This window comes from Aquimarina pacifica, from assembly GCF_000520955.1.
Lineage (GTDB): Bacteria > Bacteroidota > Bacteroidia > Flavobacteriales > Flavobacteriaceae > Aquimarina > Aquimarina pacifica.
Genome location: NZ_JACC01000015.1, coordinates 57,672 through 115,342, shown reverse-complemented (window position 1 = coordinate 115,342; position 57,671 = coordinate 57,672). Strand labels below are relative to the sequence as shown.

The following is a 57,671-nucleotide window of genomic DNA, read 5'->3' as shown; positions in this document are numbered from 1 at the left end:
ATTTATGAAAGTTTACTAAAAATTAAATCGGGTGATACCTTTAGTTATTTTGAATAATTAATGGTTTGTACTGTGCAAAAAGGTGTTTAATTTTATAACCAAAAACACAATTGTTCTCACATTTTCATTATAAATAAGAAGACAAAATATTAGAATTCTTATAAGTTGCTTTTCAATTTTAATAAGGAAAATACTTCATAAAAAAGCATAACCACATTTTTGTAGATAATAAAATACCCTTCAATGGTTGCTCTAACCATTGAAGGGTATTTTATTAAAACAACTTTACATCTCCTAAATCACATTATCCATTATTTCCTGAACAACATCCGGATTTAATAATGTTGATGTATCTCCTAGATTAGCTGTATCTTTTGAGGCTATTTTCCTTAGGATTCGTCTCATTATCTTACCACTTCTTGTTTTAGGAAGACCTTGAACAAATTGTACTTTATCTGGTTTGGCTATTGGCCCAATAGTTTTGGATACTTGATCCCTAATTTCTGATATTAAACCATCACTAATTTTTTGATTATCATGCAGCGTTACATATGCATAGAGTGCAGTTCCTTTAATATCATGAGGAAAGCCGACAATTGCAGATTCTGCAACAGCAAGATGTTCATTAATTGCATTTTCTATAGGTGCCGTTCCTAAGTTATGTCCTGAAACGATAACAACATCATCTACTCTCCCTGTAATCCTAAAGTTACCACTTGCATCTCGATAAGCACCATCCCCTGTAAAATATTTATTATTATAGGTAGAAAAATACACGTCTTTGTAGCGCTGATGGTCTCCATATATCGTTCTTGCCATTGATGGCCATGGAAACTTAATCGCTAAACGTCCTTCGGACTTTTCTGATTTAAATTGAATCTCTTTACCTTCTTCATCCATAAGTACTGGTTGTATCCCAGGTAATGGTAAAGTGGCAAATGTCGGGCGTGTTGGTGTAATTCCTGCCATTGGAGAAATCATTATCCCTCCTGTTTCGGTTTGCCACCAAGTATCAACAATCGGAGAATTACCTTTTCCTATATTATCATTATACCAATGCCATGCTTCTTCATTAATAGGTTCTCCTACTGAACCCAAAACTTTTAAGGATGACAGGTCATGCTCATTTACTAAATCTAAAGGTTGTTTGGCTAGTGCCCTAATTGCTGTAGGAGCTGTATAAAAGTGGGTTACATTTAGTTTATCACAGATTTCCCAAAAACGACCGTAATCAGGATAACTGGGTATCCCTTCGAACATTACAGTTGTTGCTCCTGCTGCCAGAGGTCCATAAATAATATACGAATGTCCTGTAATCCAACCAATATCAGCGGTACACCAATAGACATCTCCATCATACTTTTTATTTGACGGTGTAGCCGATGACGCAATATGATCACATTGAAATACATTTGCAAATGTATATGTAGTGTATACCATATACCCGCCTATAGTATGCACCATCCCCTTGGGTTTACCTGTAGATCCCGAGGTATATAAAATAAACAATAAGTCTTCTGCATCCATAACTTCTGCCGGACAGTCCTTTGTTACCTTTTGCAATTCATCAAACCAAAATTTATCCCTTCCTTCTTGCATTGGTGTCTCTTCAACAGTTCTTCGATATACGATAACGGTTTCTATTGATGGTGTTTCTTGTAATGCTTCATCACACATTTCTTTTAGTTTAACAGGTTTTTTACCCCTATATACCTCATTTGCAGTAATCAACATTTTGCATTGAGAATCATTAATTCTACTTGCAATAGCCGTACTAGAAAACCCAGCAAACACAATAGAATGCACAGCTCCTATCCTTGCACACGCCAACATTGCTATTGCCAATTCTGGTATCATTGGCATGTATAAACAGACCCTATCCCCTTTTTTAATTCCATTATTCTTAAGTACATTGGCAAAATGGCTTACTTTTACAAAAAGTTGACGATACGTAATATGACGAGATTCTTCATCAGGATCATTAGGCTCCCATATAATTGCCGTCTTATTACCTAGTTTCTCTAAATGTCTATCTAAACAATTCTCGGTAATATTCAATTGTCCGCCTTGAAACCATTTTACTTCTGGTTTAGTAAAGTCCCATTCTAAGGTCTTATCCCAACGCTTATGCCAATAAAACTTCTCAGCAACAGCATCCCAAAATTTCTCAGGATTAGTTATACTTTCTTGATATGCTTCCTTATACTCTGCAAAAGAACGTAATTGTAGGGTGTCTCTTATTTTCATGATCTGTGTGTTTTAATATTTTTTATTCTTTTAATAAATAGTAGTTAATACTTATATTATTTTATTAGTTCATTTACCTCTTCCACTATTTTTTTTATCGAAAATGGCTTAGTAAGGTATTTATCTACTCCCATTTTGAGTCCTTTTTCAATATCTGACACTTTATTTTTTGCTGTTAAAAAAATTACTTTAATATTCTTAGTGCTTTCATTTGACCTTATATACTTTAATGTTTGATATCCATCTACATTTGGCATCATAATATCCAAAAGCACAATATCTGGTATTTGAGACTTCAAAATATCAATAGCCTCACTTCCATCACGAGCTATAAAAACTTCATAATCATTTTTTTTGAATGTAAATTCTAATGACATGACAATATTAGGCTCATCATCTACAATAACAATCTTTTTCTTATTCAAACTTTTTCTTTTTTCTTATTCTTTTTTCTTATTCTTTTTCTTAAATACAAAGCATCTCATTATCTTGGAATTTCTATAATAAAACGAGCTCCTTGTTGATAATTTTTATCTATCCAAATACTTCCTTTGTGTCCTTCTATAATTTGCCTACTAATCGCTAAGCCGAAACCACTACCCAAGGGTTTTTTAGTATTTTGATTTTTTGATTGGTAAAATTTATCAAAAATATATTTCATATCCTCTTTTGGAACTCCTTTTCCATTATCAACCACAATTATTTGAACAAAATCTTCTGTATTCTTATAAGAAATTTCTACAATTCCCTTTTCGTCATCAACAAACTTTATTGCATTTGACAGTAAATTTGTTAGTACTTGTAAAATTCGATCCTCGTCATATCTAGCTGAAAGTCCTGCTACTGATTCCCTTATTTTGATCGTTATATTTCTTTTTTCTGCTATTGTATATATTCCTGATATAGCTTTTTTTATCGTAGCATCGATAGTATTGACCTTTTTATCTAGCAACTCTCTTCCTGAAGCTAATTTTTCAAGATCTAAGATATTATGAATAAGTTTAGACAAGCGTTCTGAATCTTTAAGAATATTATCCAAAAATTGTATTCTAAGTTCATCTACCATATCTCCATTATCAATTAGCACCTCTGAGGCTGCCATAATTGATGTAATAGGTGTTTTTAATTCATGCGCTACAGTATCCAAGAATTCATTTTTGAGTTTATCTTGATCTTTAAGTTCTTCATTTGCCTCTTTTAACTCATCAGTAAGCTTTGTTAATTCTTCTGACTTCTGTTTTAAAAATTTATTGGTGGACAAGGTTTTCTTGTTTTCTTCAAGAATTTCCAACACTTCGACAAGACTAATAGGCTGTTCTTCTACAACACTTGATATTAATATTCTAGAAGATGCACTCCCTATATTTCCTGTCAATAGTTTTTCTGAAAAATTAATTAGTCTTGCATCTGCTTTTTCATTATCCTTAGGAAGGTCATACTTAAGATAAAATAAATCCAATGCTCGGTCTGTCCTTTCTTTACCTAGAAACCTTTTTAAGACGCTACGAATATCAGAAACATAAGCCTCACCTTTCCAAACAAATGCATTTTCTTGTAAAGAATTATAATTACTGTTAACAAACATTTCACCATAATTACGCTCTCTATAATTCCCTTTAAACACCAGAGAAATAATTAAATATGTTCCGATATTAGCAAACATACTCCAAAAAAAAGCATGTGTAACCGGATTTAAAAAGTCAATCCCAAATATGGCGTAAGGCTTTAATAATTCTATTTTAAAAGGCCCCGAAATTATAAAACCTGTGTATCCAAAAATAGTATCAAGTACAAATGGTAAAACCAAAGTGTACGTAGTTATTAAAGTACCAACTATTATTCCTGTTTTTGCTGCTCTAGAAGAACCTCGGTTCCAAAAAAGACCTATAAAAAATGAAGGAGCTAATTGCGCAATGATCACAAAAGATAGTTGACCAATGGCAAATAATGACAATTGAATATTAAAATTAATGTAAAAAAAATACGCTCCTAAAATCAGACAAAAAATAGAAATTCTACGGATATTCTTAATATAATTAGCATTACGTTCTGGATGGCTCCTACTGAATTTATCTAAAAAACCATACGGAATGATTAAATTGTTACTTAACATTGTAGACAATGCTAATGTAGATACTACCACCATAGAAATCACGGCAGAAAAACCTCCTAAAAAAACCAAGGTAGCAAGAAAGACATGCCCGTTATCTAAAGGAAGTAATAATGAATAGTAATCTGGATTAGCAAAATCTCCAAAACTTAACTTTCCTCCCCAAGCAATAAAAACAACAAAAACATTAAACAATAAAAGGTATAAAGGAAAAAGCCAAATTGCTGTTTTGAGATGATTTTCATTTGTATTCTCTATTACCGATAAATGAAATTGCCTCGGTAACAAAAAGATGGCCAAAAATGATAAAAACATCATAAAATACCAATTAACACCCGATTCGAGTGTATCAAACCCTATTAGAGATGCAAAATTCTCTGTACTTGACATTTTATCATATATATCAATGGTTCCGTCATAGAGATAGTAAGTAACATAAACACCGACGACCAGAAAGAAAATCAATTTTATTACTGATTCTAAGGCAACAGAAAAAACTATTCCTTGTTTTCGTTTTGTAGCATCTGTAGTTCTTGTTCCAAAAAATGCCGCAAAAACTGCCATTAAAACTGCAATATAAAATGTAGAGTCATTAAATATTGTTTGTGATACATTAGTAAAACGCCCCGAAATAATATCAAATGTTTCAGAAACAGCTTTAAGCTGTAGTGATATATAGGGAACAATTCCTATTATACATATGAGTGTAACTAATGCCCCCAAAAAGCGATCATTTCCGTATCGAAGTGATATAAAGTCTGCAATACTAGACACTTTATGTTGTTTAGAAATTCTAATAATCTTATTGAGTATGATAACCCATAAAGGAGCGGCGATCACAGGACCTAAATATGTAGTTAAAAAACTAACTCCCGAAGTTGCAGCAATTCCTACACTTCCATAATATGTCCAAGCAGAACAATAAACAGCTAATGATAGTGTGTACACGTATGGATTTGTAATCCATGATCTTTTTGCTTTTTTTTCTGCCCAAAATGCAACTCCGAACAAAAACAATAAGTATACAATAATGATTATTATCAATATATAACTACTCATAAAATCGTTTCAGAATTACAAAAGAAATAATGATTGAAACTCCCCAAATCAGAAAAATGAAAAAGTATAACACAGGAAAACCAAAAATATTCCCTGAATGATTAAACATAAAAATCAGTGGAATATTAAATAAAAATAATAGTACAAGTGATAGCACAACTAATTTTTGTTGATGGCGCTTTTTCATAAATACAATATTTTAAACACGAATTATACTATAACTTTGATTTACAGGTAATTTACAAAAACTCATTTTCTAATAAACTTTTTTTATTAAACCTCACAAGTCTATAGACTTGTGAGGTTTAATAAAAAGTAAATTAATGTCCAGTGGCTTCACCTGCACCACTTGGTATTCTAATATGCTCAACAATTTCTTGAACATCATGAGGCGGTTCTGCTGTAAACTTACTTACCACTAATGAAACAACAAAATTGATAATCATGGCAATAGCTCCAAATCCTTCTGGAGAAATACCAAACCACCATTCACTAGAGGGAGGAAGTGTTTCATCGAACCAACCCAATTTATATTTGATCATATAGAGAAGCATACATAAAATACCTATGACCATACCTGCTATTGCTCCTTCTTTATTCATTTTCTTATAAAATATTCCTAATACTATTGCTGGGAAGAATGATGCTGCAGCTAATCCAAAAGCCAAGGCTACAACTGCTGCAACAAAACCAGGTGGATTAATTCCAAAGTATCCAGCAACACATACAGCTGCTACTGCAGAAAGACGTGCGGCAATAAGTTCACCTTTTTCAGAAATATTAGGCTTAATCATTTTTTTTATTAAATCATGAGATACAGACGAAGAAATTACTAATAATAATCCTGCGGCCGTTGATAGAGCTGCAGCTAATCCTCCTGCTGCTACAAGAGCTATTACCCAATTAGGAAGATTCGCAATCTCAGGATTCGCCAATACCATAATATCTCTATCAACAAACAATTCATTCTTTGTAGCTGCATTAACGTTAGTGATAACACGCTCTCCTTTATCTCCTCTATTTTTACCATCAAAAATGGGTTTGTTTTTATTTCCTTTTACTGAATGACCATTAGTATATTGTACTTTGCCATCTCCATTTTTGTCGGTCCATCCTAATAAACCAGTATCTTCCCAATTCTTAAACCAAGCTGGTAGGTCTGCGTATTGTTTATTTTGGACAGACTCAATAAGATTAGTTTTTGCAAATACTGCTACAGCTGGTGCAGTTGTATACAATATTGCGATAAGTAAGAGTGCATAACCTGCTGATTTACGAGCATCTTTTACACGTTTTACCGTGAAAAACCTTACAATAACATGTGGTAAACCTGCTGTTCCTACCATTAAAGCAAGTGTTATTGCAAACACATCAAGTATAGACTTAGACCCATCGGTATATGCAGAAAACCCTAACTCTGTACTTAATCCGTCTAATTTTTCTAAAAGGTATACCCCAGAGCCATCATTTACAGTTCCCCCAAACCCTAATTGCGGAATCGGATTGCCTGTCATCTGAATTGAAATAAAGATTGCAGGCACCATAAAAGCAAAAATCAAAACACAATATTGTGCTACCTGTGTATATGTAATTCCTTTCATGCCACCCAATACAGCATAAAATAGAACGATAATCATACCTATTATTACACCAGTATTAATATCTACTTCTAGAAATCGTGAAAATACAATCCCTACACCTCTCATTTGTCCGGCTACATATGTAAAGGACACTAGAAGTGCACAGAAAACAGCAACGGATCTTGCCGTCTTAGAATAGTAGCGATCTCCAATAAAGTCAGGAACCGTAAATTTACCAAATTTCCTAAGATAAGGAGCTAATAATAAAGCTAATAGCACATATCCACCTGTCCAACCCATTAAGTATACTGCGCCATCATATCCTGCAAAGGCTATAATACCAGCCATAGAGATAAATGATGCAGCACTCATCCAATCAGCCGCTGTAGCCATGCCATTGGCCAATGGGGAAACTCCTCCACCTGCCACATAAAATTCTTTTGTTGAGCCTGCCCTAGACCATATTGCAATTCCTATATATAAAGCAAAGGTTACCCCTACTAGAATATACGTCCATATTTGAACACTCATAGTATTATTATTTTAGTTATTTATATTTCTTTAACAATCTGTTTACTTGCCTATTTTTTTTCAAATAGTTTTATTTAGCCTAAGTAATGTTATCATAAGAATTTTTGTCAATCCTTATCATAGCCATACTTTTTATCTAGCTTATTCATTAACCGAACGTATACAAAGATTAGGATAACAAATACATAAATTGAACCTTGTTGGGCAAACCAAAAGCCCAGAGGAAAACCTCCTATATGAATCTGGTTCAAAGCATCTTTGAAAAGAATTCCTGCCCCATAGGATACGGTAAACCAAATAGCAAGTAAAACAAATAAGTATTTCAGGTTTTCTTTCCAGTAAGCACTGGCATTTTTTTGTTTTTCTGACATATTATTTAAAATTTTTAGAGATAAATCATTGCTTGCAGAGTGATGAGACCTTGTGCATCTGCATCACCTAATTTTGTATTCATGTATTCAATACTAATTTTAGAATTATGACCACTTAAGTAGGCGTTACCCCCAATACCCAAAACAGATTCATTAGTATCATTAAAATCAATTGATCGTGTGTTATAAGATACATACGGTTGAAACTTCACCTTCTTATTATCATTGGGAATAACGTAACCAACATGTCCGTAAATCATAGACCCGGTTGCATAAGTACCTCCTAATCCTAAACTATAATCAGTACCATAATCATTATTCTGATACGTCGCATAGGCTGTAATAGCAGAGCCATTTTGACCAATTGGGGCATCATAAAAAGCGTCAATTGCAAATATTGCCACGTCTTCTCCTTCTAAAGTACCATCTGTATTAGCAAAAACACTTCCATTTGGATGAAAAAAGAATCCTGCACCTATATTAAATACTTTTTTTCCTCCGATGTAAGATCCAACTTTATACGGTAAGAAGTTTGATTCCTGATCTAGGAAATTGTAGTCAAAATATCCTGCAAAGTTTTTTCCTGCTTCCTCAGAGCCTAGCAATTCTCTTCCCGTATACACCGGTGCTTCAGAATCAGGAACTGTACCTGCTTGCAATGTATTAGTCAATGATTCGTTTATAGAAACTCTATATTGCAGTTTGCCTAATTTCCCTTTGGCATAAACACCGATGTGTCTAGCAAATTGATCAGATAACCCAATTGTAGCCCATGATTCTCTATTATTATCGAGCGTCATCATATTAAGCGTACTTTGGTTGTTTAAACGTGAGATTCCATTCCAATAATGAAGCCCTGCTCCTATTGCATGATCGGTCCCAAGGCTCCACTGCCCCCACGTTGCATGCAAAAAAAGTTGTGAATTTTCTCCGGTTCCTACAGGAGAAAGATTATTTGCATTAAGACTGTTAAGTCCAAAATGTGTTAGAATCAAAAAATTGCTAGTTATCTGCGAAAACATTAATACTCGTGCTCTACGGATACTAAAATTTGTCTTACTAGTTCCCTCTTCGGCTTCGCTATTGTGTTGTGCCCAAAATTGGGCCCAAGAAATAACCCTAAAATATTTTGATCCATCTTCGTTAAGTTTGACCTTTAACCCTCCTGTATAGTCTGGGGATCCTTGAGAAAATGCAACACATGGTATCAAAAAACTACTTAATAGAAGTAGCAATACGAGCTTTTTCATAAATTAAAGAATTTGATTAAATTAATAATGATTGTACTACTTGCGTAGCTGTGTGCACCTTATAAAAGTCTAAAAATTACAGTGATTCATAAAAATAACTATAGTTATATGCTAATTACTATAGTTATTCTCTAAAGCGTTCCCATTTTATAAGCATAAACTTATCACCAAGCTCAGTAACAATTACTCCGGCTCCTTTAATATTTTCTGAAGATTGAAAATAATTAGCTAGTTCTGATGCATTAAGAATTTTGTATGTAGGATGATATTCAGAATTAAACGGTCTTTTGATATTATATTTTTTCACCCAATTAATGACACTCACATGAGAAATCCCTAAAATACGCTCAATCTCTCTATAAGACAATCCCTCTAAATACAGTTGCAAAGCTTTATTAACATAGTAGTCATCAATTCTTTTACCCAGCTTGTTTACTGTAAAATAATAATTACACTCTTTGCAACGATAACGCTGCCGTAGATCAATTACACCGCTTTTTATGTACTTAGAAGAACCACAATTTGGACAAGCACGTATCATTAACTATAGTATATTTGCATAAATATATCATTTTAGCAATATAAATATATCAATAAACTAATTAATAAATTATAATTATGATATTTTTTTACTTATTTTATTGTTGATTTATTTTTTTTACATTCTTTTTAGTAAATAAAAACCAAATAAAACTATCTTAGAAACTATAATGCAAGATGAACTTATAGACATATATAATAAAGATGGAATTTCAACCGGAGAAGTCTGTTTAAAGTCTGAAGCCCATAAAATGGGGCTATACCATACAAGTATTCATGTATGGTTTTTTACAAAGGACCATAATATTCTTCTACAAAAAAGGGCTGTTGATAAAGATACTTTTCCGAATTTATGGGATATTTCGGTCGCAGGTCATATTGGTTCTGGAGAAACTGTAGAAAATTCTGCGATTAGAGAAGTTAAAGAAGAAATTGGGCTGTCTATATCAAAAAAGGATTTAATATTTATTGGCACTCACTTGTCAGAGAAAAAACCAAAACCCGATCTCTTAGATAATGAATTCCACCATATATTCATTGCTGAATTAAAACATTCAACCCAGAAACTTACCCTTCAGGAAGAAGAAGTTTCTGATATTGCACTGATCCCTATTTCTATATTCGAATCTGAGATCAGAGATTCTGAAAAAAAAAAGAAGTATGTTCCGCATGATATATTGTATTTTGAATGGATTCTTAAAGAAATCAAAAATCAATTACGATAATACTCTCATTGTATCTTACTATTGGAATTTTAATATAGTTAGTTTTAACTCAAATACCTTTACATTGTAAATTGACAACCAATAATAATATTATGAAAAAAACGAATCAAGAAACTATTAAAACATTGAACATATTACTCTCTGATTATCACTTATACTATCAAAAACTACGCAATTTTCATTGGAATATTACTGGGCCTCATTTTTTTGAGTTACACTCAAAATTTGAGGAATTATATGAAGATGCTAAGCTCAAAATTGATGAAATTGCAGAAAGAATACTGACTCTAAGAGGCAATCCAGAAAGTAATTTTAGTTCTTACTTAAAATTATCTAACATCAAAGAAGCTAATACAACTTTGAAAGATCATGAAATGGTCTCAGAAATTTTAGAAGATCACAATGCGTTGCTGCATCAATTAAAACTAGTTACTGCTTCTGCAGATGAAGCTGGAGATGATGGAACTCTAGATATCACAGGAACGTACATAGGAGAATTAGAAAAAGTAAGCTGGATGCTTAATGCATGGAACCAAAAAAAGTAAACCTTTGAAACTTTATTATCTTATTATTTTTATTAGCTTTAATATAAGCTGTCAAAAAAAAAGTAATTCGCAGTTAATTAAGGTAAATGATCTATCAAAATCCCTTAATGAAATCTCAGGTATTGTTAAGTCATCTGATAAGACCCTGTTTGCTATTAATGATTCGGGAAATAGTAATACCGTTTTTTGTCTTAATAATAATGGAGAAATAAAGAAGAAAATTAAGGTTCCTGAAAGTAAAAATATTGACTGGGAGGATTTAGCTTTGGATAAAAACAATACGTTATATATTGGGGATTTTGGTAATAATGCTAATGACAGAAAAAATTTGGTTATTTATAAAGTTTCCAATCTTTTATCTAATCAAATAAATGTTTCTAAAATAAAGTATAGTTATGAAGATCAAAAAGATTTTCCTCCTAAAAAAAAGAACTTAAACTTTGATGTAGAGGCTTTTATTCACTTGAATAAAAGTCTCTACTTATTCACAAAAAATAGATCAAAAAAATCATCGGGAACCACTAAAGTTTATAAACTATCAACTAAACCAGGTAAACATGTTGCCAAACTCATTACCTCATTCGAATTATGTGATTCATCAAAAAAATGTATGATTACGGCAGCCTCAATTAATGCCTCTGAGAATAAAATCGTACTTCTAACTCATGATTATGTTTATCTACTCAAGAATTTTGATCAAAACGGATTAGAAAATGCGACCATAAAAAAAATCAAATTACATCATTACTCACAAAAAGAAGGTGTGTGTTTTAAAAACGATACTACTTTACTAATTACTGATGAAAAGACAGGAAATAAAAAAGCTACTTTATATGAATATACTTTGAAGTAATTATTCAAAAAAACTTAAAACTCATCACGCAGTATCCCATAATCATAATTATCTGACCAACCTGATTTGAGCGGCAAATTTTCTCGTCTTCTTCCTTCCCTAATCATACCTACTTTCTCTAAAACTTTTATTGACCCTATATTTTCTACTGCGCACCCTGCCTCTATCCTATGTAAATTTAATGTCTCAAATCCAAATTCAACTAGCCTTTTTAATGCCTCTGTTGCATATCCATTACCCCAAAACGATGGATGTAATTTATACCAAACTTCTCCTTTTTGATATTTGTAATGACTTTTTGTTATAGCCATCAATCCTATAAATTGGTCTGTTGATTTTAGTCTAATGCTAAATACAAATTGAGTTCTTCGCTTGCGGTTCTCTATCCACTCGTCTAGATACACTGATGTCACATGAATATTCGTAGGAATTCCGAGAGTATTATATTGGTCAACTTCGGGTATCGAATGCAACTCATGAACATCTTCTAGGTCAGATTCTTGCGTATAACTAAGTGTAAGGTTTTTTGTAATTAATTCTTTATCCACATTATGATGACTTGATACAAATTAATCTTATTAATAAGTTTTATGAATATAAATTTCTCAGCATGTTTATTTTTTAAAAATCTAGCCCCAGTCCGAATGTGAAGCGTAACCCATCATCACTACTAAACACTCCTAATTGCCCTCCTATTGCATCAATTGCATTAATCCACATACCGCCTCCAAAGGAATCATGCCATATATCAGAATCCTCTCCATCTAACCAAACACGACCAATATCGTACCCTGTAAACACACCTAATTGCAATGGCAATAACCCTGTCTTAAACTTATTGAAACTATATCGCAAATCGTTACTTATTGCCAATGCACTTTCTCCTGTAAATCGCTCTTCTCGATATCCTCGTAGTCCTTTGGTTCCTCCTAGATTCGCTCCTTGATAAAACTCAAAACTATCACCAACATTAATTTCTGCCATAGCATCAGTTTTTAGCACTAACTTTCGGTTTCGTGTTATAGCATTATAAAAACCTAATCTGGGATGTATATATCCAAAAGTTCTGTCTGCATCTTCTATGTTCATATTAGCTCCAACTTTTAGGTTAAAAAACATTCCGCGTGTGGGGTTTATAGCATTATCATAGCTTTCAAAGCTATAGACTACATCCAAATTTGTGAAATACTTTCTATCAAAAAAACTCGAATCTGATGTGATGAAACCAAGTCCAGAAGTTATAAATCTATCTTGTGTATCTTGAACCTCGACCCCTTGAAACCCTGTAGTTATAGAAAACTCACTCCCGTATTGATTTTTACTAGAAGCACCAATACCAAAAAACCAGATTCCGGTTTTTACTCTATTATAATCCATTCCTAAATCTTCGTCAAAATTCTTGGTATTATTACCGTATCCAAAGAAGTTTTGTGCAAAATTCTCGCTGGTATATTTAGCATCCATAAGAAAATTCCAGTTTCCAATAGCTTTGATAAACTCACCTGAATACGATAAGTCATATCCTTCTGTCTGAAAATAATACGCTGCTCCGAAAATATGTTTACTATGATAGGGTGAATTTTTAAATCCATTAATAGTATAAGTATCGCTTACATTTATGTTCATACCATCATCTGGATTAAAGCCTATAAAAGGAGCTATGGTATTTGTCTTACTAATAAATTTATGGTAATCATAGACATTATAATCATAAATATCACTCTTTATATATTTTGCGTTCCCCTTCTTTTTTACGGTATTCTTCTTAGATTTATGATCGTATAGTTTTATTTTTTTTCCATTTTCAATTGTATAAACATCATTATTTTGCCCTCCTACTATTCGAATTTTTATAGGATTGATTCCGCTACCTTTTACAACAAACGTATCATCATCATCTAGTCCATATATCCAAATTTCTTTGGTTTCATTAGACGAAAAGGTTCTTTTAATAAAGGGAGGGTTCTTTGATTTACCTTTGATTCTGGATACTTTAATATCTGTACTATTATCTGTTCTTACAATTTCGAACAGATCATCTTTATCGGTTCCTGTTATAATAGCATGTCTAGAGAAGTATTCATAATAGCGCTCTGCGATATCTTCTATATTGTTAATTCTAGACTTTAGGTTTTCTTTTATTTGTTCTACTGTATCATCCTGAACTTCCTTTGGGAGTCTTGCAAATGCTTTCTCTATAACTGCATCAGATATATTCTCCTTAATATATTGAGCTTGTTGAGTCCATACATCTTTTCCTGAATTTTGAATTAATGCCATATCCAAGGGTATTCCTGAAGTATTTATCCATCGTACTTTATCCAAATCACTATCATATACCTGAAACTTACGTGCTAATGGAACTATAAATTTTACGATATCCAAAATTATACCATCATAATTAGAAAATACCTGATCACGATCTCTGGGTATAGGCCTATAAAGACTCTCTTTTTGGTTATCAAATCGTGCCCAGCGCCATTGATCAGAATGGCGATCCCAATCACCAAGAATCATATCAAACAATCTTGTCCTTATGTAGTTTTCTTCGTCAATTTTATATTTTTCATCTTTTCTTAGATTACTCAGCATATCATCTGTACTTTCGATATCATCAGGTGAACCAAATGACACTTCTTCTTTATGTTCTTTTCCTGGACGCTCTTCGAGAAAATAAAGTTCATTTCCGAAATTTTCATTAAACTCTTTTAAAGCCGGATGCTTAGGAATATAGTAGATACTGGGATTCGTATGATAAACTCCTATTGCCTTTGCAAGAGGGCCCACTGCCAAAAATGCGTATGGGTAACTAGAAGTATAAAAATCCGAGAGAACCCCTTCTGTAACTGTATCATCAAAACCATCTCCGATATATGTATTTTTAAAAGCTCCTTTTTGTAAAAATTGAGAACTACTCTTTCTCATGGCTCTCAAACTATAACGCTTACCTTCTTTATCAAGAATACGTAAAGACCTCGTTACTTGGCCTCCGCCTTGTCTATCCACCGTAAATCCACCCATTAATGTATCAAGAGTAGCAATAGGAGCGTTTATGTCAGTACCGTAAACGTATCTGTAATGGTCTCCCCATAAAGAGGTATAAAATTTTGACTTTTCGACCTCTTTTTTGTCGTAAATAGATGAAAGTGTATCTCTGTTAAAAGATCGAGAAACTGTATTATAAGAATAAGGTTCTTCTTTACTATGAACTTCTGTTTGATACACAATCTTAGGAGTTCCTTTTTCATTTGCATAAAATCGTACAGAAGAGGATCCATCTCTATATATATCAAGCACAGAGAAACCCTGACCAGGATACGAGAACAGGCCATCTTTACCTAAAGAAACTGCCGAAACCTTTGATCCCGAACCTGACACAATCTGCTTACCCTGTTCACTATCAATGTACTGTAAAGAATGCTCATGTCCTGAGACAAAAACAACCCTATCCATACCTTGCGTCATTATCGATAATCTCCTCATTAATGAATTATAATGCTTATTAGAAATATCTTGAGTAGTCACTCCTCCCTGTGATCTCATTAGAGCAACAAGTGAACCCAAAATAGGCAATGGAATTTTCTTTTTTGATGGAAAAATATGTTTGTCAAAACTAAATTTCCCGCCATGAGGTCCATAAGTAAACATTGGGTGATGCATAGCCACTACAATCGTTTTCTTACTATGCTTTTTTAACTCTCCTTCTATTTCGAGAAAGAATTTATTGCGAGTTTTGATATCACAATTATCATTAATAGTCGGATTCTTATCCCAATTGGCGAGATACCATTGCGTATCCAAAACAAGTAAGTGAATTTTATCACTTACTTCTATACTTTCTAAAGGGCATCCTTTTGCTGGTAAAAAAGAATCCTTTCGTTTCATTTCTTTTACCACATATTTTTCTTGTCGTCTCAATCCCTCTACACCATTAGCATACCAATCATGATTTCCCGGAATAAAAATTGTAGTCCCATCAAAACTTTCCTGAGCTTCAATTTGCGCATTAATCCTATGTTCGGACAATGCCCTAGCGGCAGACTCCTTTTGAGGCATTCCTTCGGGGTAAATATTATCTCCCAAGAATATCAAATAATCGTCTTTTGATTGTGTCGTATCCAATACTTTAGTCAATAGACTTAGCCCTTCAGTACTTTCATTTATCTCTGCGTTGCCTGCATCTCCTATGAGGAAAAAGGATTTTTCTATTTCTTTTTGAGGTAGTTTTTGATCATTACTTTTAACTTCATATTGAGGTTGATACGTAGCACAAGAGGCAAATAATAATGCCATAGCGAAAGTGGAAATCTTAGTATATTTAATCATTTTTGAACTATAATCTCTTTTATTTTAATTATTTTGGTTAATGAAAAAATAAACTTATGTCTTCCCTTATAGAAAAAACAGATCATTTTGTTTCTCAACTTTTTGAAAAAGAACTACCTGAGTCCTGTGTTTATCATAATTACGCACATACCAAAAGAGTATTTAAAAGTACAAAAGAAATCATTGATAGTACCGATTTATCAGAGGAAGATAAAGAAGTTTTACTATTAACGGCTTTATTGCATGATACGGGGTACTGTAAGAGTTTTCATGACCATGAAGAATATAGTGTCGAAATCACCAAAGATTTTCTTTCTAAGGAAGAAGTATCTCAAAATATAATTGATGTAGTTTGTCTGCAAATTATGGCTACCAAAATGGACCATGTTCCTACGAATCAGATGGAAAAAATTATTAGAGATGCGGACGCCTCACATTTTGCAAAAGACTATTTTTTTGAAGCTAGTGAATTATTACGAAAAGAGTTTAAAATTAATAAAATTGTTGATTTAAGCATCTCTGATTGGTTAAAAACAAATATTGATTTATTTAAAAACAAACATACATACTATACCGAGTATGCCAAAGCACATTGGACAGACAAAAAAGAAGAAAACCTATCTAAAATGATAGAAAAACAATCTAAACGGAAAAAGGACAAGAAAAAAGAGCAATTAAAAAAAATGTTGAAAGAAGAAAGTCCTGAAAAAGGCATACAAACATTATTTAGGGTTACCTTAAGAAATCACTTAAAATTAAGTGATATTGCTGATACGAAGGCGAACATTCTACTTTCTGTAAACGCAATTATTATCTCTCTTGCTTTATCTAATCTTATTCCCAAATTAGATAACCCTTCGAATCAATATCTTATATATCCTACAATGATTTTTATTGTATTTTGTATTGCTTCTATTATTTTATCGGTATTAGCAACAAGACCCAATATTACGAGTGGTGAATTTACCAGAAAAGAAATTGAAGAAAAAAAGGTGAATCTATTGTTTTTTGGTAATTTTCATAAAATGCCTTTGAATGAATTCAAATGGGCTATGGGTGAGCTTATGGCGGATAAAGATTATATTTATGATACGATGATAAAGGATTTATATTTTTTAGGTAAGGTATTACACAAAAAGTATAAAATATTACGTATAACATATACCGTTTTTATGATAGGTATTCTGACTTCTGCTATCTCCTTTATAGTTGCTTTTAATACACTACAGTAAATTGAGGAGTGCGGCACTTCACCACGAAGACACCAATATATAGTTTGTGAAACTTATAATATTACTCTAGTTGGCAAATAAGTAAACTGCACATGTTCGAACTACGACTATCCTTAGTCTATAACTCTTTCATTAAATCCTCATAAGTATAATACTCTTGTTCATACTCATCTTTATGATATAGAATATTAACCCGTAACGCTTTTAACCCCGTAACTCCCTGTAAATCTTCTAATTCTAATATTTCGATTTCATCCTCAAGGTAATTCTTAGATTGCAAAAAGTTAATATATTTAATATACTCTTCTTCATCTGATCGCTGTGAATATACAATCACTAATTTTCCTTTTTCGGTGATTCGCTGATCCGTTCCTTTTATTTTTGACTTATCAACTCGTTTTTTTACCACTTCATACCTTGCATTGTAAGTACCATCAACATCAAAACGTTTTTCATCCATTCTAAACCTTACCGATAACGATGCATTAAATACCAACACCATAGAAGCTACATCCAAGGCCACGGGCAACTCCCTTTTTATCTGGTAATATGCATTTTCCATTTCGCACATTAACTGTAATTGCCATAACCTTAAATTATACAGGTATACTTTATTAAAACTATCTTGTTTTGTTATTGACTCTCCTATATACATATTATGCTCTACTCCATCTGACTTAAAACGTTCAAAGTAATGAGGGTACATCCCTTGAGCCTCATCTTGTTTCTGATCTAATAAAGCAGCCATTTTCTTGTTAATCAACATAACAGAATCATCATAATCTTTACGATGTTTATACACCGTTTTTATTGCGCTATCAAGCATCTCATTATACTCATTCATCAAAACATCTAATTCTACATTTTTGTTCTTGAGATGTTTGAATAATGGCGTTATATCTTTTTTTATAAAATCTAGAATCTTCTGTTCACTATCTACTTGTAGCGTATCAGAAATCCCATTTATATACTGTTCAGTTCTAAAATATAATTGCTCATAAATAGGAAGTGGGTCAATATCCAGCACTTTATTAATGACAACCGATATTCCTTTAAGTTGTAAAACAAGGTCTTGTTTTACCGCAAGATTACGGGCTTCAGAAGATCCCTTAATATCTATTTGCCCATACAAAGGATATACATTTTCAAACACAACTTCTCTAAACGATACTGGGTTACCATCGATCATGGCTCTCATAAATAGCTTCGCTTCCTCCTTAAATTTCCAATGGACACTTGGGTGAATAGACGTACACTCTTGTTGTATAATTAATTCTAATTCATTCTCAAACTTTGCTTTAGAACGCTTCACAGAATCTACTAAATAAGGCATTACATCTTGCAACTTATTAGCATTAATACTATTTAATTCATGAATATTAGGAGACACAATTTCTAAAATCCCTAACAGGCCATCCTGACTTTTAATGGGAGCTAGTATCGCACTTTTAATCCCTTGTTTTTTTAATTTGGCATACATTAACTCCTTGGGTGCACGTTTCGCATATTTATCAACATCAGAAATAGAGAAATAGGCAAACTTTTCGAATAAATGTTTATGTGTTCCATTACATAAAGCTTTTTCACAATCATCCGAAAATTTATCGCATAGAATGTAACTCTTTATATCTTTTGAAGGAACTCGTTCTAACATGTTTTCTTCTTCATTATAACTAGAAAACCCTACTTCGATCTCACGCAAGTTAAAAATTGCTCTAAAAATCTCTTGAAAACTGTTAGCAAAGTCTATTTGAGTTTTATCATATCTAATCAAACTTGTTTTAAAATCAGATAGAGATACATCTGTTGTAACATCAAACATATTAGCCAATACAACTCCTTTAAAAATCCAACTATAAGGCGGAAATTTTTCTTTCCAAATATCAATATTATCAAAATTATCTAATAGCTCTGCTACATCATCATCTGTAATGTCTTTTGCCCTATCGGTCTTAATGATATCGATAAAATCCCCATTATAAAGAACTCTATAATGCTTCATTACCCCTTGACTATCAGGGATATCATAAAAAAAAGGACGTTTAAAATCTATATTATAATTATAGTATTTTCCTAAAATCATACTACATCCCATTATAAAATAATGGTCTTCATCTAAGTTTTTTAGTTGCGGTTCAAAATCAGGACCTGCATTTTTTAATATGCTTTCATATCTATCTGTAGATTTTAAAACCGTGTAATGAAAAGGTATTGTGGCAATTTTAATCTCGTTATTCTGTAGGATTACCGGAAAAGTATCTTCTAGAACTAGTTGAATTTGAGGCAATAATTCATTCACACGATCCTCACTCTCTATTCCTGTTTCTAGTTCGGGGTACTCTTCAGCTATTTTGAGAATACGTTGCGCTCTATCTTGGATAAGTTTATTATCACTTTTTGACAACTCTCGATATTGTTCAAAAAACTTAGAAAAACTAATCCATATATCCAATGGAAAATCTTGACCAAAAACCCTCATATTCCTTTATTTACTTAGTATAACAAAAATAAGACAAAGCAAATACTATCAAGAAATATTAACAATTAATTAAATGATAGTCGATAACTTGAATTTACATTCTTCAGAAAAACAATTGCCGATATATACATGTAAATATTAATCTAATTACGGTTAAACCGCAAATAAAATCGATGTAAAGCATATTTTTACAATAATTATCACTAACTTAGAGGAATAATCTTATAAAATACCCCAAAATATGAGAACAAACTACATACCCCTAATTATCGTATTATTTCTAGCTGTTAATTTGATAAATGCCCAAGATGATCAAGAAATACTTCCAAAAATTTTACTAAAAAACACAACGCTAAACAAAAATACAACCTATATTATCGATGACAATATTACCATCTCTAATGGATCGGTATTAATAATTGAAGAAGGCGTACAATTAAAGAGTAAAAACAATACCGAAATTACTTTTATCATTGATAGTGGATCCAGAGTGATTGCAAATGGTTCCTATGATTCACCTATTACTACTTTAAAAGAAGGCGAAAAAGACAAACAACCTTCTATTATAATGAAGTCGTCAATTTCTGGAAATTCCCAGAAAATTACGAGCCGTCAATATGTTTATGAAAATATTAATAACCCAACCATGGTTGTTAATACCAATACATTCATTCCTTCTGAAATAAGTAGTGTTACCCCAGATTTTTAAAAGAAAAAAACTAGAAAAAGTGCTTAAGTACTTTGACTATACTAACAAAGCAATTCGAAAAAGGTTATACTTTTTCTGAGTTGCTTTTTATTTTAGCACTAATTTTTCAACTCTTACCGTATTTACCCTTCGAACTTGGGGATATCAGATCTATATGCTAATATCAAATCAAATTTTCTTAAGATCTTACCAATTATTTTTATCTATCACGTTAATTTTTGGAGTATATACTATTGATTCTTTATTTTTACGCTGAATTAATCTAACTATTATGAAAAGAATTGCATTGATCGTTACAACTTTCCTACTTGTAGCTTGTCAAAAAGATCAAAAAGGATATATGATAACAGCTGATACATTAGGGTTTGAAGAAGGAACCACTGTGTATATAAATGCTATTAGCCAGTCTAACAGGCCAATAATTATAGATTCTACAACTATACAAGAGCAAAAATTTAAAATCGCTCTCCCACCGCCAGAAACTAATGACTTTAATTACATAACTTTTAAAGATCTACGAGGGAATGTATTATTTTTAGCTGAAAATAATCCTATCGAAATGACTATCTATAAAGATAGTATGCGCTCATCAATTGTAAAGGGGGGAACTGAAAATGAATTATTTTTTGGCTACTTAAAAACAATTAAGAATTATAGTGACGAAAAATTCAAACTAAATAGAGAATATCAAGCTGCTTCGAAAGCAGGTGAGTCTGAAAAGGCAGTAAAAATAAGTGTTCAAAGAGAAGAATTGGTAGAAAAGGAAGATTCATATAGAAAAGAAATGATGAACAACAACCCTAGTTCTCTTATTTCTGTGCTAGCAATTACGGATTTATTAAATTTAAAAAAAATACCTGCATCGCAAGCTAAAGAAAAATTTGATGCTGTTGACGATACAGTAAAAACCTCTAGACTTGGTAAAAACTTAAATCAACTTATTTCTAATCAAGTTTCTAAATCGACTCAAAAGAAAATTGAAATTGGTAGTGCAGCACAAGATTTTTCTGCTCCGACACCAGAAGGGAAGTTACTATCACTGAAAGAATCTCTCGGTGAAATTACAATCATTGATTTTTGGGCATCTTGGTGCAAACCTTGCAGAATAGAAAACCCAAATGTGGTAAAGCTTTATAACAAGTATCATGACAAAGGTCTTAATATTATCGGAGTTTCTCTAGACAAGAAACAAGATGCATGGACACAAGCAATTGCTCAAGATAATCTAGAATGGAATCATGTTTCTAACTTAAAATTCTGGCAAGAACCTATTGCCAGAGCCTATGGTATTCGATCAATACCTGCCACATTCATTCTTGATAATAAAGGAAATATAATTGCGAAAAACCTTCGAGGTCAAGCATTAGAAGATAAAATATCTGAACTTCTTGAACAAAAATCACTCTAAAAAATCAATCGTATTTTTATAATATAAAAGGCCGTCTTTTCAGACGGCCTTTTTGTTAATCCATTTTCTTCTACCATTCCTTACAATACAAACACTTTTTAGACTTTTAATAAAGCTTAGAAATGCACTAAAAATAATATTACAGTAGCAACGAATTGCTTTCTCTTAGTACAAAACATGATTTATTTTTTTATTTACTCACGGTTAATCAAAAGTAAAACCTTAGTGGTATCAGTATGAAATACATAAAAAAACTCACTATTACTTAATAGTGAGTTTTTACTTATAACAATTTTGTTGTTTAATACTTCTCTAAAAAAATTATAGAATGTATAAGATATCGTATTTATGCTTTTTTGACACGGACGGCATTCATTCCTTTTGGGCCACGTTCAAGTTCGAAGGTAACTCTATCATTCTCTCTTACCTCTTGTAGTAATCCATTAACATGCACAAAATAACGTTCCTGTGTTTCTTCTTCATTAATAAATCCATACCCTTTTGAGTCATTAAAAAAGGCTACTCTTCCATTTTTTACGGGGTCGAATTCTTCTTTCTCTCGCTTAGGAACACCTATCTCAATATTTTCTGCTTTAATCTTTTTCTTTTTAGTAGGGTCTGGCGGAGTATCTGTCATATACCCGTTCTCATCAACATAAGCAATCATACTATCTAACCCATTACCCTTATTAGAATTAGCTTTGCGCTCTAGTTTTTTCTTTTGTTTTTCTTCGCGCTTTTTTAGCTTCTTCTTCTCTTTTTCTATCTTGCTAAATGTCTGTTGTGATTTTGCCATATTTTATTTTTATTCTTTTTTTTTTAAAATTGAATCTAATTTGAACCTATAGATAGTACGGTTGTCATTGAAATACTATAGGAATGCTTAGAAAATGACAATATCAAGATTGCTTCACCTTATAATTTACCCAATTGTCGCAATAACGAGGAAATATAATTGTGTTTTACACATGTAAAACTGTCACAAAGATAGGTCATACTTTTTAATATTAAAAAAGACTTTAGTTAATTCGTTATTATCTTTCATATTTAACACTTATAAAAAAAATTTAGGATCCCTAAAACCAAATAGACACTAAATAATCTTATAAAATCGTTTTCTAAAACCCCATAGGTCATCATAAATCCGTAATTTCGCAGCCATTAATTAGCTTTCAAAAGTCTTCTTATCCTATTTTGTAATTTAAGTCCAAAATTGAATAAATACATCATAAATGAATAAAGATTTAGAAAAAAATCATTTCCATTTTATGATTTATAAACCTTATGGTTACTTAAGTCAATTTGTTAATAATGGACAAAAGCAAAATTCTAAAAAATTGTTAGGTGAGCTATTTGATTTTCCTGAGGGAGTTATGGCTATCGGTCGGTTGGATGAAAAATCCGAAGGATTACTATTGTTAACTACCGACGGAAAAATCAGTAATTATATTTGCAGCCAAAAAATCGAAAAAGAATACTATGCCCAAGTAGATGGTAATATAACTCAAGAAGCCATTAATTTGCTTATACAGGGGGTAGAAATTGGTTTTGATGGTAAAAAATATAGCACAAAACCATGTGCCGCCAAAAAACTAGATACCCCTCCTATATTTCCTCAAAGATCAAAAAAAATACGAGATAGCAGACATGGGCCTACAAGTTGGGTGTCAATTACACTTAATGAAGGTAAATTTCGTCAGGTTAGAAAAATGACTTCTGCTGTTGGCTTTCCAACGCTTCGATTAATACGTGTTCGTATCGGCAACATATATCTAGAGGATATGCACATAGGAGAAGTGAAAATACTAGAACCGAATAATGTACAATAAGGAAATTAGTTGTAAGCTATCAATTTATAAACATTAGTGACTAAATTACAAAATAGTCAATAATTCACTTGCTTGGGTAAAACTCTTAAAATTTGGATGACAAACTTCTTGATCAACCATCTCATGTACCCAAGTTGTATGAAAAGGAATATGAAAAGCGTGTGCACCAATATTAAGCACAGGTATAACGTCTGATTTTAAAGAATTACCCACCATCAAAAATTCTTGTTCTGTAATATCAAGATGACGAATGAGTTTACGATATTGTTTTTCAGTTTTATCAGAAACAATCTCTATATGATGAAAATACTTCTCTAATCCGGACTTAATTAATTTTCGTTCCTGATCTAACAAGTCACCTTTGGTCGCCATAACTAAGCGATATTTTTTAGACAGTTCATTAAGAGTACGATCAATCCCATCTATTAACTCTACAGGTTCAAGAAGCATTTGTTTTCCTTTTTCGATCAACTTTTGGATTAATTCAGTTTCTAAATTACCCTTAGAAATAGTAATTGCAGCTTCTATCAATGAGAGTGTAAAAGGCTTAATACCATAACCATACAATGGCAAATTCTTCATTTCTATATCAAAAAGAAGCGTATTTGCCTCTTCTTTTGGCATATACGCTTCTAATAAAATACAAAATTCTTCTTCTGCTTTTCTAAAAAAAGTCTCGTTCACCCATAATGTATCATCTGCATCAAAGGCAATTACTTTTATTTGGGATAAACTCATAGGTTTTTTATAAAAACTCAGTACTAATTATCTTACTAACTTTTTGTATTTAATCCTCTTAGGCATCAAATCACCGCCTAAACGTTTCTTCTTATTTTCTTCATAATCAGAAAAACTTCCTTCAAAGAAATATACCTGAGAATCTCCTTCGAATGCCAAAATATGGGTACAAATTCTGTCTAAAAACCATCTATCGTGAGATATAACAACGGCACATCCTGCAAAATTTTCTAAACCTTCTTCTAACGCTCTTAGTGTATTAACGTCAAGATCATTTGTTGGCTCATCTAACAACAGTACATTTCCTTCTTCTTTTAGTGTCATGGCAAGATGCAATCGGTTGCGTTCTCCTCCAGAAAGAGTAGATACTTTCTTATTCTGTTCACTACCGCTAAAATTAAAACGACTCAAATATGCACGTGAGTTTACTTGTCTGCCGCCCATCATAATTAACTCTTGCTCATCGCTAAAATTTTGCCATATTGTTTTTTCTACATCGATATTACTATGACTTTGATCAACATACGCTATAGAAGCGGTTTCTCCGACATTAAAACTTCCTTTATCAGGTTGTTCCTCTCCCATTATCATCTTAAAAATCGTCGTTTTACCTGCTCCATTCGGACCTATAATTCCCACAATTCCTGCTTGTGGTAAGTTAAAATTAAGATCTTCATATAATAGCTTATCACCAAAAGCTTTACTAACTCCACTAGCTTCTATAACATTTGTTCCTAATCGAGGACCATTTGGTATATAAATTTCTAGTTTCTCATCTACTTGTTTTTGATCTTGACTTAATAATTTATCATAATTACTAAGACGTGCTTTTTGCTTTGCTTGGCGTCCTTTTGGTGCCATACGCACCCATTCTAACTCTCTCTCTAATGTCTTTTGACGTTTAGACGCTTGTTTTTGTTCTTGTGCTAATTTTTTTGCCTTTTGATCTAACCAAGATGAATAGTTTCCTTTCCAGGGAATACCTTCTCCCCTATCTAACTCTAGTATCCATCCTGCCACATTATCTAAGAAGTACCTATCATGTGTTACAGCAATTACCGTCCCCTTATAATTTTGAAGATGATGCTCTAACCAATGAACAGACTCAGCATCAAGGTGGTTCGTTGGCTCATCTAATAGTAAAACATCGGGTTCTTTTAATAAAAGACGACACAAGGCAACTCTTCTTCTTTCTCCACCAGACAAAACGCTAATCTTTTTATCAGAATCAGGAGTTCTCAAAGCATCCATTGCTATTTCTAACTTGGTATCTAATTCCCATGCGTTACTAGCATCAATCTGATCTTGCAAGTTTGCTTGTTTATCCATAAGCTCCTGCATTTTATCAGGGTTTTCATAGACTTCTGGTAAACCAAACATATCATTAATTTTATTGTACTCGTCTAAAACAGCAACTGTTTCGGCAACGCCTTCCTTAACCACTTCGAGTACTGTTTTATCGGGATCTAACTGAGGTTCTTGTTCTAAAAAACCAACAGAATAACCAGAGGCAAATACAACATCTCCCTGATAGTTCTTATCGACTCCAGCTATAATTTTTAATAGTGTAGATTTACCAGATCCGTTAAGACCAAGAATCCCTATTTTCGCACCATAAAAAAAGCTTAGATATATGTTTTTAAGTACTGGAGTATTTGCGCTTTTATACGTTTTTGTAACTCCAGACATAGAAAAGATTACTTTTTTATCGTCTGACATAAGCCTTTATATTATTTTAAAATGATAGTGTAATTATTAATTAAAATCTATGAATTGAAAGCAACTCAATGATGTTATTTTCAAGAAAAATGAATCTAATACTAAAAAAGCAGTACGAAATTAAACTCTTCCTTTTAGAGCATTAAAAACCCACGCTATTGCAAAAAATCCAACACCTACAGCTGCAAAACCATATCCCGAAACATCTCTATATCTAAATGCTCCCAGCGCAATAAGTGATAGCCCCACGAATATCATTATAAAAGTTGCCCAGGCCAACACCGTATTCTTATTCATTCCCATAAATCATTATTTAGTTATTAGTATACTCCTTCATTTTTAAAAGAGCGGCTACAAATATCGGTATTTTATGTGCAAAATACACGTTTTTGCCAGCTTCTTGTCCTGCAAAATCATTCAACGCTCTATTTTTATAACAAATTTTACAATGTTATAGCTAATAACAACACTTAAACAAAAACCCTGTGTAAACAGAGAAAATTATCTATAAAATCGATCCAAATAAGTAGGAGGCATTTTTTTTGAGTAATGCGTATTTCCACATTAAAAACACCTATCCAAGTATATTACTACTTCTACTTTTTGGACTAAGAAAACATCAAAACGGACAATAAATTACGTTTTATAAAAATCACTAGACAACCTTTTTACAAAAAACCTCGTCTCTTATAAAAGAAACCAAGATGTCTACCAAAAAACACCAAAATCATGAAATCACAACAAGAGACAACAAAAAGACTTTCTAATAATGTTATGCCTTTATACCCTCCCAAATGGCGATTGCACATTATGCGTATACTTTATTTTATTAATTTTATCAGCTTGGTATCCGATAATTGGTCGGCTATTTTTTTTCCTACTGAGCAAATGGATACTTTAACAGGCGTAGCTATCAGTTTTTGGGCATCTTTTTCTCTATTGAATTTTTTAGGTATTAGATTTCCTCTAAAACTAATTCCCGTATTATTGCTTCAATTATTGTATAAAACTACCTGGATTATAGGAACCTATTTGCCTGCTAAAAATAATGATCTGCTCAATGAAAATTTAGAATCATTTCTTTTTATTTGTATTGCCGGTATAGTTCTGAATTTATTAGTAATCCCTTGGAGATATGTGTATACATATTATTTCAAAGGTTTTTTTAAATTAACATAAAATCATTCTTCTTATTTGCAAGACATTAATACCACTATTGATTGTGTGAACTTACTGTTTTCAGAATAACAAATTGTAACGAAAACGGGGGCTAAAGAATAGTTTTCTAATATAACTCTCCGCTCCCCTTTTCTTTATAAGTTAACACATTATAACATAACAACTATAAACAATAACACTAAACCAAGACATCCAAAACTAGAAACATAACAACTAAAGCCCCCTTTTTTTATTCTAAAAATCTGTTTATTAGTGGTTCAGAAATAAAGATCCCAAGAGTACAGATGATATCTTATTCATATTAGTTTTGATATACTCATAAAACTCTTCGTTTTTTGTATTTTCGTGCAAACAATACACACAAATGGATATTAACTTCAATAAGAACGAAGATCATAATAAGCTTCTAGTATCTGATTTACGACAACGATTGACCAAGGTGAAGTTAGGAGGAGGAGAAAAACGAATACAAAAGCTTCATGACAAGGGTAAAATGACCGCCCGAGAACGAATTAATTATATCCTTGACAATGATAAGAAACCAATTGAAATAGGTGCTTTTGCCGGGGATAATATGTATCAAGAACATGGTGGTTGCCCAAGTGGTGGTGTTGTCGTTAAAATAGGGTATATAAGCGGTAAACAATGTATTATCGTAGCCAATGACGCAACGGTAAAGGCGGGTGCTTGGTTTCCCATCACTGGAAAGAAAAACTTAAGGGCTCAAGAATTATCTATCGAAAATAAACTTCCTATTATTTACCTTGTTGATAGTGCGGGTGTTTACTTACCCTTACAAGATGAAATATTTCCTGATAAAGAACATTTTGGAAGAATTTTTCGTAACAATGCGGTTATGAGTAGTATGGGTATCACTCAAATATCAGCCGTCATGGGTAGCTGCGTAGCTGGCGGAGCTTACCTTCCGATCATGAGTGATGAGGCATTGATTGTAGACAAAACAGGAAGTATATTTCTGGCTGGAAGTTACTTGGTTAAAGCTGCCATAGGAGAAAGTATAGATAATGAAACCTTAGGAGGAGCAACGACACATTGCGAAATTTCTGGTGTTACAGATTACAAAGCAACAGACGATAAAGATGCATTGGATACCATCAAAAACATTATGTCCAAAATTGGTGATTTTGATAAAGCAGGATTTAATAGAAGTAAACCTACTCAACCCAAAAAAGACCCTAAAGAAATTTATGGTATTTTACCCAAAGCCAGAAATGAACAATACGATATGATGGAAATCATTGATCGATTGGTCGACAACTCTGATTTTGAAGAATATAAAGCCGGTTATGGCCAAACAATTATAACAGGATATGCCAGAATAGATGGATGGGCCGTAGGCATTGTGGCTAATCAACGTAAAATTGTAAAAACCAAAAAAGGAGAAATGCAATTTGGTGGTGTTATATATTCAGATTCTGCTGATAAAGCGACAAGGTTTGTTGCAAACTGTAATCAAAAGAAGATACCTCTTGTTTTTCTTCAGGATGTCACTGGTTTTATGGTGGGAAGCAAAAGCGAACATGGTGGTATTATAAAAGATGGAGCCAAAATGGTTAATGCTGTTAGTAACAGTGTAGTACCTAAATTTACAATTATCATCGGAAACTCTTATGGTGCAGGTAATTATGCTATGTGCGGAAAAGCATATGATCCTCGATTAATTTATGCTTGGCCAAGTGCAGAACTTGCAGTTATGGGAGGATCGCAGGCCGCAAAGGTTTTATTACAGATAGAAACTGCTTCTCTAAAGAAAAAAGGAGAAACCATTTCTGGAGAAGACGAAAAAAAGCTATACGATAAAATTAAATCAAAATATGATGAGCAAATCTCACCATATTATGCAGCTGCGAGAATCTGGACAGACGGAATTATAGACCCATTAGATACCAGATCAATTATTTCGATGGGAATAGAAGCAGCCAATCATGCACCAATAGAAAAGAAATTCAATCTTGGTGTTATCCAAGCTTAAGAACGAAGTATATGAAAATATTTTACGTATTCGTAGGTATATTTTTAGTTAGTAATATTAAAATACAGGGACAATCAAATCTTGATACTCCTCAAATTATTGAACAAAACATACAATGGTCAAGAGAATATCTTCAAAAAGATATTGATAGTGCACTTTTTTTCTCTAATCAAGCGCAAAAATTATCACAATCCATAAAGAATGATACACTAATTGCAAAATCCTATTTGCAAAAAAGTAGTGTTCTGATTCTAAAAAAGCAGTTTGCTAAAGCAGATTCATTACTTAGAAATAATCTTAACAAAACACTTCCTAAACATATTGAAGGACAAACGTGGCACAATATCGGTACTATTTTGTATTACAAACAAGCGTATGCAGATGCGCTAAGCATGTATCTTAAAGCAGCCAAAATTCTAGAACAAACCAATGACACGAAACAACTTGTAAACACCTACTCAAATATAGGTGCTATAAACGCCACACTAAAAAACTTTAAAAATGCACAACTATACCTAGAAAGAGCATTGTCGATTAGTGATTTTAACGAAATTCTGAAATTACAGATTTTGGTTAATTTAAGTACTATTTATACAGAACAAAAACTTTACAAAAAATATATAGACAATACTAAAGTTGCAGAGGAATTAGCGCTCAAGTATAATTCTAAGCATGTATTGGCAGTCATCTATAATAATCTATCCACACACTATAGCAATGAAAACGCTAATGAAGATCTCGCCATTAATTACGGAAAAAAAGCGATCGCACTAAAAAAAGAATTGAATCAAACGAATAACCTTAGTGTAAGCTACAATAATATAGCGCATTGTTATCTTAAAAAAAAAGAACACAATATGGCTCTCAAATATCTTGATAGTGCGCTACCAGGATCTCAGGGGTTATTAAGGGCTTACATTTATAATAATCTAAAAGAAGCACATGTAGGATTACACGAATATAAAAAGGCTATTCACTATGCTGATATCATGAATAAGGTAAAGGATTCAATTACAGACGCCAAACAAAAAGAAAAAGTAACTGAGCTTACTGAGCAATTCGAATCCGAAAAAAAACAACAACAAATTAATGTGTTAGATGCACAAAAAGAGATACAAGCATTAACCATAAAACAGCAAAATTATATCCTTGGTATTTTATCCGTATTTGTCATTTTACTAGCGATTTTAGGATATTTTTGGTTCAAAAATTACAAAACAAAACAACAATTAAATACATTATTACTTCAACAAAAACTACGAAAAACACAGTTGAATCCGCATTTCTTATTTAATGCTTTGCAGAGTATTCAGAATTTTATTTATAAAAACAATAAAGAAAAGTCAAGTTCATATCTTGCAAGTTATTCTAAATTAATTCGATTGGTGTTAGAGAAGTCTGATGATAATTTTACAACAATTGCTGATGATAGAATTGCATTAGAATCCTATCTTAGACTACAGCAGCTCAATCATGATAATTCGTTCACATATTTTATAGATATCGATCCTACCGTAAGTGAAGATTTTGATATATTACCCAATCTAATTACTCAACCTTTTGTAGAAAATGCAGTATTACACGGTCTAAAAAATAATCCAGATGGCATAATAGCTGTAAAGTACTATAAAAAAAATAATGCCCTGTATGTAACTATTAAGGATAATGGGAAAGGTTATGAAGTCAATACGAGCAATTCTAATAGATTGCATACGTCTATGAGCATGTCAATAATAAAAGAACAGTTAAAAAATCTAAATAAATCTTCAAAAGGTTTTACAGGAGAAATTTCTACTGATTCTTCTTCTACAGGAACTACAGTAATGCTAACTTTTACAAATACCTAATACATTCTAGTAGTATGGATAAAATTACATGCTTTATTGTAGAAGATGATCCTCAAGCATTAGACTATGCTCATTCTATTGTATCAAAACATCACCAAATCAAAATCATTGGTAGTTCTGATTCTATCAAGGAGTCTGCTGATTTAATAAAAAAACTGTCTCCTGATTTTTTGATTCTAGATGTGTTTCTAAAAGATGGAAATGCGTTCGAATTTTTAGCACTTTTTGAAGAAATTAATTTTAAGATCATATTTACAACTTCGTATGCAAAATATGCCGTAGATGCTTTTAAATTCTGTGCTCTTGATTATTTATTGAAACCATATGAAGAAAAAGATTTATGTCTTGGATTAGAAAAAGTGACTAAAGAAATTAAATCAGAGAATTATCAATTGCAATTACAAACCTTACTTCAAAATGTTTCGACTACTACTCCCTCAAAAAAAATAGTTCTCAAAAACGCAGATGCAATTAATGTTATAGACATTAGTGACATTATTTATGCAAAATCTGATAATAATTACACCACTTTTCTTATTGCTTCCGGAAAAGAAATATTAGTATCTAAGCCTCTCAAATCCTTTGAGAAACAACTTTCTAATTACAATTTCTTAAGAGTGCATCAGAGTTATTTGATTAACCTCAACCAAATATCATCCTACGATAAGCGTAATGAAGAAATTATACTTTTACACACCCACGCCATTCCTGTAGCGCAAAGTCGAAAAAAAGAACTTATCAAATACATAGACACTCTTTTTTAAAATTCTTAGAAAACGCCTTTGATTTCTAAAAAAACCACTGCAAATTCTTATTTACCAAAAATTTTACTTGTAATACAGCTACTTTAGTTAGTAAAACTATTTAAAACCTTATTAATCCAGTTAATTCGATACCCTATTTCGTTATCAATTATGGATTATATCATCAGACAAAAAATGAAAATTAAAAAAAGAATACAATCGATCATCGTTTTTGGACTACTTTTTCTTTCTGGTAGTATTTGTACCGCTCAAGACTGCAATGCAGCACCATTTATGAATGAAGGAACAATCCTAACATATACAGATTATAATAAAAAAGGCAAGAAAAAAGGAAGTACAAAACATGAAACGATAAATGTTTCGAGTACCAATAATGGTATTTCTGCCCAAATCAAGGCTACCCTATTTGACGAACGGGGAAAAGAAACATTTAATACCAACTACAGAGCGCATTGTAAGGATGGTCTATTTAGTTTAGATATGCTTCGTTTTTTTGATATGGGAAAACTATCAGAACAAAGTAAGAATAATCTTAATCTCAAAATCGACGGAGATGTCTTAGAATTCCCCTATTCAATGAAACCTGGAGACATTCTAAATGACGGCACTATTACCGTTAAAGTAAATAATGAAGAAGACACTTTTACACTTGTAACACTCACATTTGATGTGTTTAATCGCAAGATTATAGGAGAGGAATCAATTACTACTCCTGCGGGTACATTCAACTGTCAAAAAGTAACTTTTGATTTTGCGTCAAAATTCGGAATCTTGAATATAAAAGGATCTGGAGTCGAATGGTATTACAAAAATGTGGTCGTAGTACGTTCAGAATCCTACACAAAAAAAGGAAAACTAATCGGTTATCATGAATTGACAGATTTATAATTAGGGATCTCAACTAAAAAACTTACAATCACAAATGAAAAGGGGAATATTTACAATACTTGTACTTATAATTTTTACCAATATACAAACTGCAGAAGCACAATTTTTTAATAAAATAAAAGATAAAATTAATAGTAAAATTAATCAAGAGGTTGATAAAACTATTGATAACACTGCCGATGATATACTTAACAAGACCAAAAAGAAGAAAAAAAAGAAAGAGAAAGATACAGCAGTAATAGGAAGCAAGAATGAACCAGAAACTGATTCAAGAAAAAAAGAGGAAATAGTAGATTCTAAAAACGAAACATCTTCAATTTTATGGAATAAATATGATTTTTTTAGTGCAGATCACATATTTTTCTATGATGATTTAAAATTTGAAGAATATGGTGAATTCCCCTCTAAATGGGACCTTGCTTTTGGGAATTCTGAAATTGCCAAACTAAATACCGAAAAAATTATTCAATTCAAAACTGCTCACTATGGCACTGCAATTTTTCCTCTAATTACCAAAAAAGATTATATAGATGGATATACTACTATAGAATTTGATGTTTATTTTGATGAGCAGTTTTATAAAAACATACATCAAAGTTGGCAAATAGGTTTTCATGATATTTCAGAAAAATCATCGATTTACTATGAGACTTATCTTGATGGAGATGGCATAGAGAAAAGAGCTAACAATGATGGAGGAAAAGTAGACATACAATTCTCTAATGGAATAATAAAAGTTGCGATGGGGGCTAAATATAGTGGTAGTATTAGCAGAGACAAACTTTCTACCCCAGTAGGTTGGCATCATGTGGCCCTAGCCTTTAAAAACAACAATTTCAAGTTATATATCGATGAACATAAATTATTAAATATTCCGCAACTCAAATTTAACCCTTCTCAGTTTTATTTATATTCAAAAGGAAAAGATGATGCCAAGATGACTATTAAAAATATCAAGTTTGCCCAAGGTGGTGGATCAGTATATCAACGAATTAGTACAGATGGCCGTTATGTCACCAACGGAATTTTATTTGATAGTGGCAAAGCAAATATACAACCACAGTCTTCTGGTATTATCAAAAAATTGGCGGATATGATGACTGATCACCCAGAGTGGAATTTTACTATTATTGGTCATACTGATAGTGATGGTGATACTAGTTCTAATCTTGCATTATCACAACAAAGAGCCGAAGCGGTTAGAAAGGAATTAGTAGCTCGAGGTATCAACAAAAAAAGACTCACTACAGAAGGTAAAGGAGAAAATCAACCTCTTAACAAAAATATTTCCCCTATTGAAAAAGCCAATAACCGAAGGGTTGAGTTTGTGAGAAGTTAAGTCAAAATAAATCAAACAGGGGATAGTATTATCTCCTGTTTGATTTATACATAAACGATTTTAAGACAATCTTACAATAACTTATATATCATTCTAAATCCCCTGATAACTGTTTAGTAATCTCAAGAATTCTGCTCTATATCCTTGATCATCTTTTGTTTTATTAGCTTTGGCGAGAGAAATAATATTGTCTAAATTAGAATTAGAAATATATTCTGAATTTCTTAACTTCATACCAAACCAAGCAACCGATGCGGCAAAATTAAAATCCTGAGAACCAACCGTATTATTCGCATTTTTATGAACATGAATAATTTCTATGCTTTTACTTTTTTGCGGTTTTTTATACCTAAATTTTACAGTTAATAACTCATCTCCATATAGGGTACTCACTTTGTTTTTGGTGTATTTTAAATCTGCTACTTCTTTTACATATTTACTCTTTACCCCTACAGGAATTACCTCATACAACGCAGTAACGGTATGACCACTCCCTAACTCTCCTGCATCTTTGGTATCATCAATAAAATCTTCATCTTCTAACATTCTATTTTCGTACCCGATCAATCGATATGCTTGCACTTTTGAAGGGTTAAATTCTACTTGAATCTTTACATCTTTAGCAATGGTATATAAAGTTCCTCCAAATTCTTTACCCAGTATTCTTTGTGCCTCCTGCATTGTATCGATATAAGCATGATTTCCATTTCCCTTATCCGCTAATGTTTCGAGCATATCATCTTTATAATTTCCCATTCCGAAACCTAAACATGTTAAAAACACACCCGACTTTCGTTTTTCCTCTATCAATTCCTTCATCTCTTTGTCAGTACTCATACCAACGTTAAAATCTCCATCTGTTGCGAGTATAACTCTGTTATTTCCATCCTTAATAAAATTCTGTTTAGCTATTTTGTAGGCTAACTCTATTCCTTCACCTCCTGCTGTAGACCCCCCTGCATTCAAATTTTGTAGTGCCTCAATAATAGTTTGTTTATTAGCTCCAGATGTTGGCTCTAATACAACTCCTGCTGCACCGGCATATACAACAATAGAAATTTTGTCTTTTTCTCTTAATTGATTAACAAGGAGTTTAAAAGCATTCTTAAGCAATGGTAACTTATTACTATTTCCCATAGAACCAGACACATCAATCAAAAAAACAAGATTCGATGCGGGGATTTCTTGATGAGAGATTTCTTTTCCTTTCAATCCTATTTTTACCAATTGCGTGTTTTCATTCCATGGAGTTACTGCCTGCTCAGTATGTATCGCAAAAGGATGCTCTCCTATAGGTTGTTCATATTCATAATCAAAATAGTTAACCATTTCTTCAATCTTCACAGCAGCTGCAGGAATTTTCTCGCCATTATTAATCATTCGACGTACATTACTATAAGAAGCTTTATCTACATCTACAGAAAAAGTAGAGAGTGGAGATGCAGATGTTCTCTCAAAATTGTTTTCGGTAATTTCTTTATAAGACTCACTATTTTCTATAGAAAAATTTCCTGAATGCGTGCTAATAACAACGCAACCATTACCCGCTCTAGCACCATAAATAGCACTAGCATTTATGTCTTTTAGAACCTCTATATTCGCAATTTTTGAGGGGTCTATAGCTTTTACAATAGAAATATCTTTGCTCGCAATAGGTTTTCCATCTACGATATACAAAGGATCCTTATTTTTATTAACAGAAGCAATACCTCTAATTTTTATATTTTCAGTAGGCCTAGATACATGTACCCCAGCAACTCTTCCTCGTAATTTTTTATCGATTGATGTATTACTTTTTGTTTTCCGTCTTGAGGACCTTCTTAACTTTGTAGTTGATATTTTAGAAATAGAACCTGTTACATAACTTTTTTTGGCTACGCCATACCCAGTAACTACAACTTCATCTAATGTAGCTACAGAAGAAATCAATATAACGTCAATAACTGTTGATTTACTATCTATTTTTCTTTCTGTAGTAGCAAAGCCTAGATATTTAAAAACTAATATATTGTCAAGCCTAGCCTTTAACGTATATTTTCCGTAAAAATCTGTCGTAACTCCTGTACTTGTACCTTTTATTTGTACAGACACGCCTGGTAAAGGGTAATTCTTATCATCTGTCACTGTCCCTGTAACTTCTATTTGCTGTTCCTGAGCAATCGATACTATTGTGGTAAGTATCATTAAAGTAAAAAAATATAGTCTTCTCATAATCAATGGTTTTTATTATGAATCAAAACTATATTATATGCTTAGAGACTACAATAAACAATTAGGGATTGCTGCTTTCTAATGAGTGAGTGTATAAAATCAGGTAGTTTATTAAAAAAATAGATTAAAAACACAAAACTCCTTATTGAATAGTAAAAGAAGTTATGATACTACCGTTTGTAATTTTGTCTAAGTTAACAATATGTGTTTTTAACTTTTGATTCGACGAACCAAATTGTGTAAACACTTTTATTTTTAAAAATTTAGGATATTTAACGTCTGGCTTATATGTATTGGGCGTAGTGATATTAAGATACCATGTACCTGATTCGATATCGGCCGATACATATTCATCTGATGTAAAACCCTCTGCAATTTCTTTGTTTAGTTTTTCTTTATTGTCTATCTGATTGTGTGTGCGAACGAAATATTGTTTTTTAGAATTTATAAATTGCATATTAAACGCTGTTTGAGGATGGGTCCATTCTGTTACTACTCTCAGTTTATATTTAGGTGTAACAAAGTAACTAGGATCCACTTTTTTAAGATTCCATTTCTGATTACGATTTCTTAATATATCTTTAAAATCATTTTTTATTTGTCCGTTTAACCCATTAAATGAAGGTACTTCTTCAATATCACCGTTTGTTATTTTATTGAATGAGTTGATAGATTTTTGGTATTCTTTTGCGTCGAATAAATTATTTGCAAGGTCCAAATAGGATTGAGACATCGAGGGTAAAATTGAGATAATTCTCCTATAAACATACTGGGCTTTATCGAATAGTTTGTGTTTTTCTAAATTGAATGCCAAAACTTTAAGTACAGATGTATCGTTAGGAAATAGTTCAGCAAGATTAGATAAAATTTCCCACCCCAATTCATTTTCCCCCAAAGTAAAAAAGTAGTCAGAACTTTCTATAAAAAAGCTAATGTTATTTTTGTTGTATTGAAGCATATTAAGATATTCTGCATATGATTCCTTTGGGTCAGAAAACTTTTGAAGTATCGTTTTAAAACTAGACGTATTCTTTTGTAAAGCCTTTAATGAACCCGCGAAAATCTTATATTCTATCTCTGTATTTTCTTCATTATTTGATTGAGGGGTAGAAAAAATATTATTTTTTGATTGTTTTGTTGTTATTAATACTACGCCATTGCGACCAACAGATCCATATTGATTTGTTGCCGCCAATCCTTTTAGAATTTTTATTTCTTCAATATTGCCAGGATTCAAAAAACTATAGTCCGCCTTATTCCATTTACCACTTTGTGGTAATGCAATGCCATCGACTATAAAAAAAGGATGGCTGCTTAATTTAATAGAATTAATTCCTCTTATAATCATTTGACCAGCGTTACCACTACCTCCAACCATTACGCCAGCAAATTTTCCTGAAATAGATTCTCCCAAACTTAATTTTGAATCTCCTTGTATCTGATCTTCATTAATGGATTGAACCGCATAACCCAATGATCTTTTATTGACATTTAATTTTCCCACTTGTACTATTTCATCATCAACATTTTTCTTTGAGGTAACTATAGCGGGACCAAGTTCATTAACGAGAGTAACCATTTCGATATTAATAACCTCTTCTTTGGTTACCTCGATAAGAACTTTTTCCATATTCAAAGAACTAAAAGTCAACAAATCTCCTTGATCTGCTGCAATTGTATATGCTCCTTTTTGATCTGTCAAGGTGTTTTTATTTTTTTTATGTACTGAAACAGTCACATTTGGCAGTGGGTTTCCGAATTCATCAATGACAATACCATGTACATATTTTTTCGTCCCATCGTCATTTTTTGTTTGTACAAACTCTAATTTTGGCATCCTAACTCTTGTATCAATTGCTTTTATCGCAACTTCAACATCTGTATCAAGTAAGTTTACATAATATCCCCGATTATAAAAAGCCGTTTGATATAGAAATTTCTTATCAATATCAGTCGAACTACTAATTGTAATAATTCTTGGACTATATAAACTTGCCTCAAACGTATTAAAGTTTTCCTGGCCATCTGTAAAAAGAAGTAACATTTCCTTAGATATATCTGTATTAATTAAAGCAAAATCAGAACCACCATGATATGTTACTTTCTCTAGTTTTTCTCTTAATAAATTCCAATTAGAAGAAACTATATTAAAACTATTATTACTAATTATTTTTGTATTGAAAATGACTAAATCTACTTTGCAATTAGGGTATTTGGCAAAGTAAGCATCTAAAAAATGAATTTCTTTAGTAACATTCTTAGCATTTTGCGACAAAGAAGCATCCCAATAAATAATAATTTCTTGTTCGTTTGTTTGAGCACTACTTTTAATGGCAGTACTTAAAAAAAGAAGGGCAATTAGTATAAAAAAATATTTACTCATAATTTTAGATAAAAAAACAGCGCTTTAGCGCCAATTAATATTTTTAAAAACTTTTTTAATGTAATAACATACTAAAATGTTACCTAATTTTTTAACGTTTTTTGATGAGTACGATATGAAATAACAATAGTACACAGATATCTTTTAAGGAATAGAAAATCAATTAAATCCTAAAATCATTGATGCAGATCATCTATGATTTTTATTCATCCCTGTAAAAGCTTTTTCCTTGTAGAATTCTGATTTGAATATATAGTATCTATGTAACGACATAGAATTATTAAAAATACGTGTCCTCTATAGCTAGGTTTGTAAGAATTCATAGAATAAATGATCAAATAGGGTTATATGGCTTTGACCAATTCTAAAGTTTTTGTTCTTTGCACCTTTTCGTTATCGGTTTCAATAAATTGAGGAACAAAATAAATTTCTTTAGGCACTTCGTACTTATTCAAGGTTTTTAGGTTTTGTATTCCGTCTTTTAATGCCAAGTAAGCAATTTTGTCATAACTACGTTCTACTACTAATACTAGTTTATTACCATATGCATCATCGGGTATACCTGCAATAAAAAATCGATGCCCTATGAGCAGTTGTAATTTAGTTTCTATTTCTTCTGGATATAACTTAATGCCTCCACTATTAATTACATTATCATATCTACCTTTCCATAAAAACTTTTTGTAGGTCTTAAGATCGACTACATCATTAGTAATAATGGTATCCTTGTTAAGCTGTGGTGCTTTTATAATTAGACAATTTCTTTTATCTATACTAAGAGTAATATTGGGCAAAGCCTTAAAAAAACCACTGTCTTTTTTATCTTTTTTCTTTGGGTTGATTCGTCTAGCGGCAATATGAGATACTGTTTCTGTCATACCGTATGTTTCGAATATTTTTGTTTTAATACCTTGAGTTAGCTCTTTTAAATTTTCGGATATACTGCCTCCTCCGACAATCATTTTTTTCACTAAATGAAGTCTATTTATTGAATTATCTAATTGCAAAGGAACCATTGCACAAAAATCATATTGCTTGTACACGGTATCCAGTGGATTCATTCTGGGTGGTACTATATCTATTTTCCAACCGAGAATTATTGCCCGAACGAGCATCATCTTACCTGCTATATAATTAGCCGGCAAGCATAATAATGCGGTCGTTCCTTCTTCTATTTTAAAAAACTTTCCTGTAGACTTTGCACTGTTTACCATGTGCTGCTTAAACACTTTTATACTTTTTGGTTTCCCTGTAGAGCCAGATGTTTTTACTACTATATAATCCTTATCATTTAACCAATCTAATAAAAAATGTCCTACCTCCTGCTCGTACACTTCTCCATTTTTTATACACCCGTAGGCAAAATACTTCAATTCTTCTCTATCAAATGTGTTCTTATTTATTGAGAAAAATGGGTGTATCTCGGGAATAGAAAATGTACTTTTTGTTTGCATGTTTCAAATTTCTATGTTCTTACATACTTCAAGGTTACGCTTATGTAAAAAGTACTTTATTGTTTTGTTATCAATTATTTAGTGTTTGCTTCGGAGGTAATGTTCCTAGCAACTTATCCCTCCAGCCGGTCCATTTGTATTTTTTCGATAATATGAAAAGAAAGATCGGAAAAACAATTAACACCGGCAATACGATTTCATAGCCGCCACTAGGATCTGAAGTATCAATAAATATAGAATCTGTCTGAAGCGCCGTCCAATCAGAAGTTACTAGTAATACAGTTATTAAATTATTGGCTGCATGAAAACCTAGGGCAAGTTCTAGTCCTTCATCCATTAAGGTTATTATTCCCAAAAATAATCCCGTTCCTATATAATATACCATAAGGATGGGTCCTATTTTTTCTACTTCAGGATTGGCAGCATGCATAACTCCGAAAACTATGGATGTTATTAGTAAGGGCATCCATTTATTTTTGGTAGCCAACCCTAATCCTTGCATCAAATATCCTCTAAACAGGTATTCTTCAAAACTTGTTTGTATAGGAACCAATAAGATAGCTATACTCAATAGAATTAAAAAAGGGATCAGATCAAAATTAAGTCGTACACTATTTGGATCACTATAATAAGAAATCAAAGTGGATATTACAATGAACGCTGACATAACCAAGAATATAAAGAAAAACCTACTCCAGTCTACTTTTTTTCTACTTGTAGTTAGAGATAAAAGCGATTGTCGGTGTACATACCGTACCCAAAAAAACAATCCTGCCAATAGAAATACGAAAATGATCATATTCTCGATAAAAAATCTATTTTTTCCTTTCTTGCTAATTTCTTCGGCCATTATGGCGGCCACATCCATATTTAGAGCCTGTGACAACAGAAAATTTAACCCCATTAATCCAATGAATGCTATAGGAATGGGTAAATACTTCCACATTCCTAATTCTCCATCTCTTCCTTGTGCTATATACATAGTATTACTTTTAATTTAAAAAATTAGTGCTCCATTCTTTTCCTTGTTCATACAATAAAGTCCCCTGTTGCACCTTTAGAGGAGAATCAATATTATTGGTATATAATCCTCCTGTTCCTAAGCCTTGTGGCATTGAGTTTTGCAATGTATATGTAAATTGTACTATTGCATTAAGTCCCACATTACTTTCTAAAGCACTAGTAATCCACCATTGTATGCCTAACGACTCTGCAACCTCGATCCATTGTCTTGTTCCTCTAAAACCACCTATTAAACTAGGTTTCAGAATAATATATTGTGGTTGTATGGTTTTCAATAATTGTTTTTTGTGCGCTACATCAAAAACACCTATTAATTCTTCATCGAGTGCGATGGGCAATGGTGTTTCTGAACATAATCTTGCCATTTCATGATGTTGTCCCTGTCGAATAGGTTGCTCAATACTATGGAGATTAAAAGCTGAAAGGCTCTTTAGTTTATCTAATGCAGACTCTGGAGTAAAAGCTCCATTTGCATCAACTCTTAACTCAATGGTATCAGCATCAAATTGAGACCTAATATAGGACAGTAATTCTAGTTCGGCAGCAAAGTCTATTGCTCCGATTTTCATCTTTATACAATCAAATCCCTGATCGAGTTTATTAATAATTTGCTCCTTCATAAATTCTCTTTCTCCCATCCAAATTAAGCCATTAATTGTAATCGCTTCTTTTCCTTGAGTAAATAATGATGGAAATAATAAGAAAGGAGTGTCGCTTTCTAGAGATTTAAATGCCATCTCTACTCCAAATTGAATACTAGGAAATTCTTTAAGCTCGTGCCAAAGCTTAGTGGTTCCCAGATGAATATTATTGCAAACCCACTTTAACATGTCTTCATAATCTGGACGATCATCGACACTCAGTGTTCTTAAAATACCACATTCACCTATCCCTTGTCGAGCCCCATCATTTATAACGATAAACCAAGTTTCTTTAGTTTTTAAAACCCCTCTTGATGTGCCACTTGGTTTTTTGAATTCTAAAATGTGCTTACAATATTTTGCTTTCATTATAATTCTATGTGCTCTCCTATATCCAATAACACCAATTCTTTATTACTCTGAGAGAATTTCTCCTTTGCTTCTTTATGATTTATTTCTATATAACCAAAGGTGTCATAATGAACTCCTAAAACCTTATCGCATTCAACAAAATTACTAGCAATAATTGCATCCTCTACCCCCATCGTAAAATTATCTCCTATGGGTAAAATTGCCAAGTCAATATCGTAACTCATGGGGATCAATTTCATATCCATAGTTAATGCTGTATCTCCTGCGATATATATAGTTTTTTCGGTTGTTTTAATTACAAAACCTCCTGGCTGTCCACCATTACTTCCGTCAGCAAAACTACTCGTATGAATTGCATTCACATATTTTACCTTTCCAAATTCAAAATCCCAAACGCCACCAATATTCATAGGATGCACTGTAATACCAAGATTTTGATAATGCATAGCTATTTCATAATTAGAAACAATAGTAGCTTTGGTATTTTTGGCGATAGCTTCTGCGTCTAATACATGATCTTGATGTGCATGTGTCAATAAAATATAGTCTGCCTTAATTGTATCAATATTAATTTTATCTTTTGACAACGGATTTCCGGAGATAAAAGGGTCTACAAGAATAGAAAAATCGTTGATTTCTAGCAATAATGAATTTTGGCCGTAAAATGTAATCTTCATTTTTTAGAGAAAGTTATAAGTTGATTCGTGAAAATTTGTTTTTAAGTACATACTTTATTTTGTAAAAAACTTTTGGGATATCTTTACTAAATTATAAAATCTCGCTCAAACTAAACAAAATAGACAGTAAAAAGGTTGTTAAAGCTACTTTTTTAAGTTCTGGATCAAATAATGCGGTATCCTTTGTATACACCACTTTTTTTATATGTATTATCAAAGGAATAAAAGCGATTAAGAACACTAAATTTATTAGACTCTTGTACGTTATAAAAAGATAAATAGTCATAGATAACATACCAACAATCAATAAAGAATAATGATATATACGTGCAAGCGGTAGTCCTAATTTGACCACTAATGTATTTTTACCAACTTTCTTATCACTGTGGTAATCTCTCATATTATTAAGATTTAAAACTGCTGTGCTTAATACCCCAATAGAAATCGCCGGAAGAAAAATTAGCATATCTAGTCGCTTTGTAAAAAGAAAAAAACACCCTACTACACTCACTAATCCAAAAAAAATAAACACAAAAACATCACCCAATCCCTTATATCCATAAGCAGAAGTTCCCATTGTATATTTCATCGCGGCTACAATCGCAGATAATCCTAGAAAAAAATAAAAAACGGAATAAAAAAAATCATTTTCTTTGAAAGAAACATAAATCAAAAGTACAGCGGAACATAGTGTAATAATAGCGGTAGCAACGATTCCGTTGAGCATTGCTTTTCTAGAAATCGCTCCACTTTGTATGGCTCTTTGTGGCCCTACTCTGTCGTCATTATCTGTTCCTTTGACACCATCACCATAATCATTTGCAAAATTAGATAATATCTGCAGCCCTAATGTTGTGGCAATAGCTAACCAAAAAATTGCGGTTTTAAGAAAGTCATGATTGCCCAATGAAGAGCCTACTAATATCCCCGAAATTGATAGAGGCAAGGTTCTTAGACGTGCAGCTGAGATCCAAGTTTTTATTTTGAACATTTATTTACTTTTGAAAATCAAAGGAACTGTATTTTTAATAAAAACAAAGAAATAAAATGTATAAATTTATTAATTCAAGTAAACTTTGGAAGAAATCCAAAACAAAAAATTACAATAGTATTTTCATTATTACATGGAATAACGAGTAAATTGGTCACATCTAGAGTGCATCTTATCTGTGTATGAATGTTACAATTTATATCCCACAGAAAGTTGAATATTTCGTGTATTTCCTTCTACATCTGTTAATTCATCATCTATAATATTAGATATCCCAAAACCGTAACGCAAATCCGCAAAGAAATTTTCTGTAATATTAACACCTATGCCTGCAACAGCAGCAAAATTGAATGTTTCAAAATTGGCTTCAAGTCCTTGATTATCCTCCCATTCCCATATTTTTAGACCCGCTTGAGGACCTACATGAATATTGAACATTTCTGAAAGATTATACTTCAAAAATATAGGTAATTGAAGGTAATCTACTCGTAATGTTTCATCATCATTACCTAGAGAAGAAAATTGGAATTCTGGTTGAATACTAAATTTTTCGTTTATTGGATATTCAGCTAGAAAACCTACCACAATACCAAGTCTACTATCCTCTAGATCTTCAGGAATATCATCAGAACTAATAGAACTAAAATTAGCTCCTATCCTTACTCCATACGATGCCTCTTGAGCAGATGAAACTACGGTTCCTAAAATCAATAGAATTGCAATACAAAGTACTTTTCTTTTCATTATTTTTAGATTTGGTTACAGCCGAATTTAACACAATTTAATGATTTTAAAAAATATTAGACATTTAATAGAAGCCACTACTGTTAAAAAATCGACTAAAAACCATTAATCATCGGTAAAATACATTTTCACCCTTGATTATTGAGTTTTTCGTTATACAGTGATTTAATTATACCATCAGACAATCCTATTTTAGGCACAAAAATCTCTCTTGCATTACTCCATTTCATCGCAGAGAGATAAATTCTTGTAGCAGGTACAATAACATCGGATCGATCTTGATTGAGTTTGAGTTGCCAAATTCTTTCTTCATAGGTTAATGAGTTAAGCAATTGGTAATACGAACTCAAATACAAAAATGATAAAGGTTTTCCTGTTCTGGTTCCGCTATTTTTGAAAATATTATTAATATTTCCTCCAGATCCGATAAGTGCAATCCTTGGGTAAATTTCAGTATATTTTTTAATCCAATTCTCTACACTTTTCCAGACTTGTTCTGATACTAGATTATTAAGAAGACGAACTGTACCCAATTTAAATGATTTTGAGTCAATTGTTTCTCCATTATGATATAATGTAAACTCTGTACTCCCTCCTCCTACATCAACATATAAGTATGTTGCATCGGTATTAATCAACTCTTGTAGGTCTGTCATTGCAATAATTGCTGCTTCTGCTTTACCGTCAATTATGTCAATATTTATCCCGGTTTTATCTTTTATAAGTTGCACCAATTCTTTTCCGTTTTCGGCTTCTCTCATAGCCGAAGTGGCACAAGCTTTGTACCTAACAACTCTATGTGTTTTCATCAAAAGTTGATAAGCTTGCATGGCATCAACCATCCTTGTTATATTCTCCTCAGAAACCCGTTTGGTTTTAAAAACATCAGCTCCCAGACGTATAGGTACACGTACCAGGCTAGTTTTCTTAAATCGGGTAGTTTTTCCCTCCTCTTCATGAATACTACTTATCAACAATCGTACTGCGTTGGATCCTATATCAATGGCTCCATATTTCTCTATACTTAACAAAATAATTAATTTCCTAGTTTTTTTAAATAATAATCATATGTTGCAACTTGTGATCTAACTTTCTCTTTATCATTTTTAATGTACGTATTTTCTTGATTTTCTGAAAGTATTCTACCTTTTACATTATCATTCCAACAAATATCAAAGGTATCCATTAATTCCTTTTTGATATCTTGATCATAAATAGGACATGATATTTCTACCCTCCTATCAAGGTTACGAGTCATCCAGTCGGCCGATGATATATATACTTTGGGATCTCCACCGTTTTCAAAAATTAACAATCTTGGATGTTCAAGAAATTTATCTACAATACTAATTGCCTTAATATTTTCACTCATTCCTGGTATTCCGGGAACCAAACAACAAATTCCTCTTACAATAAGGTCTATTTTCACACCTGCACGACTTGCTTCATATAATTTGTCAATCATATCATAATCACTCAGGCTATTCAATTTTAGTCGAATACCACCTATTCCCCCTTCTTTAACATTTTTAATCTCCTTATCAATTAATTTAACCAAAGAGGATCTTGTGTAATGCGGAGAAACAAGCAAATGCTTATAACGATTTATTTTATAATTTGTTTCGAAAAACTTAAATACTCGATTTGTTTCTTTTAGGATTGCTTCATTTGTAGTAAACAATGTATAATCGGTGTAAAACTTAGCAGTAGATTCATTAAAGTTACCTGTACTAATAAATCCATATCTTTTCAATTTCCCCTTTTCTTCTCTTTCTATAACACAAGCTTTACAATGCACTTTTAATCCAGTAACGCCAAAAATTAGGTTTACTCCTTCTCTTTGCATTTTTTCTGCATATCGAATATTTGCTGCTTCATCAAAACGGGCCTGTAACTCTATTTCGACAGTCACTCTTTTTCCATTTTTTGCCGCATTGATAAGAGAACTTGCAATATGCGAAATACTGGCTAATCTATAGATGGTAATTTTAATACTTTTTACCTTTGGGTCAATTGCCGATTCTCTCAAGAATTTTACTGTATAAGAAAAGGTATGATAAGGTGTATATTGCAAAAAGTCTTTTCGAGCAATTTTGTCCAAAAGACTACCTTGCAAAACCAAACCAACTATTGGCAATGGTTTTATTTGTTGATAAACAAGATCTGGATACCCTAAATCCGGAAAATTCATGTAATCCCTACGGTTGTGATATCGACCTCCCGGGATAATACTATCCGTATTATGAATGCCCATTTTTTCCATTAAAAAATCAAGTGTATCTTTTTCTATCGTTTTGTCATAAACAAATCTAACAGGTTCTCCGTCTCTTCTGGATTTTACACTACTTGAAATTTTTTGAATGAAACTTTTACTAAGGTCATTATCAAAATCTAATTGTGCATCTCTGGTAATTTTAATCATATGCGCAGATGCTTCTAAATAATCAAAAATACTGAAGTTAATATGCATGCAATATCGTATCAAATCATCAAGCATGATGATAAATTGTTTACCATCCTTTTCGGGAAGTACAACAAATCTGTCTGTATTTTTAGGAATCTCTATTAAAGCATATATTTTTTCTTTTGTCGTTTGTTGCAAAATTTTAGAAATTCTTCCTTCTTTGGGAATCTTTTCTTTAAGCACCAACTTAACAGCCAAATATGCAACGCTATCTTTAAGATGAGGAAATTTATCTAAATCGTTAAGTATATAAGTTACTAGAGCGGGACTCACTTTGGTAACAAAATAATTTCGAATAAAAGCATCTTGGTCTTCAGTCACCTGATTCTCATCAATAATAAAAGTATTGTGATCTTCTAACTTTGACTTAATTGTATCAATTATCTTAAGACTTTCTGCTTGTTGCTTAATGACAATATTTGTGATTTTTTCTAATAAATTACTTGCTGTCGTTCCTTTAAGAACATTTTTTCCATCTTTTCCTGCTAAGTCAATCCTTTTAATAGTAGCATAACGTACTTTAAAAAACTCATCTAGATTATTAGAGAATATTCCAATAAACCGAAGTCTTTCTAAAAGAGGCACGGTATCATCAGAAGCTTCTTGCAATACTCTACCATTGAACTGTAACCAACTTAGTTCTCTATTAATGTATTGATTTTTAACATTTTTCACCATTATCGCACTAATTTTGGATAAATTAACGATAAGGTTTTTCCTACAGAAATATTTTTCCAATGTTCTACATTGAAGGCTATCTCAACAAATCCAGCAGTTGGCAGGTTATCTATCCGCTTATCTCCAAAAAAATTGGTGATTGAGGTAAAGGCATGATTATGACCAAATATCATAAGCGTTTGAATACTATCATCACAATTTTTAACGACATCCATAACCTGATTACCATCAAAATCATAAAGCTCATTTTCGACAGCAAACCTATCCTTACTAACATTAAGATGGTTAAGTACTATTTCTGCAGTGCTCATTGCTCTTTCAGCAGGGCTGCACAACACCTTATCTATTGGTTTTATTAGGCTAACCAACTCTTTTCCTATCAAATCTGCATCGTTCAATCCCCTTTGATTAAGTGGTCTTTTATCATCTGGCACATCAAAATCCCATGAAGATTTTGCATGTCTCATCATATATAAAGTTTTCATAAAGAATATCTAATTTGCGTAAATTCAATAATATTTTCTACAAGTTTAAGGATTCACTTTTAAAAATCTTTATATATGAAGATAAAAATGGAATTTAAATTAAAAAACTACATTTTTTTTAGTTATTGAAAACAGAAAAAACACGCAAACCCTATTAAAACACCATAACAAACACACCTAAACAAATGAAAATGAACACAATATCGAATCGGTTTTAATCGATAAAAACGGTATTTACATCGAAAACATTAATTTTTTAGTGTAAAAGTAAATGTTAAAATATAAATTTACATACGGTTTTCCCTCAAAATCAGAATGTTTCCCCATAACATGATGAGCACAAATTATCATTAAATCGTAAGGGTTTTAATATAGAAAAAAGTGGAAAAAGTAACTATGAAAAAGAGAGACCTTATTTGGTTTCAGAATGTAAGCCTACTCGTAATGCTATGCTTTGGTTTCCTAAGTATATATGCACAGGTAGAGGTACCCTTAGATAAAAGGGTGGAGTTGACTCTGAAAGGTGATTTCAAGTTTGTTTCCAATACTATTTTAGGAAAGGTTTCGAATGATGATGGATCCGCAAAATTTAACCCTAATAAGAGTTATAATGATGGTGGATTAAATAATCAATTTCAAATGGGATTTATTGATATTGATAATGACCCATCTACCTTTAATTCTAGTAGCGCTGATCTTACCATCTCTTCTGATTGTAATGCAATAAAGCATGTTGGTTTGTATTGGACAGCAGCTTATGCCAACGAAAATCGTGAACACGATATCACTTCAATAAAAATAAAATATCCTGGACATAATACCTATACCAATATTTCTGACGGTCAGATAATTCATGATTATTATAATGACAGTGAATCTTTGTTCAAGCAATATTCATGTTATAAAGACATAACTGCAGATGTATTGAATCTTAAGTCAGCATTAGGGACGTATACAGTAGCTAATATTCCTGCTACTACTACTGCTGTTAACAATGATCAAACCTTAGGAAATGGACTTGCTGGCGGTTGGACAATGGTTGTTATTTATGAAGATGATGCTAAACCAAGAAAGCGATTTTATATATATGATGGATTTGTTAATATAGATTCTAAAGCAAAACCTGTTGCATTTTCTTTTAATAACTTTCAAACAATACCTAATGGACCTGTTAATGGAAAAATAGGAGTTATTGCTTACGAAGGTGATAAGGGAATTAGAGGAGACCGTTTTCAAGTAATGTCTAATGAAACTAATAAGTATAAAAGTCTTGTTGATGGTATTAATCCGATGAATAACTTCTTTAATGCAAATATTACAGAAAACGGAAAAAATATTACCTCAAGAGTTCCTGCAAGTCAAAACACACTTGGGTATGATGCAGATTTATTTAATATAAAAAATATTCGCAATAGTATCATTGGTAACAATCAAACGGAAGCAAAATTTAGATTACTAACCGATAATGACGGGTATTCTGTAATGGCTGTAGCATTTAGTGTAGAAATATACGAACCCGCAATACATATTTTAAAAAGGTCTAAGTACACATCAAATGATCATTATATCCATCCTGACGATGTTTTGGCGCCAAAAGAAGAGATTACCTATCAATTAACCATACACAATGATGGCAATGATGATGCAAAAAACACAATCATAAAGGATATTCTTCCAAAGAATGTTACTTTTTCTGAAAAATCTTTACAATTACCTTCTAAAAAAATAAAGGTAAAATTCGAAAAATCATCTAGAGCATTAAGCTTCAGTATCCCTAACAAGATGGTGAAAAAAGGAAGTGAACCTTTCAAAATTAGCTACAACGTTGTCGTTAATATGGCATGCGAAACGATCAACTCAATTGATGATATTCTAGTTGTTGATCAACCAGTTACCTCTGAGTTTAAAGGGACGCTAAATGAGACTATCAAATATTCTTCTGGATATAATCATATCAATTCGTGTAATTTACCTGATTATTATCAGTTTAAACTTGCTATTGATATTAGTGAGATGAACTGTCCTAATGCTATTAGACTTGCCTCTATTCCTAAAAAAAGAATGGATAATAACTTTAGCACAATTATTCCTGGTGATATGAATAATGTAGATACCTCTACAAACTCTAAAAGCGGAGGAATAGGTTCTCCAGAGGACTATGACGCAACAGCACCTAATACTGATGTTAGTTCGAATGACAATACCCCAAAAACCACAAAAACGATTAATGATCTTATTAATCTAAACGAGATTTATTTTGATTTTGATAAATGGGATATTACTAAAAAAGCCGAAGTTGAGCTAAATCGTGTGGTAAAAGTAATGAATGAAGAATATCCTAATATGGTTATCAAAATAGAAACACATTCTGATAGTCGCGGAGAAGAAACATACAACCTAAGCCTTTCTCAAAAAAGAGCTCGATCTATTTACAACTATTTAATAAGTAAAGATATTTCTAAAAACCGAATTCTATCTTATGTTGGATTTGGAGAAAGTAGACCTGTTAATAATTGTAAAGATGGAGAAAATTGTTCTGAAGGGCAATACCAAAAGAACAGACGTTCTAGCTTTGTAATCATGTAATTTACACCACAACTAAACTACACTAGGAAAATCTAATTTTACTCAGAAACACCACCTTATCATTTTATTTATCAAGGAGACAACCTTTCTTTTTTCCATCCAGTAGTGATATTCAAAAATCGAATTCGATCATGTAGTCTATTGGGTCGTCCTTGCCAAAATTCAAAATCAACTGGCTGCACACAATATCCACCCCACGAATCTGGCATGGGTATTTCTTTATTTTCATATTCTTTTACTAATAATGCCAATCTCTCCTCCAACACTTCTCTAGAATCAATTACGCTACTCTGTTCTGATACCAAAGCTCCCAATTGACTTCCTCGGGGTCGAGACAAAAAATAAGATATACTTGATTTTTTATCAATCTTATTCACAATTCCACGAATAATCACCTGTCTTTCGAGATTTGGCCAAAAAAAAGAAATACATACTTTGTTATTATGTGCTATATCCTGACCTTTTTCTGAATCATAGTTTGTATAAAACACAAAACCATTTTCATCGTAATGCTTCAATAAAACAATACGAGCTTTCGGAAAACCATTCTGACCAGTAGTTGTAACAGTCATCGCATTAACCTCTTCAACTCCCCCAGTTTCTTCAACTTCCTTGAACCAACTAGAAAAAAGAAAAAACGGAGAATCCGGAAGATTTTCTTCATTTAGAAAATTTTTCTCATACGATTTTCGATATGACGTTAAGTCTTTATCCATAGTAACAAATTAAAAATGCAACTTACTTTTTCTAGTAACTAATATAATTGATTATATAAGATTTTAATAATTTTAGAACTGAAAAACTTTACCATCATCCGCCACCTCTACTTGATCAAAAACTGTTTTGGCTTCATCCTTAAACAACTTTATATTATCATACCTGGTCGAATAATGCCCAAGAATAAGAGTTCCCACATTTGCTTTTTTTGCAATAGTCGCCGCTTCAATTGCAGAGCTATGTCCTGTTTTTTGACAAAGATGTTTATGGCTTTCTAGAAATGTAGATTCGTGATACAAAACAGTAACATTATTGATTTGACTCACTTTTTCCTCATCATACTTTGTATCACTACAGTAAGCATAACTTTGTACGGGCTTAGGAGGACCCGTAAGCTCTTTATTAGGAACAATAGTGCCATCATCTAAGACAACATCTTTTCCCTTTTTTATAGAGCGATAATAGGCCTTATCTATATTATACCTTAAAACCTTATTAATTAACAGTTTTCTATCCCCAGGTTTTTCTTGAAATAAAAAACCATTACAATATATCCTGTGTTGCAACGGTATTGTAGTGACACATATAGTATCGTCTTCATAAACAACCTCAGAATCAGAACTTGTGAGTTCATGAAAGTGAATTAAATAATCGGTCCAAGAATTAGAAAGTTTTAACTGTAATGTAATGGCTTCTTTTATTCCTTTGGGACCATGAATATGAAGTGGAACATCTCTATTAAGTAAATTAAAAGTAGATACTAAACCAATTAGCCCAAAAAAATGATCGCCATGCAAATGAGAAATAAATATATGCTTGATGCGAGAAAATCTTATTTTATTCCTTCTCAACTCTACTTGAGTACCTTCTCCGCAATCAATTAAAAAAATATGATTGTTTATTTCTAATACTTGTGAAGTTGGGTTGGTAAATGTTCTGGGAGTTGCAGAATAGCAACCCAAAATTGTAAGTTTCAATTTTTCTTATCTTTATTTGACAGATGACACCCACCCGTTGTAATTATATATTTTTTTAATTTTCGAATGAATTAAATTGAGTTAACAGGGAAATATATCCTTTTACAGTAAGATCTCTCCTATATCCGGTCGCTCCCATAACTTGTCCCTCCTGATTGAGCACCAAAATAACCGGAAACCTCCATTTCTTATTATATCTATTCGCTAATGCCTCATTTTTCTTTTGTTGAATCTCTGAGAGCTTATTCTTTTTTCTACGCGGAAAATCAGCTTTTACCCAAATAAAATTTTGTTCTGCATAAGATAAAAACTCATCCGAGGATAAAATATTTTTCTCTAACTTAATACAAGGAGGACACCAATCAGATCCTGTAAAGAGCAAAACTATATTTTTTTCATTTTTTTGAGCTAATAAGACAGCTTCTTCAAAATCATATTTCCAATCTTGAGCTACAGCGGTATAGCAAAAAAATATTGAAAGAATAACTTGGACTAATAGTACTTTTGGGTTCATAATAAGTTAAGACGAAAAATAGCACTAATCCTTACACACATTCATCATAATTTAGAATCCCAGATCCCTTTCGATCTCTTCCATTTCTACTAAGTCATATGCCTCTTGCAATGTGGGCACAATACTTATACTATCAGGAACCTCTTCATAAGAAACCTTATTTGTTACAATTACAAAAGAATGATTTTCTGCTTTATGTTTGTTTGATATTCTAAGAAATTCATTGACATCGGCAACAGAAATTTGTTTCAGTGAAAACAAATTAATAATGATATTATCATTTTTTAGAGATTCATATTTCTTTTCTAGTTTTTCTACAAATTGAATTATTGTAGTTTTTTCTTGTGTAATTATAGTTGTAGTACCCTCTTTATTAAAAATCATATGTTATCGTTTAATTTTTGAAGCTAAAAGATATATCACAGCCATTCTTACTGCTACCCCATTCTGTACCTGATCCAATATAATGGCTTGTTTAGAATCAGCCACATCACTTGTGATTTCTACTCCACGATTGATGGGTCCGGGGTGCATTATTACGATCTCTTTATCAAGACTATCCAATAATTTTTTATTTACTCCATACTGCTGGGTGTATTCTCTGGTAGAAGGAAAATAACTAATCTCCATTCTCTCATTTTGTACACGCAACATATTTGCTATATCACACCAATTTAATGCTTTTTTTAGATCTGTCTCTACCTTTACACCTAATTTATGTATATACCTAGGAATTAAAGTTTTAGGACCACAAACTGTAACCTCTGCTCCCTGCAGTTTTAGCGCAAAGATATTCGACAGTGCTACTCTTGAATGCAAAATATCACCTACAATAACTACTTTTTTTCCTGCGACTTCTCCTAATCGCTCTCGTATCGAATAAGAATCTAATAATGCCTGAGTAGGATGTTCATGCGCTCCATCACCAGCATTAATAATCTTAGCATCTACATGTTTTGATAAAAACACACCAGAACCTGGATTAGGGTGTCTCATCACAACCATATCTACTTTCATCGAAAGAATATTATTGACTGTATCTATAAGGGTTTCTCCTTTTTTTACTGATGATGATGCCGCAGAAAAATTAATCACGTCTGCCGAAAGCCTTTTCTCTGCCAACTCAAAAGACAGTCTTGTTCTTGTACTATTTTCAAAAAAAAGATTAGCAATAGTAATATCCCTTAGCGACGGAACTTTCTTGATAGGACGATTAATGACTTCTTTAAAGTGATCGGCCGTTTCAAATATTAAATTAATATCATTTTCATTTAGATATTTTATTCCTAGTAAGTGGTCAACACTTAATTCGCTCATTTTTTAAGTTTAGTTTAAAATTTTACTACTTGGCTTACATAATTAAATAAACATCATTACTCACCAACAAGATATACAGCATCCTGACCTCCATTTTCAACCCAATCAACTTTTACCTTTTCTTGGTTTATAGCATCAACCTGACGGCCTCTATAATTTGGTTGTATTGGTAAATGCCTACTAAATCTTCTATCGATCAAAGCTAATAACTCTATCTCTTGAGGCCTCCCAAAAGACTGAACAGCAGTCAATGCTGCTCTTATACTTCTTCCGGTATAAAGGACATCATCAATAAAAACAATTCTTTTATCTTCTACTACAAAATCGATATTTGTTTTATTCGCCTCAAGAATTTTTTCTCCTCTTCTAAAATCGTCTCGATAAAATGTAATATCTAGATGCCCCATTTTTATATCCAATAGCTGATAATCTTCGACCAAAATTTTCTTAATACGATCTGCCAAAAAAACACCTCTTGGCTGAATTCCAATTAAAACAGTATCTCTAAAATGTGTATGATTTTCGATTAATTGACAAGCCAAACGATGCAGAATTATATCTATCTCTTTTGCACTAAGTAGTAATTTTTGACTCATAATCTCCAAAATAGATCTTTGGAGTACAAAAGTAATGAAATTTTAGGATTATTGCACTACCTCTTTTAAACATAAAAAGTACTGTAATAAAAAAAAGACCGCTCAGTTGAGCGGTCTTTTCTATATCAAAAAAAGTACAAAGAATTACTTCTCTCCTTTTTCCATTTTAGCTTTAAGATCAGCTAATACATCAAGATCACCAAGCGTTGATTTCTCAGACGCATTTGTACTTGCTGCTTTCTTAGCTGCTTGTTTTACGATCTTAGCTTCTTCCTCTTTAAATAGTGCTGTATGTGATGCAACTACTCTTTTGAATTCTTTATTGAACTCAATAATTTGGAATTCTGCTTCATCACCTTTTTTAAGCTTACTTCCGTCTTCTTTCTCAAGATGACGTGAAGGAATAAAGGCAACAATATCTTCGTTAAAATCTATAGTAGCACCTTTGTCTACGATCTCTCCGATAGCTGCAGTATGCTTAGTTCCTACACCAAATTCAGTTTCATATTTATCCCAAGGATTATCCTCTGTCTGTTTATGACCAAGACTTAATTTACGTCCTTCTACATCTAACTCAAGAACAATAACATCTAATGTATCTCCTACGTTAGTAAAATCAGAAGGATGCTTAATTTTCTTAGTCCAAGAAAGATCAGAAATATAAATAAGACCATCAATACCTTCTTCTAACTCAACGAATACTCCAAAGTTAGTAAAGTTACGAACGATACCATTATGCTTAGAACCAACAGGGTATTTGGTAGTGATATCAGTCCATGGATCTGGAGTCAACTGCTTAATACCTAGAGACATTTTACGCTCTTCTCTATCTAAAGTAAGAATTACTGCTTCTACTTGATCTCCTACTTTTACGAAATCTTGTGCAGAACGCAAGTGTGTTGACCAAGACATTTCAGAAACGTGAATTAATCCTTCTACTCCTTCTTCAACTTCTATAAATGCACCGTAATCAGCAATTACTACTACTTTACCTTTTACTTTGTCACCTACCTTAAGTTCTTTATCAAGAGCTTCCCACGGATGTGGTTTTAACTGCTTAAGACCTAACTGTATACGTGTTTTAGCCTCATCAAAGTCAAGGATTACAACGTTTAATTTCTGATCTAGTTCAACAATCTCATTAGGATGGTTAATTCTAGACCAAGATAAGTCAGTAATATGTACTAATCCATCAACTCCTCCAAGATCAACAAATACACCATAAGAAGTAACATTCTTAACAGTACCTTCTAACACTTGACCTTTTTCTAGCTGACCAATGATTTCTTTTTTCTGTTCTTCAATATCGGCTTCGATAAGTGCTTTATGAGAAACAACAACGTTTTTGAATTCATGGTTAATTTTCACAACCTTAAATTCCATTGTTTTACCTACATAAGCATCATAATCACGAATTGGCTTCACATCAATTTGAGAACCTGGTAAGAATGCCTCGATACCGAAAACATCAACAATCATTCCTCCTTTAGTTCTACATTTTACAAAACCATTTACGATTTCACCTGTATCATGAGCACCATTTACACGATCCCATGCTTTGATAACACGTGCTTTACGGTGAGATAGAATTAACTGACCTGTAGCATCTTCGCGTACATCAATTAACACCTCTACCTTATCTCCTACTTTAAGATCTGGGTTGTAACGAAATTCGTTTAATGAAATAACCCCTTCACTTTTTGCATTGATATCAATGATTGCATCACGATCTGTAAGATTAATTACAGTACCGTCGACAACTTCATCATTAAGCGTATCTACAAAGTTTTCTGCTACTAACTTCTCAAATTCCTCAAGTTTAGAATCTTCGATAGGATCAATACCCTCTTCGTAGTTGTGCCAGTTAAATTCTTTTAAAAATTGTTCAGGATTTGCTTGTTGTGGAGCTTCTGCAACTGCTGGAGTCTCTACTTCCTGAACATCTGTGTTTTTTGTTTCTTCAGACATTGAAGATAAAATTTGTATCCTGTATATTATTGAGAATCAAGATGAAAACTATACAGAAGTATTAATTAAAGTTAAAATTACACCCTTTTCAATTCTCTTATTCACTGAAAAGGAGTGCAAAAATACAATTTAATTTATTAGAAAACAAAAGATTAGAGACTTACTATATTCGTTCTAAAATTTAATTATCTCGAACTCACTTCTTCTATTCGTTTGATGCTCTTCTTCGGTACAAACTTTATTACCACAATCAATTATCGGTTGCGATTCTCCGTACCCCTCAAATTTCATTCTTCTGGCATTCACATATCCTACAAGAGCTAGGTAATTACGTGTAGATTCAGCCCTCTTCGACGATAGAACCTGATTATACGTGTCCGTTCCTCTACTATCTGTATGAGAACTAATTTTGAGATATACAGTATTATATCGTTCTAACTTAGTTGCTAACTTATCAAGTACCTTTTTTGAATCAGACCTTATGTTCCACTTATTATAATCAAAGTAAATTGGCGGCATATCAAAATAGAGTTTTCCATTTTTCTCAATCACAGGTGGCCCATCCTTATCTGCGAGCAGCAACTCTCTAAGTTTAGTTTTACTTACTTCTTC

The 57,671-nt window shown here is 32.3% G+C and carries 48 protein-coding genes (2 of these 48 cut by a window edge); 15 read left to right on the top strand and 33 right to left on the bottom strand.

Annotated elements, in window-relative coordinates:
- Window positions 1-57: the final stretch of a M42 family metallopeptidase gene (locus tag DZ60_RS0110955; RefSeq protein WP_025742120.1), read on the top strand. It extends 1,032 nt beyond the left edge of the window; 57 of the gene's 1,089 nt are visible here — the last part of the coding sequence; its start codon lies off the left edge, out of view; its stop codon occupies window positions 55-57.
- 237 nt (window positions 58-294) lie between these two features.
- On the opposite strand, the gene acs is transcribed toward DZ60_RS0110955, so the two are convergent.
- From acs to DZ60_RS0110920, 7 genes are all read right to left on the bottom strand, one after another.
- Complete coding sequence (acs, locus tag DZ60_RS0110950; protein ID WP_034229433.1) at window positions 295-2,247, bottom strand: acetate--CoA ligase; 1,953 nt, start codon at window positions 2,245-2,247, stop codon at window positions 295-297.
- A gap of 56 nt (window positions 2,248-2,303) precedes the next feature.
- Entirely contained in the window at window positions 2,304-2,672 is a 369-nt protein-coding gene (locus DZ60_RS0110945; protein WP_025742118.1) for a response regulator transcription factor, read from the bottom strand.
- 59 nt (window positions 2,673-2,731) lie between these two features.
- Entirely contained in the window at window positions 2,732-5,416 is a 2,685-nt protein-coding gene (locus DZ60_RS0110940; protein ID WP_025742117.1) for a sensor histidine kinase, read from the bottom strand.
- Window positions 5,417-5,736: 320 nt separating this feature from the next.
- Window positions 5,737-7,527 (bottom strand): sodium:solute symporter family protein, encoded by a 1,791-nt coding sequence (locus tag DZ60_RS0110935; RefSeq protein WP_025742116.1) that lies wholly within the window; start codon window positions 7,525-7,527, stop codon window positions 5,737-5,739.
- Window positions 7,528-7,634: 107 nt separating this feature from the next.
- On the bottom strand, window positions 7,635-7,898 hold the full coding sequence (locus DZ60_RS0110930) for a DUF4212 domain-containing protein (RefSeq protein ID WP_025742115.1): 264 nt from the start codon (window positions 7,896-7,898) through the stop codon (window positions 7,635-7,637).
- Between the two features lie 14 nt (window positions 7,899-7,912).
- Window positions 7,913-9,148 carry a hypothetical protein gene (locus tag DZ60_RS0110925; protein WP_025742114.1) on the bottom strand — a complete coding sequence of 412 codons (1,236 nt, stop codon included), beginning with the start codon at window positions 9,146-9,148 and terminating at the stop codon, window positions 7,913-7,915.
- Window positions 9,149-9,272: 124 nt separating this feature from the next.
- A complete protein-coding gene (locus DZ60_RS0110920; protein ID WP_034229431.1) occupies window positions 9,273-9,689 on the bottom strand; it encodes an IS1/IS1595 family N-terminal zinc-binding domain-containing protein in 417 nt (138 codons plus the stop codon).
- A gap of 169 nt (window positions 9,690-9,858) precedes the next feature.
- Between DZ60_RS0110920 and DZ60_RS0110915 the strand changes: the two genes are divergently transcribed.
- The 3 genes from DZ60_RS0110915 to DZ60_RS0110905 all read left to right on the top strand — a co-directional run bounded on the left by DZ60_RS0110915 (window position 9,859) and on the right by DZ60_RS0110905 (window position 11,811).
- Window positions 9,859-10,413, top strand: a complete 555-nt coding sequence (locus DZ60_RS0110915) for an NUDIX hydrolase (RefSeq protein WP_025742112.1) — start codon at window positions 9,859-9,861, stop codon at window positions 10,411-10,413.
- Between the two features lie 92 nt (window positions 10,414-10,505).
- Window positions 10,506-10,958: a Dps family protein gene (locus DZ60_RS22925; protein ID WP_034229429.1), complete on the top strand. Its 453-nt coding sequence runs from the start codon at window positions 10,506-10,508 to the stop codon at window positions 10,956-10,958.
- A 4-nt stretch (window positions 10,959-10,962) separates the two neighbouring features.
- Complete coding sequence (locus tag DZ60_RS0110905) at window positions 10,963-11,811, top strand: NHL repeat-containing protein (RefSeq protein ID WP_025742111.1); 849 nt, start codon at window positions 10,963-10,965, stop codon at window positions 11,809-11,811.
- 14 nt (window positions 11,812-11,825) lie between these two features.
- Here the strand turns inward: DZ60_RS0110905 and DZ60_RS0110900 are convergent, their stop codons facing one another.
- The gene (locus DZ60_RS0110900; RefSeq protein WP_025742110.1) at window positions 11,826-12,359 is read right to left on the bottom strand and encodes a GNAT family N-acetyltransferase; all 534 of its coding nucleotides are present in this window, start codon (window positions 12,357-12,359) and stop codon (window positions 11,826-11,828) included.
- 73 nt (window positions 12,360-12,432) lie between these two features.
- Complete coding sequence (locus tag DZ60_RS0110895) at window positions 12,433-16,104, bottom strand: metallophosphoesterase (protein WP_241448739.1); 3,672 nt, start codon at window positions 16,102-16,104, stop codon at window positions 12,433-12,435.
- A gap of 89 nt (window positions 16,105-16,193) precedes the next feature.
- Between DZ60_RS0110895 and DZ60_RS0110890 the strand changes: the two genes are divergently transcribed.
- The gene (locus tag DZ60_RS0110890) at window positions 16,194-17,369 is read left to right on the top strand and encodes a Pycsar system effector family protein (RefSeq protein WP_025742108.1); all 1,176 of its coding nucleotides are present in this window, start codon (window positions 16,194-16,196) and stop codon (window positions 17,367-17,369) included.
- Window positions 17,370-17,487: 118 nt separating this feature from the next.
- On the opposite strand, the gene DZ60_RS0110885 is transcribed toward DZ60_RS0110890, so the two are convergent.
- The gene (locus DZ60_RS0110885) at window positions 17,488-19,848 is read right to left on the bottom strand and encodes a cell surface protein (RefSeq protein WP_025742107.1); all 2,361 of its coding nucleotides are present in this window, start codon (window positions 19,846-19,848) and stop codon (window positions 17,488-17,490) included.
- 241 nt (window positions 19,849-20,089) lie between these two features.
- Here DZ60_RS0110885 and DZ60_RS0110880 point away from each other — a divergent pair, with 241 nt between their 5' ends.
- Entirely contained in the window at window positions 20,090-20,557 is a 468-nt protein-coding gene (locus DZ60_RS0110880; RefSeq protein ID WP_025742106.1) for a hypothetical protein, read from the top strand.
- Window positions 20,558-20,828: 271 nt separating this feature from the next.
- A complete protein-coding gene (locus tag DZ60_RS0110875; RefSeq protein ID WP_025742105.1) occupies window positions 20,829-21,965 on the top strand; it encodes a TlpA disulfide reductase family protein in 1,137 nt (378 codons plus the stop codon).
- 346 nt (window positions 21,966-22,311) lie between these two features.
- On the opposite strand, the gene DZ60_RS0110870 is transcribed toward DZ60_RS0110875, so the two are convergent.
- Window positions 22,312-22,761, bottom strand: a complete 450-nt coding sequence (locus DZ60_RS0110870) for a cold-shock protein (RefSeq protein ID WP_025742104.1) — start codon at window positions 22,759-22,761, stop codon at window positions 22,312-22,314.
- A 436-nt stretch (window positions 22,762-23,197) separates the two neighbouring features.
- Here DZ60_RS0110870 and DZ60_RS0110865 point away from each other — a divergent pair, with 436 nt between their 5' ends.
- Complete coding sequence (locus tag DZ60_RS0110865) at window positions 23,198-23,794, top strand: pseudouridine synthase (protein ID WP_025742103.1); 597 nt, start codon at window positions 23,198-23,200, stop codon at window positions 23,792-23,794.
- 45 nt (window positions 23,795-23,839) lie between these two features.
- Here the strand turns inward: DZ60_RS0110865 and DZ60_RS0110860 are convergent, their stop codons facing one another.
- From DZ60_RS0110860 to DZ60_RS22920, 3 genes are all read right to left on the bottom strand, one after another.
- The gene (locus tag DZ60_RS0110860) at window positions 23,840-24,532 is read right to left on the bottom strand and encodes an HAD family hydrolase (RefSeq protein WP_025742102.1); all 693 of its coding nucleotides are present in this window, start codon (window positions 24,530-24,532) and stop codon (window positions 23,840-23,842) included.
- A 27-nt stretch (window positions 24,533-24,559) separates the two neighbouring features.
- On the bottom strand, window positions 24,560-26,251 hold the full coding sequence (gene ettA / locus DZ60_RS0110855; protein WP_025742101.1) for an energy-dependent translational throttle protein EttA: 1,692 nt from the start codon (window positions 26,249-26,251) through the stop codon (window positions 24,560-24,562).
- Window positions 26,252-26,371: 120 nt separating this feature from the next.
- Window positions 26,372-26,554, bottom strand: a complete 183-nt coding sequence (locus DZ60_RS22920) for a CAL67264 family membrane protein (protein ID WP_034229427.1) — start codon at window positions 26,552-26,554, stop codon at window positions 26,372-26,374.
- A gap of 426 nt (window positions 26,555-26,980) precedes the next feature.
- Here DZ60_RS22920 and DZ60_RS0110845 point away from each other — a divergent pair, with 426 nt between their 5' ends.
- The 6 genes from DZ60_RS0110845 (at window position 26,981) to DZ60_RS22915 (ending at window position 34,261) form a co-directional block, all read left to right on the top strand.
- A complete protein-coding gene (locus tag DZ60_RS0110845) occupies window positions 26,981-27,430 on the top strand; it encodes a hypothetical protein (RefSeq protein ID WP_025742100.1) in 450 nt (149 codons plus the stop codon).
- A gap of 364 nt (window positions 27,431-27,794) precedes the next feature.
- Window positions 27,795-29,423 carry an acyl-CoA carboxylase subunit beta gene (locus DZ60_RS0110840; RefSeq protein ID WP_025742099.1) on the top strand — a complete coding sequence of 543 codons (1,629 nt, stop codon included), beginning with the start codon at window positions 27,795-27,797 and terminating at the stop codon, window positions 29,421-29,423.
- 11 nt (window positions 29,424-29,434) lie between these two features.
- Complete coding sequence (locus tag DZ60_RS0110835; RefSeq protein ID WP_025742098.1) at window positions 29,435-31,270, top strand: tetratricopeptide repeat-containing sensor histidine kinase; 1,836 nt, start codon at window positions 29,435-29,437, stop codon at window positions 31,268-31,270.
- Window positions 31,271-31,284: 14 nt separating this feature from the next.
- Window positions 31,285-32,034 (top strand): LytR/AlgR family response regulator transcription factor, encoded by a 750-nt coding sequence (locus tag DZ60_RS0110830; RefSeq protein ID WP_025742097.1) that lies wholly within the window; start codon window positions 31,285-31,287, stop codon window positions 32,032-32,034.
- A 174-nt stretch (window positions 32,035-32,208) separates the two neighbouring features.
- Complete coding sequence (locus tag DZ60_RS0110825; RefSeq protein ID WP_025742096.1) at window positions 32,209-32,922, top strand: TapB family protein; 714 nt, start codon at window positions 32,209-32,211, stop codon at window positions 32,920-32,922.
- A 34-nt stretch (window positions 32,923-32,956) separates the two neighbouring features.
- A complete protein-coding gene (locus DZ60_RS22915; RefSeq protein ID WP_025742095.1) occupies window positions 32,957-34,261 on the top strand; it encodes an OmpA family protein in 1,305 nt (434 codons plus the stop codon).
- Window positions 34,262-34,354: 93 nt separating this feature from the next.
- Here DZ60_RS22915 and DZ60_RS0110815 read toward each other — a convergent pair whose 3' ends face one another.
- The 11 genes from DZ60_RS0110815 to DZ60_RS0110765 form a co-directional block, all read right to left on the bottom strand.
- Window positions 34,355-36,472 carry a VWA domain-containing protein gene (locus tag DZ60_RS0110815; protein ID WP_025742094.1) on the bottom strand — a complete coding sequence of 706 codons (2,118 nt, stop codon included), beginning with the start codon at window positions 36,470-36,472 and terminating at the stop codon, window positions 34,355-34,357.
- Between the two features lie 142 nt (window positions 36,473-36,614).
- Complete coding sequence (locus tag DZ60_RS0110810; RefSeq protein ID WP_025742093.1) at window positions 36,615-38,855, bottom strand: TonB-dependent receptor plug domain-containing protein; 2,241 nt, start codon at window positions 38,853-38,855, stop codon at window positions 36,615-36,617.
- A 344-nt stretch (window positions 38,856-39,199) separates the two neighbouring features.
- Window positions 39,200-40,309, bottom strand: a complete 1,110-nt coding sequence (locus tag DZ60_RS0110805; RefSeq protein WP_025742092.1) for an AMP-binding protein — start codon at window positions 40,307-40,309, stop codon at window positions 39,200-39,202.
- 70 nt (window positions 40,310-40,379) lie between these two features.
- Window positions 40,380-41,291, bottom strand: a complete 912-nt coding sequence (locus DZ60_RS0110800; RefSeq protein WP_025742091.1) for a CPBP family intramembrane glutamic endopeptidase — start codon at window positions 41,289-41,291, stop codon at window positions 40,380-40,382.
- Between the two features lie 10 nt (window positions 41,292-41,301).
- On the bottom strand, window positions 41,302-42,342 hold the full coding sequence (locus tag DZ60_RS0110795; RefSeq protein ID WP_025742090.1) for an o-succinylbenzoate synthase: 1,041 nt from the start codon (window positions 42,340-42,342) through the stop codon (window positions 41,302-41,304).
- Window positions 42,342-43,022 carry a metal-dependent hydrolase gene (locus DZ60_RS0110790; RefSeq protein ID WP_025742089.1) on the bottom strand — a complete coding sequence of 227 codons (681 nt, stop codon included), beginning with the start codon at window positions 43,020-43,022 and terminating at the stop codon, window positions 42,342-42,344. The genes DZ60_RS0110795 and DZ60_RS0110790 overlap by 1 nt, the downstream gene beginning before the upstream one ends.
- Window positions 43,023-43,113: 91 nt before the next feature.
- Window positions 43,114-44,013, bottom strand: coding sequence for a 1,4-dihydroxy-2-naphthoate octaprenyltransferase (gene menA, locus DZ60_RS0110785; RefSeq protein WP_025742088.1), 900 nt, complete (start codon window positions 44,011-44,013; stop codon window positions 43,114-43,116).
- A gap of 189 nt (window positions 44,014-44,202) precedes the next feature.
- The gene (locus tag DZ60_RS0110780; protein WP_025742087.1) at window positions 44,203-44,757 is read right to left on the bottom strand and encodes a porin family protein; all 555 of its coding nucleotides are present in this window, start codon (window positions 44,755-44,757) and stop codon (window positions 44,203-44,205) included.
- A 128-nt stretch (window positions 44,758-44,885) separates the two neighbouring features.
- Window positions 44,886-45,788, bottom strand: a complete 903-nt coding sequence (locus DZ60_RS0110775) for a Ppx/GppA phosphatase family protein (protein WP_025742086.1) — start codon at window positions 45,786-45,788, stop codon at window positions 44,886-44,888.
- 5 nt (window positions 45,789-45,793) lie between these two features.
- The gene (gene ppk1 / locus DZ60_RS0110770) at window positions 45,794-47,899 is read right to left on the bottom strand and encodes a polyphosphate kinase 1 (RefSeq protein ID WP_034229423.1); all 2,106 of its coding nucleotides are present in this window, start codon (window positions 47,897-47,899) and stop codon (window positions 45,794-45,796) included.
- Window positions 47,899-48,384 (bottom strand): SixA phosphatase family protein, encoded by a 486-nt coding sequence (locus tag DZ60_RS0110765; RefSeq protein ID WP_025742084.1) that lies wholly within the window; start codon window positions 48,382-48,384, stop codon window positions 47,899-47,901. Before DZ60_RS0110765 ends, ppk1 begins: the two co-directional genes overlap by 1 nt.
- A 396-nt stretch (window positions 48,385-48,780) precedes the next feature.
- Here DZ60_RS0110765 and DZ60_RS0110760 point away from each other — a divergent pair, with 396 nt between their 5' ends.
- Complete coding sequence (locus tag DZ60_RS0110760; protein ID WP_025742083.1) at window positions 48,781-50,970, top strand: OmpA family protein; 2,190 nt, start codon at window positions 48,781-48,783, stop codon at window positions 50,968-50,970.
- A gap of 71 nt (window positions 50,971-51,041) precedes the next feature.
- Here DZ60_RS0110760 and pdxH read toward each other — a convergent pair whose 3' ends face one another.
- From pdxH to DZ60_RS0110720, 8 genes are all read right to left on the bottom strand, one after another.
- Window positions 51,042-51,686, bottom strand: coding sequence for a pyridoxamine 5'-phosphate oxidase (gene pdxH, locus DZ60_RS0110755; protein WP_025742082.1), 645 nt, complete (start codon window positions 51,684-51,686; stop codon window positions 51,042-51,044).
- Window positions 51,687-51,758: 72 nt separating this feature from the next.
- Entirely contained in the window at window positions 51,759-52,664 is a 906-nt protein-coding gene (locus DZ60_RS0110750) for a ribonuclease Z (protein ID WP_025742081.1), read from the bottom strand.
- A gap of 55 nt (window positions 52,665-52,719) precedes the next feature.
- The gene (locus tag DZ60_RS0110745) at window positions 52,720-53,178 is read right to left on the bottom strand and encodes a thioredoxin family protein (RefSeq protein WP_025742080.1); all 459 of its coding nucleotides are present in this window, start codon (window positions 53,176-53,178) and stop codon (window positions 52,720-52,722) included.
- 51 nt (window positions 53,179-53,229) lie between these two features.
- Entirely contained in the window at window positions 53,230-53,562 is a 333-nt protein-coding gene (locus DZ60_RS0110740) for a hypothetical protein (RefSeq protein ID WP_025742079.1), read from the bottom strand.
- A 3-nt stretch (window positions 53,563-53,565) separates the two neighbouring features.
- Window positions 53,566-54,495, bottom strand: coding sequence for an aspartate carbamoyltransferase catalytic subunit (locus tag DZ60_RS0110735; protein WP_025742078.1), 930 nt, complete (start codon window positions 54,493-54,495; stop codon window positions 53,566-53,568).
- Window positions 54,496-54,551: 56 nt separating this feature from the next.
- A complete protein-coding gene (gene pyrR, locus DZ60_RS0110730) occupies window positions 54,552-55,091 on the bottom strand; it encodes a bifunctional pyr operon transcriptional regulator/uracil phosphoribosyltransferase PyrR (protein ID WP_025742077.1) in 540 nt (179 codons plus the stop codon).
- 144 nt (window positions 55,092-55,235) lie between these two features.
- Window positions 55,236-57,059: a 30S ribosomal protein S1 gene (gene rpsA, locus DZ60_RS0110725; protein WP_025742076.1), complete on the bottom strand. Its 1,824-nt coding sequence runs from the start codon at window positions 57,057-57,059 to the stop codon at window positions 55,236-55,238.
- Window positions 57,060-57,233: 174 nt separating this feature from the next.
- Window positions 57,234-57,671: the 3' end of an OmpA family protein gene (locus tag DZ60_RS0110720; RefSeq protein ID WP_025742075.1), read on the bottom strand. Its footprint extends 1,623 nt past the window's final position; only the last 438 of its 2,061 coding nucleotides appear in the window; the start codon falls outside the window, past its right edge — the gene reads right to left on this strand; its stop codon occupies window positions 57,234-57,236.

What these genes read in the sequence shown, in the direction of transcription:
- acs (WP_034229433.1), bottom strand. Translation starts at nt 2,247, where the DNA reads ATGAAAATAAGAGACACCCTACAATTACGTTCTTTTGCAGAGTATAAG.
- DZ60_RS0110940 (WP_025742117.1), bottom strand. Translation starts at nt 5,416, where the DNA reads ATGAGTAGTTATATATTGATAATAATCATTATTGTATACTTATTGTTT.
- DZ60_RS0110935 (WP_025742116.1), bottom strand. Translation starts at nt 7,527, where the DNA reads ATGAGTGTTCAAATATGGACGTATATTCTAGTAGGGGTAACCTTTGCT.
- DZ60_RS0110930 (WP_025742115.1), bottom strand. Translation starts at nt 7,898, where the DNA reads ATGTCAGAAAAACAAAAAAATGCCAGTGCTTACTGGAAAGAAAACCTG.
- DZ60_RS0110925 (WP_025742114.1), bottom strand. Translation starts at nt 9,148, where the DNA reads ATGAAAAAGCTCGTATTGCTACTTCTATTAAGTAGTTTTTTGATACCA.
- DZ60_RS0110920 (WP_034229431.1), bottom strand. Translation starts at nt 9,689, where the DNA reads ATGATACGTGCTTGTCCAAATTGTGGTTCTTCTAAGTACATAAAAAGC.
- DZ60_RS0110915 (WP_025742112.1), top strand. Translation starts at nt 9,859, where the DNA reads ATGCAAGATGAACTTATAGACATATATAATAAAGATGGAATTTCAACC.
- DZ60_RS22925 (WP_034229429.1), top strand. Translation starts at nt 10,506, where the DNA reads ATGAAAAAAACGAATCAAGAAACTATTAAAACATTGAACATATTACTC.
- DZ60_RS0110895 (WP_241448739.1), bottom strand. Translation starts at nt 16,104, where the DNA reads ATGGCATTATTATTTGCCTCTTGTGCTACGTATCAACCTCAATATGAA.
- DZ60_RS0110890 (WP_025742108.1), top strand. Translation starts at nt 16,194, where the DNA reads ATGTCTTCCCTTATAGAAAAAACAGATCATTTTGTTTCTCAACTTTTT.
- DZ60_RS0110885 (WP_025742107.1), bottom strand. Translation starts at nt 19,848, where the DNA reads ATGAGGGTTTTTGGTCAAGATTTTCCATTGGATATATGGATTAGTTTT.
- DZ60_RS0110880 (WP_025742106.1), top strand. Translation starts at nt 20,090, where the DNA reads ATGAGAACAAACTACATACCCCTAATTATCGTATTATTTCTAGCTGTT.
- DZ60_RS0110875 (WP_025742105.1), top strand. Translation starts at nt 20,829, where the DNA reads ATGAAAAGAATTGCATTGATCGTTACAACTTTCCTACTTGTAGCTTGT.
- DZ60_RS0110870 (WP_025742104.1), bottom strand. Translation starts at nt 22,761, where the DNA reads ATGGCAAAATCACAACAGACATTTAGCAAGATAGAAAAAGAGAAGAAG.
- DZ60_RS0110865 (WP_025742103.1), top strand. Translation starts at nt 23,198, where the DNA reads ATGAATAAAGATTTAGAAAAAAATCATTTCCATTTTATGATTTATAAA.
- DZ60_RS0110860 (WP_025742102.1), bottom strand. Translation starts at nt 24,532, where the DNA reads ATGAGTTTATCCCAAATAAAAGTAATTGCCTTTGATGCAGATGATACA.
- ettA (WP_025742101.1), bottom strand. Translation starts at nt 26,251, where the DNA reads ATGTCAGACGATAAAAAAGTAATCTTTTCTATGTCTGGAGTTACAAAA.
- DZ60_RS22920 (WP_034229427.1), bottom strand. Translation starts at nt 26,554, where the DNA reads ATGGGAATGAATAAGAATACGGTGTTGGCCTGGGCAACTTTTATAATG.
- DZ60_RS0110845 (WP_025742100.1), top strand. Translation starts at nt 26,981, where the DNA reads ATGAAATCACAACAAGAGACAACAAAAAGACTTTCTAATAATGTTATG.
- DZ60_RS0110840 (WP_025742099.1), top strand. Translation starts at nt 27,795, where the DNA reads ATGGATATTAACTTCAATAAGAACGAAGATCATAATAAGCTTCTAGTA.
- DZ60_RS0110835 (WP_025742098.1), top strand. Translation starts at nt 29,435, where the DNA reads ATGAAAATATTTTACGTATTCGTAGGTATATTTTTAGTTAGTAATATT.
- DZ60_RS0110830 (WP_025742097.1), top strand. Translation starts at nt 31,285, where the DNA reads ATGGATAAAATTACATGCTTTATTGTAGAAGATGATCCTCAAGCATTA.
- DZ60_RS0110825 (WP_025742096.1), top strand. Translation starts at nt 32,209, where the DNA reads ATGAAAATTAAAAAAAGAATACAATCGATCATCGTTTTTGGACTACTT.
- DZ60_RS22915 (WP_025742095.1), top strand. Translation starts at nt 32,957, where the DNA reads ATGAAAAGGGGAATATTTACAATACTTGTACTTATAATTTTTACCAAT.
- DZ60_RS0110815 (WP_025742094.1), bottom strand. Translation starts at nt 36,472, where the DNA reads ATGAGAAGACTATATTTTTTTACTTTAATGATACTTACCACAATAGTA.
- DZ60_RS0110810 (WP_025742093.1), bottom strand. Translation starts at nt 38,855, where the DNA reads ATGAGTAAATATTTTTTTATACTAATTGCCCTTCTTTTTTTAAGTACT.
- DZ60_RS0110805 (WP_025742092.1), bottom strand. Translation starts at nt 40,309, where the DNA reads ATGCAAACAAAAAGTACATTTTCTATTCCCGAGATACACCCATTTTTC.
- DZ60_RS0110800 (WP_025742091.1), bottom strand. Translation starts at nt 41,291, where the DNA reads ATGTATATAGCACAAGGAAGAGATGGAGAATTAGGAATGTGGAAGTAT.
- DZ60_RS0110795 (WP_025742090.1), bottom strand. Translation starts at nt 42,342, where the DNA reads ATGAAAGCAAAATATTGTAAGCACATTTTAGAATTCAAAAAACCAAGT.
- DZ60_RS0110790 (WP_025742089.1), bottom strand. Translation starts at nt 43,022, where the DNA reads ATGAAGATTACATTTTACGGCCAAAATTCATTATTGCTAGAAATCAAC.
- menA (WP_025742088.1), bottom strand. Translation starts at nt 44,013, where the DNA reads ATGTTCAAAATAAAAACTTGGATCTCAGCTGCACGTCTAAGAACCTTG.
- DZ60_RS0110780 (WP_025742087.1), bottom strand. Translation starts at nt 44,757, where the DNA reads ATGAAAAGAAAAGTACTTTGTATTGCAATTCTATTGATTTTAGGAACC.
- ppk1 (WP_034229423.1), bottom strand. Translation starts at nt 47,899, where the DNA reads ATGGTGAAAAATGTTAAAAATCAATACATTAATAGAGAACTAAGTTGG.
- DZ60_RS0110765 (WP_025742084.1), bottom strand. Translation starts at nt 48,384, where the DNA reads ATGAAAACTTTATATATGATGAGACATGCAAAATCTTCATGGGATTTT.
- DZ60_RS0110760 (WP_025742083.1), top strand. Translation starts at nt 48,781, where the DNA reads ATGAAAAAGAGAGACCTTATTTGGTTTCAGAATGTAAGCCTACTCGTA.
- pdxH (WP_025742082.1), bottom strand. Translation starts at nt 51,686, where the DNA reads ATGGATAAAGACTTAACGTCATATCGAAAATCGTATGAGAAAAATTTT.
- DZ60_RS0110745 (WP_025742080.1), bottom strand. Translation starts at nt 53,178, where the DNA reads ATGAACCCAAAAGTACTATTAGTCCAAGTTATTCTTTCAATATTTTTT.
- DZ60_RS0110740 (WP_025742079.1), bottom strand. Translation starts at nt 53,562, where the DNA reads ATGATTTTTAATAAAGAGGGTACTACAACTATAATTACACAAGAAAAA.
- DZ60_RS0110735 (WP_025742078.1), bottom strand. Translation starts at nt 54,495, where the DNA reads ATGAGCGAATTAAGTGTTGACCACTTACTAGGAATAAAATATCTAAAT.
- pyrR (WP_025742077.1), bottom strand. Translation starts at nt 55,091, where the DNA reads ATGAGTCAAAAATTACTACTTAGTGCAAAAGAGATAGATATAATTCTG.
- rpsA (WP_025742076.1), bottom strand. Translation starts at nt 57,059, where the DNA reads ATGTCTGAAGAAACAAAAAACACAGATGTTCAGGAAGTAGAGACTCCA.